The organism is Micromonospora sp. NPDC049203 (genome assembly GCF_043197215.1).
Taxonomy (GTDB): domain Bacteria; phylum Actinomycetota; class Actinomycetes; order Mycobacteriales; family Micromonosporaceae; genus Micromonospora.
This window is the reverse complement of sequence record NZ_JBICSV010000001.1, coordinates 735,735-791,659: the sequence shown is the minus strand read 5'-3', so window position 1 is coordinate 791,659 and position 55,925 is coordinate 735,735. Positions and strand designations below refer to the sequence as shown.

Genomic DNA, 55,925 nt, shown 5'->3' with positions numbered 1-55,925 from the left:
GGCATGAACCGGCGGATCTCCGGATCCGCGCAACCGGCCACCATGTCCGGTACGTCCGCGAGGTGGCACTGCCGCAGCCGTACGCCGTACCCCTCGGTCGTCTCCGGCGTCACGCCAGGTCGCCCGGCAGGAGGCCGCCGATCCACACGTCCTGCCGCTCGCCGCGGTGCTGGACGCCGCCGCGCAGCGTGCCCTCGACGGTGAAGCCGGCCTTCTCGGCGGCCCGCCGGGAGGCGGTGTTGCCGACGTTCGCGCGCCACTCGATCCGGGCCAGGCCGAGCGTGGTGAAGCCCCAGGCGCACACCGCGGCGAGCGCGGCCGGCAGGTAGCCCCGGCCGCGCGCGTGCGGCGCGGTCATGTAACCCACGTCGGCCACCAGCGGGTCTCCGGCCATGATGCGCAGGTCGATCGACGCGACGTAGCGGTCGTCCGGGTCGGCCACGGCGAACGTCACCGCGGTGCCCCGCGCCCAGGCCGGGCGCACCACGTCGCGCAGGAAGCCCTCGGCGTGCTCCGGCCGGTACGGGTGCGGCACCGTGGTCCAGTGGACGGTCTGCTCGTCCTGACAGGTGCGCGTCACCTCGGGCAGGTCGCGTTCCTCCAGCGCGCGCAGCCGCAGCTCGGTGTTCCCGGCGGTGGCGAACAGGACCGGCTGCGGCCGGCCGAAGACGGCGGCCCGGCGAGCCTGGAGCGTGTCCGGGCCGTAGGGGATCGGCTCGCCCGCCGCGGCGACCTCGCCGGGGAGCAGCGAGCCGATCCAGCCCTCGGCCCGCCCGCCGGGGCTGGGATGTGCCAGCCGCAGCTCACCGTCGATCCGGAAGCCGGCGCGCAGCGCGACCAGCCGGGAGGCGTGGTTGCCGATCTCGGCCTGCCAGGTGAGCCGGCGCAGCTTGAGCGCGTCGAACGCCCAGCGGGCCAGCGCGCGGGTGGCGCGGACCGCGACGCCCCGGCCCCGGGCCCACGGCGCGGTCCAGTAGCCGACCTCCGCCGACTCCAGCGCGCGGTCGACGGAGACCAGGCCGATCGAGGCGAACAGCTCACCGGTGCCGGCGTCGCAGACCGCGAACTGCGCGGCGGTGCCCTCGGCCCAGGCGGTGGCGCTGATCGTGGTGACGAACTCGGTCGCGTGCTCCGGGAGGTACGGGCGAGGTACGGTGGTCCAGCGCTGGATGTCCGGATCCTGGCAGGCGCGGTGCACCGCGTCGGCGTCCTCGGCGTGCCACGGGCGCAGCAGCAGGCCGTCCTCGATGATCTCCACAGGCTCCATTCGAGCCATCGTGCCGGATCGTTCGCGCACGGCGTAACCCGATTAGCGGCCGGTGGCGCACGGTGGCGGCGTTATGTCGGTTTCCGGAGTCCGGACCGCCGCCACCAGTGACCATCGTCGCGTCGGAGCGCCTACGATGGTTCGAGACCGTCTAGGGGAGCGTTGATCCGTGTCGATTCTGGAAAAGGTCCTTCGCGCCGGCGAAGGCCGCATGGTGCGTCGGCTGAAGGCCATCGCGGCCGCCGTCAACTCGATCGAGGACGACTACGTCAACCTCAGTGACGACGAGCTGCGCGGCATGACCGACCAGTTCAAGGAGCGCCTCGAGGACGGCGAGACCCTCGACGACCTGCTGCCCGAGGCGTTCGCGGTGTGCCGGGAGGCCGCCTCGCGGGTGCTCGGCCAGCGCCCCTACGACGTCCAGGTGATGGGTGGCGCGGCGCTGCACTTCGGCAACATCGCCGAGATGAAGACCGGTGAGGGCAAGACGCTGACCTCGGTCATGCCGGTCTACCTGAACGCGCTCGCCGGCAAGGGCGTGCACGTGATCACCGTGAACGACTACCTGGCGGAGCGCGACGCCGCCTGGATGGGCCGGGTGCACGAGTTCCTCGGCCTGAGCGTCGGCGTGGTGCTGCCCAACCGGCCCGCCACCGAGCACCGCGCGGCCTACGAGTGCGACATCACCTACGGCACGAACAACGAGTTCGGCTTCGACTACCTGCGCGACAACATGGCCTGGTCGAAGGAGGAGCTGGTCCAGCGCGGCCACTTCTTCGCCGTGGTCGACGAGGTCGACTCGATCCTGATCGACGAGGCGCGTACCCCTCTGATCATCTCCGGCCCGGCCGAGCACTCCGCCCGGTGGTACCAGGAGTTCTCCGCCGTGGTGGCCCGGCTCCAGCCCGGCACCGACGGCGAGGGCGACTACGAGGTCGACTACGCCAAGCGGACCATCGCCATCACCGAGCGCGGCGTGGCCAAGGTGGAGGACCGCCTGGGCATCGACAACCTCTACGAGTCGGTGAACACCCCGCTGGTCGGCTACCTGAACAACGCCATCAAGGCCAAGGAGCTCTACAAGCGCGACAAGGACTACATCGTCAACGACGGCGAGGTCCTGATCGTCGACGAGTTCACCGGCCGCATCCTGCACGGCCGTCGCTACAACGAGGGCATGCACCAGGCGATCGAGGCCAAGGAGGGGGTGGAGATCAAGCAGGAGAACCAGACGCTGGCCACCATCACCCTCCAGAACTACTTCCGCCTCTACGAGAAGCTCTCCGGCATGACCGGTACCGCCCAGACCGAGGCGGGCGAGTTCAACAAGGTCTACAAGGTCGGCGTCGTGACCATCCCGACGCACCGGCCGATGGTCCGGCTCGACCGGCCCGACGTCATCTACAAGACCGAGAAGGCCAAGTTCAACGCCGTCGTCGAGGACATCGCCGAGCGGCACGAGCAGGGCCAGCCGGTGCTGGTCGGCACCGTCTCGGTGGAGAACTCCGAGATCCTGTCGCACATGCTGCGCCGCCGCGGCATCCCGCACTCGGTGCTGAACGCGAAGTTCCACGCCAAGGAGGCGGAGATCGTCGCGCAGGCCGGGCGCAAGGGCGCGGTCACCGTCGCGACGAACATGGCCGGCCGCGGCACCGACATCCTGCTCGGCGGCAACCCCGAGTTCCTCGCCGCGAACGAGCTGCGCCAGCGCGGGCTCGACCCGGTCGAGCAGCCGGAGGAGTACGCCAAGGCGATGGAGGAGATCCTCCCGACCTGGAAGCAGGCGTGCGACGTCGAGGCGGAGGAGGTCGCCGCCGCCGGTGGGCTCTACGTGCTGGGCACCGAGCGGCACGAGTCCCGCCGGATCGACAACCAGCTGCGCGGTCGTGCCGGCCGCCAGGGCGACCCGGGCGAGTCCCGCTTCTACCTGTCGCTGCAGGACGAGCTGATGAAGCGCTTCCGGGCCGGCGCGGTCGAGGCGGTGATGGACCGCTTCAACATCCCCGAGGACGTGCCCATCGAGTCGAAGATGGTCACCCGGCAGATCAAGAGCGCCCAGGCCCAGATCGAGGGCCAGAACGCCGAGATCCGCAAGAACGTCCTCAAGTACGACGAGGTGCTGAACAAGCAGCGCCAGGTGATCTACGCCGAGCGCCTCCGGGTGCTCAACGGCGAGGACCTGTCCGACCAGGTCCGCAACATGATCGACGACGTGGTGACCGCGTACGTGGTCGGCGCGACGAGCGACGGCTACGCCGAGGACTGGGACCTCGAACAGCTCTGGTCCAGCCTCAAGCAGCTCTACCCGGTCGGCATCACCATCGACGAGCTGGAGGAGGAGCTCGGCTCCCGCTCCGGCATCGACCAGGACTTCCTGCTCGCGCGCCTCAAGGAGGACGCGCACGCCGCGTACGACAGGCGTGAGGAGAGCCTCGGCGAGGAGGCGGTCCGCCAGCTGGAGCGGATGGTCCTGCTCCAGGTGATCGACCGCAAGTGGCGCGAGCACCTCTACGAGATGGACTACCTCCAGGAGGGCATCAGCCTCCGGGCGTACGCCCAGCGCGACCCGGTCATCGAGTACCAGCGCGAGGGCTTCGACATGTTCGCCACCATGATGGACGGCATCAAGGAGGAGACTGTCGGCTTCCTCTACAACCTGGACGTCCAGGTCGAGGAGGCGGAGCCGGATGCCGAGGAGGTGCAGCTGCTGGAGAAGCCGGTGGAGATCCGGGCGAAGGGTCTCAACCGCGCGCCGCAGCAGCAGGGCCTGCAATACTCCGCGCCCGCCGTGGACGGCGAGGCCGGCCGGGGCGCTCCGGTGATCGAGCGGCCCGAGCAGCAGGCGCCGGCCCTCGGCATCGGCCAGCAGTCCTCGGAGCGCCCGGCCGCCGCCACGCCGCGCCGTGCTCCGGCCGGGGCGAGCGGCCAGGCTGTGGCCGCCAGCACCGCCCGGCGGGCCGCTCCCGGCCAGGTCGACGGCGGCGAGGGCCCGTCCCGTAACGCGCCCTGCCCGTGTGGCTCGGGCCGCAAGTACAAGCGCTGTCACGGCTCGCCAAACGGCGGCAACTGACCCCGAACGCGCGCCCCGACGGGCCCCGGCCTTCCGGCCGGGGCCCGTCGTCGTCCTCCGGCCCGTCCTCCCGCCCTCCCGTCCGTCCTCCCTGGGCCGATCTTGCAGTTGCGGCCCCTGTTGTGACCGATTCATGCCGACATGGGGGTCCGAAAGTGCAAGATCGCGGGATTTGGTGGCGTGGCGCGGGCCGGAGATCCTGGCTGTTGCACTGACCTCTCGTTTAGCGAGATTGGCGTTCCGCCTGGTGGGAGCGGCGGAGATCTTGGTAGGAAAGGGCCCCTATGGGGGCCGTTTGGTACCAAGATCTCGCCGGGAGCCGGGAGCCGGGAGCCGGGAGCCGGGAGCCGGGAGCCGGGAGCCGGGAGCCGGGAGCCGGGAGCCGGTTGGCTACGCCCGCTCACAGGTCGACGCGGGTGGCCGCAGCGCGTCGAGCCAGGTCGGAGAGGCGACGGCCGGGCTCAAAGGACGTCCAGCACCTGGCACAGCCAGGTGCCTCGGCGGCGTTCCAGGCGTATCGCGACCGCCCAGCTCGCGCCGCCGGCCCCGGCGAACACGGCGGTGGCCTCGACCGCGCCCGCGCGGGGCTCGCAGACCCGTAGACGCCGCAGCAGCAACGCCGGCCGGGCGGTACGGCGGCGCACCGGCGTGACCCGGCGGGCCGCGCGGGTCAGCTCGACCGACACCGGACCGGCCGCCTCGGGCACGCAGAGCGGCCGGAGCTGGCCGGGCGGCCGGAAGCCGTTCACGATCTCCAGGAAGGTGCGCACGAACAGGTGCGCGGCCCGCGCTCCCTCGGGCGTGGCGGAGGCGAGGGCTGTTGCGGGCGTGCCGGACCAGCGTGGCCACGCTGCTGCCGGGTCGGGGGCGCGGCCGGGCGGGCGCGCGGTGGCACGGGGGCGCGGGCCGGCCAGGTCGAGTGTGAGCTGCCCGGCGGGACTCCAGAGCGGTTCCTCGTCGGTGCAGGGCGGATCGAGCGGCGGGGCGGGCCGGAGACGGACCGGCGGGCGGGGGGCGCGGGGACGGCGGGTGTCGACCATCTCAAATCCTTGCGTTTGCCTTCGTTTGCCTCCGACAGGCTCTCATCTTCCCGGACTCGTGCGATCGCCGTCAATGGCGCACGGTTGGCGGGCGGTCACTCCTCGTCGCGCTCGCCGAGCGGGTTGCCGCGTACCCACTCGGCGGTCTCGGCGTACTTGCGCTCGATGTATTCCTCCAGCCGGGCGCGCTCGACCCGCCACTGGCCCCGGCCACCGATCTTGATCGCGGGCAGCTCGCCGCTGCGGACCATGTGGTAGACCTGCGAGTCCGAGACGTTCAGCTCGGCGGCGACGTCGGACAGCAGCAGGAACCTCGACTCCACGGTGACTCCCGGGGTTGGTTTCGTTTGCTTCAGTTTGCCATCACTGAGTGACACGGCCATGTGCCCGTTCGGGAGACACACCGGCGGGAGACTTCACCCGCGCGGGTGCCGGGTGTATGACGGTCTCGGCGTACGGCATGATCGGCGCCCGGAGCCGGCGTCCGCCGGCGATCGGCCTGAGTGTGGGAGTGACCGGTGACCGACGAGCTTGTCCGGGTGTACCTGCCGGCGACTGTCCCCATGCTCGCCCGGCTGCGCGACGAGGGGCTGAGCGCCGAGGCGGCGCACGCCGTGACCCCGGAGCTGCGCGAGTGGTACGCCGAGGGCGACGAGGAGGAACTGGAGTACGTGGCCTTCACCCGGGCCGCCCAGGACGCGCTGCTCCTGCTCCGGCTCGATCCCGCCGCGCCCCGGCGACGGGTGGTGGTCTCGGCCGACCTGCCCGCTCGGGCGGTCGGCCGGGTCGTCGGCGACCTGGGATCGAGCGTGGTCCGGCCGGCCGGGCCGGTGCCCGTGAAGTCGGTGGCCGCGCTGCACGTGGACGGCGCGGACGCGGTCGAGGACGTGGCGGCCGCCGTCGACGTGGTGGTGGAGGCCCAGGCCGGCGACCCGGACGCCCAGTTCACAGTCGACGGCGCCGAGGACCACGAACTGGAGTGGTACGACGTGACCGAGCTGGACCTGCTGCTGCGCGAAGCGGGCTGACGGCGCGGCGGTTCAGGCCGCCGGCTCGTCCTCGTCGTCCACCGGACGCGGGCCGAGCGTGCGCCCGAAGATGATGAGCGTGGTCAGCGCGCCCACGAAGAGCACCCAGATGCCGTTGTCCACCCGCGAGGTGCCCAGCGCGGTCTGCGCCACCTCGTCGGCCTCGCTGAGCGCGGCGGCCAGGTCGAGCAGCCCGCGCCCGCCGATCCGGATGATCACCTCGGTGAGCAGCAGGAGCAGGCCCGCGCCGGCGCCGGCGATCAGGTACGCCGGCCAGCGCAGCGGTGACGCCGCGCCGTCGCGGCGCTCCGCCCGGCGCCGGGACCAGGTCAGATAGAGGTACGCGGCCAGCCCGGCGAGCAGCCCGGCGAGCAACGACTCGGTACGCGAGACCCACTTCGCGGCGTCCAGCACCGACTGCTGCGTCTCCCCGGCGCCGAACAGGTCGGAGAGCGGGTCGCGGGCACGGCTGAACAGCACCACGAAGATCTGCGCGGTGAGCGTCGCGACGGTGATCGCCCCCACCACCCGGGCCTGGCGCGCACCGGCCATCGCCCCGCCGATGATCGCGGCTGCCGCCGTGGTGCCGGCGATGGTGTTCGTGGTGGCGTTGTCCGCGTACGTCAGGTTGATCGCCACGGCGGCGACGAGCCCGACCAGGAGGCCGGCGCCGACGGCGGCCAGGAAGCGGAGCGTGGCGCGGCCCAGCCGGTTGGTCGCGAGCAGGGCCACCGTGGCGCCGGTGACCAGCGCGGCGGTGATGACGCCGGGCAGCGCGTACGCGGAGAGGCTGATCGCGGTGACGCCGGCAGCTGTCGAGTGGATCGCCTCCCGGGTGGACCAGAGCATGGCGGCCAGCCACCCGATCGAGACCAGGGCGAGCACGAGCGCGCCCGGGGCGAACTCCGGACGCCCGGCCGCGACGACCTCGTCCGTGCTCGCCTCGCCGACCGACGGCTCGACGGCCTCGGGCTGATCCGTCTCGGCGGCCGTGGAGCTGCCGGGCTGGTTGCTCATCGTCTTCCCTTCGACGGTCGCCGGATCTCCCCGCGCCGGGCCGGGCAGGTCACCGGTCATCCAGCGTACGCGGCGTGCCGCCGCTCCTCGGGCGGGCCGGGCGCGGCAGGCGCCAGAACCGATCACGCCGAAGGATCAACGACGTGTCGTCCCGTACTCCGATGTTTCGTCGGTCGTGGGTGGGCGGCGGCCGAAGGTCCGGAGACAGCCGGCTTGTCCGGTGTGCCGGGGAGGCGCGGCCCGCGGGCGCGTCTCGTGACAGAATCGGGGGCAGGTCCCGCCGCCGTCTCACCCCGCGGTGTCCGGCGTCCGGCCGCCCGGCCGGGGCCCGCGGGTCCGGTTTCGCCGCCGTCGTCGAGATCGCCAGGAGCTGTGATGGACGCCGTGTTCTCCGTACCCGAGCCCCTCAACGAGCCGGTACACACCTACGAGCCCGGCAGCGCCGACCGGGAGCGGCTCCAGCGGAGGCTGGCCGAACTGGCCGCCGAGCGGATCGAGCTGCCGATGACTATCGCCGGTGAGCGGCGGATGGCCGGCGGCGCGTCGATCGACGTGGTGCAGCCGCACAAGCACGCGCACGTCCTCGGCGTCACCGGGCACGCCACCCACGACGACGCCCGCGCCGCGGTCCGGGCCGCGAAGGACGCCGCGCCGATGTGGCGCGCGCTGCCGTTCGAGGAGCGGGCCGCGGTCTTCCTGCGCGCCGCCGACCTGCTGGCCGGCCCCTGGCGGGACACGCTCAACGCGGCCACCATGCTCGGCCAGTCCAAGACGGCCGTCCAGGCCGAGATCGACTCGGCCTGCGAGCTGATCGACTTCCTCCGGTTCAACGTGCACTTCGCCCGGCGGCTCCTGGCCGAGCAGCCGCTGTCCTCGCCCGGGGTCTGGAACCGCCTCGACCACCGGCCGCTGGAGGGCTTCGTCTACGCGATCACCCCGTTCAACTTCACCGCGATCGCCGGCAACCTGCCGGCCGCGCCGGCCATGCTCGGCAACACGGTGGTCTGGAAGCCGTCCCCGACGCAGCAGTTCGCGGCGCACTTCACCATGCGCCTGTTCGAGGCCGCCGGCCTGCCGCCCGGTGTGATCAACATGGTCACCGGGCGCGGCGAGGAGGTCTCCGAGGTGGTGCTCGCCGACCCGGACCTCGCCGGCATCCACTTCACCGGCTCGACGAAGGTGTTCCAGCACCTGTGGAAGACCGTCGGCGACAACATCGCCCGCTACCGGGGCTACCCCCGGCTGGTCGGCGAGACCGGCGGCAAGGACTTCGTGGTCGCGCACACCAGCGCCGACGTGGACGCGCTGCACACCGCGCTGATCCGGGGCGCCTACGAATACCAGGGCCAGAAGTGCTCGGCCGCCTCCCGGGCGTACGTCCCGCGGTCGCTCTGGGAGGGCGGGCTGCGCGACCGGCTCGCCGCCACCGCCGACTCGCTGACCTACGGCGACGTGACCGACTTCAGCAACTTCGGCGGCGCGGTGATCGACGACAAGGCGTTCGGCCGGCACACCGCCGCGCTGGAGCTGATCAAGGGCGACGACTCCTGCCGGATCCTGGCCGGCGGCACCGCCGACGACTCGGTCGGCTACTTCGTCCGTCCGACGCTGTTCGAGTGCTCCGACGCCGCGCACGAGACGTTCACCACCGAGTACTTCGGGCCGATCCTCGGCGTGCACGTCTTCGACGACGCCCGCTTCGACGAGGTGGTCGCCCAGGCCGAGTCGATCGCGCCGTACGCGCTGACCGGGTCGATCTTCGCGACCGACCGCCGGGTAATCGACCAGGTGGCGGAGAAGATGCGGTACGCGGCGGGCAACTTCTACATCAACGACAAGCCGACCGGCGCGGTCGTCGGGCAGCAGCCGTTCGGCGGCGCCCGGGCCAGCGGCACCAACGACAAGGCGGGTTCCTGGCACAACCTGGTCCGCTGGATGTCGCCCCGGACGATCAAGGAGACGTTCGTCCCGGCGACCGATCACGTCTACCCGCACATGGGCTGAGGCGCTCGAAGAGGGCCCGTCCCGGCCGGGGCGGGCCCTCTTCCTCATCCGACAGTGCACATCGGACCCGTCATCGGGTGCCGAAATGAGCAAATCCTGGACGCCGGAGCCGACAAAGTGGCAGCTTAGAGGGCATGGCGGAATCCGGAGTCAACCCGACGGCAGCAGCTCTGCTCGGTCTGCTGCACGACGGCCCGATGACTGGCGGCCAGTTGATGGCCGCCGCTGAGCGCCGTCTGGCGCCGTACTGGTCGATGACCCGCAGCCAGGTCTACCGGGAGCTGCCGGTCCTGGCCGAGAAGGGTCTGGTGCGGCTCGGCAAGCCCGGGCCGCGGATGAGCCAGCCATACGCGCTGACGGCGGCCGGAAAACGGACATTCTCCCGCTGGCTCGCGGAGAATCCCGGCAAGGACACGATCCGTAACCCGATAGCGCTACGGATCGCGTTCGGCGGCCTGCACTCGGCGAGCCAGCTCAAGAACCTGTACGCCACGGCGAACGAGTACCACACCGAGGCGCTGGCGGCGGTGCGGGAGCAGGTCAAGAACGCCAAGAAGGAAGGCGACAGCTACGACGCCAGCGCGCTGGAGTTCGCCGTCGCCTACCACAAGGCGGCGCTGTCCTGGCTGAAGACCGCGCCCGTCGGCTGACCACCTGGGGCGCACTCGCTGGAGTGGGCAGCGCAGACTTTTCGCGCGTGACTGCGGGGCTCGCAGGCTCACTCCTCGCACGCGCCGGTAGTCTTGTCTGTCGTGACCGCTGCCGATTACGCCGAACAGCTCAAGGATCTCGACGCCACGCTGCGCAACATCGAGGCCGTGCTCGACCTCGACAAGCTGCGCGAGCAGAAGGCCCGGCTGGAGCAGGAGGCCTCCGCGCCCGACCTCTGGGACGACCAGGCCAAGGCGCAGCAGGTGACGTCGCAGCTGTCGTACGTCAACGGCGAGATCACCAAGCTGGGTGACCTGCGCTCCCGGCTCGACGACGCCGGCGTGCTGCTGGAGCTGGCCCAGGCCGAGGACGACCCGGGTGTGCTGACCGAGGTCGAGTCGGAGATCACCGGGCTGACCAAGGCCATCCAGGAGATGGAGGTCCGCACGCTGCTCTCCGGCGAGTACGACTCGCGGGAGGCGCTCGTCGCGATCCGGGCCGGCGCCGGTGGCGTGGACGCCGCCGACTTCGCCGAGATGCTGCTGCGGATGTACCTGCGCTGGGCCGAGCGGCACGGCTACCCGACCGAGGTCTACGAGACCTCGTACGCCGAGGAGGCGGGCCTCAAGTCGGCCACGTTCACGGTGAAGGTGCCCTACGCCTACGGCACGCTGAGCGTGGAGTCCGGCACGCACCGGCTGGTGCGGATCAGCCCGTTCGACAACCAGGGCCGCCGGCAGACCAGCTTCGCCGGGGTCGAGGTGCTGCCGGTCACCGAGCAGACCGACCACATCGACATCCCGGAGAACGAGGTCCGGGTGGACGTCTACCGGTCGTCCGGGCCGGGTGGGCAGAGCGTCAACACCACCGACTCGGCGGTGCGGCTGACCCACATCCCCACCGGCATCGTGGTGACCTGCCAGAACGAGAAGTCCCAGCTGCAGAACAAGGCCTCCGCGATGCGGGTGCTCCAGTCCCGCCTGCTGGAGCGCAAGCGGCAGGAGGAGGAGGAGAAGCTGGCCGGCCTGAAGACCGGCAGCACCAGCTCCTGGGGCGACCAGATGCGCTCGTACGTCCTGCACCCGTATCAGATGGTGAAGGATCTGCGTACCGAACAGGAGACGGGCAATCCGTCCTCGGTCTTCGACGGTGACCTGGACAGCTTCATCGAGGCGGGAATCCGCTGGCGGAAGCAGCAGCAGCTCACCGCTGACGGTGCGTGATCACGTTTGGACGCAGCGCGTCATCGATCTCGTGTTGACCGGGTAAATCGATGACGCGCACCGCTTCGGCGGGGCGTGGGGCTTGGCTCTGCGGTTACACCGCGTAGACTACCGACCCGTGATTCAGCTTGAGCAAGTGACGAAGACGTACCCGAAGGCGTCCCGGCCTTCGCTCGACAACGTGTCCGTCTCGATCGAGAAGGGCGAGTTCGTCTTCTTCATCGGTCCATCCGGCTCCGGCAAGTCCACCATCATCAAGTTGCTGCTGCACGAGGTCACGCCCAACAAGGGCCGGGTCGTCGTCAACGGCAAGGACGTCACCTCGATGCGTTCCTGGAAGCGACCCCACTTCCGGCGTTCCATCGGCTGCGTCTTCCAGGACTTCCGGTTGCTGCCGAACCGCACCGCGTACGAGAACGTGGCGTTCGCGCTGGAGGTGATCGGTAAGACGAAGGCGGTCGCCCGCCGGGTCGTGCCGGAGGTGCTGGAGCTGGTCGGTCTCGGCGGCAAGGAGCACCGCTACCCGCACGAGCTGTCCGGTGGTGAGCAGCAGCGTGTCGCGGTGGCCCGGGCGTTCGTCAACCGGCCGCTGATCCTGCTGGCCGACGAGCCGACCGGAAACCTGGACCCGGACACCTCGATCGAGATCATGCGCCTGCTGGACCGGATCAACCGCACCGGCACGACCGTCGTGATGGTCACGCACGACTCCAACATCGTGAACCAGATGCGGCGCCGGGTCATCGAGATCGAGAGCGGCCGCATCGTGCGCGACCAGGCCCGGGGCGTCTACGGCTGAGCCGGCCGACGTTCCGTAGACCCTGACGACGAAACCTCACGCCGGAGAGCCGGAGGATATCCCGATGCGGATGAAGTACGTCCTGTCCGAAGTACTGGTCGGGCTGTGGCGCAACGTCACGATGACCATCGCCATGATCATCACAATGGCGGTGTCGCTGTTCATGCTGGGCGGCAGCGGCCTTCTCTACCAGAAGGTCGGCGACATGAAGGACCTCTACTACGAGAACGTCGAGGTCTCGATCTTCCTGAAGACCGATGCCACCAAGGAACAGGTCGACGCGCTGGGCCAGCAGCTCGGCCAGGACCCGCTGGTCAAGGACTCGACGTACGTCAACAAGGAGCAGGCGTACGAGCGCTTCCAGCAGATGTACGCCGACGCCCCGGACCTGGTCAGCGCCGTCAAGCCGGACCAGCTTCCCGAGTCGTACCGGGTCAAGCTGAACGATCCGGAGCAGTACAAGGAGATCTACGACAAGTACAAGGCCACCGAGGGCATCGACACGATCGTCGACCAGAGCAAGCTGCTCGACAAGGTCTTCGGCGTGCTGAGCGGCTTCCAGAACGGAGCGCTCGCGATCGCCACGGTGATGGCCATCGCCGCCCTGCTGCTCGTCGCGAACACCATCCAGGTCGCCGCGTACAGCAAGCGGCGTGAGGTGGCGGTCATGAAGCTGGTCGGCGCGTCGAACTGGTTCATCCAGGCGCCGTTCGTGCTGGAGGCGGTGGTGGCCGGTCTGTTCGGCTCCATCCTCGGCCTGCTCGCGTTGATCGGGGTGAAGGTGGTGGCGGCCGGCAGCTCGATGGCCGCACTGGAGGGCCTGATCACCCCGATCTCCTGGTCCGAGATCTTCCTGACCTTCCCGCTGATGGCCGCCGTCGGTGGCGTGGTCAGCGCGGTCACCGCCTGGGTCACGCTCCGCTTCTACCTGCGGGTCTAGTCACCTCCTGCGGCTCGACGAGGGCCCTTCCGCGCCGGAATAAACCGCGCGGGAGGGCCCTTGTGGTTCCGGTAGCATGATCTCCGCTCGCCGGCCGGTGGCCGGTGAGTCGATCGGGAAGGGGGTGGCGCCGATGCCACGGGAAAAGGGTCGGAAGGTGGTCGCCTCCAACAAGAAGGCACGCCACGACTACGCCATCCTCGACACGTACGAGGCGGGCATGGCGCTCACCGGTACCGAGGTGAAGTCGCTGCGGGCGGGGCGGGCGTCGCTCGTGGACGCGTTCGCCCAGGAGCGGGACGGCGAGATCTACCTGCACGCCATGCACATCCCGGAGTACGCCCAGGGCACCTGGACCAACCACGAGCCCCGGCGCACCCGCAAGCTGCTGCTCAACCGGCTGGAGATCGACCGGCTGCTGGGCAAGCTCAAGGAGAGCGGCCTGACGCTGGTGCCGTTGCAGGTCTACTTCTCCGACGGCTGGGCCAAGGTGGAGATCGGCCTGGCCCGGGGTAAGAAGTCGTACGACAAGCGCCAGGACCTGGCCAAGCGGGACGCCGCCAAGGAGATCGCCCGGGCGGTGGGCCGGCGCGGCAAGGGCATGGCTGAGTGATACGTCCGGTTCGTCCGGCTGCCCGCGTCCAGTGGGCCTCGGGATGAATCCGGTTGCGCCAGGCGTTACGCTTGGTGTGCTGCCGACAGGGGCAGCGCTTCGAGGGGGTGACTGGTTTCGACTTCGTACGCAGCGACAGGGGAAGCGAGCCGAGGAAGCCGACGTCGTCTCGAGAATCGGTCGTCGGAAACCAATAAGCGCCAAGAACAATCGCGCTGACTTCGCTCTCGCCGCCTGAGGCGAGTAGCAAGTCTGTCGGCCTGGGAGCGCCTTCGACCCAGTTAGCCGGCATCAGCTAGAAGGCTGGCCAATCGGACCCGGTCGCGGGGTCCGTGCGGCGAGATCAATCAGCGACTGGGCCCGTCACACCAACTTGCTCGCGTGAGCGGTGGGGCCGAGTAGAGGCATAGCGAGCTGCGCTCGGAGAAGCCCTGACAAACCGGCGAAGGACCCGGGTTCGATTCCCGGCACCTCCACTACACGGCCTGTGCGCCCCGGTCTACGAGGACCGGGGCGCACAGCCGTCTGAGGCGCGAGATGCGATCGGGGCAGGTGAGGCCCGAGGGGCAGATGAGGCGGCCCCGACCGCTGGACAGCGCCGGTGACCGGGTTCACCATCGCCATACGGGTTCGCACCCAGCAGCGGGAGGTGTCCCATGGTCACCAGTCCGATCCAGCAGCCGACCGTAGTGCTCCCGAGCGCCTCCGGCGACCTGCGCGCCCTCGGGCGGGCGCTGGCCACCGCCGGGCCGCGCTGGCGGGAGAGACTGCTCGCCGACCTCGACCCCGTCCGGCGGGGCTTCGCCGAACACGTCCGCGTCACCGAGGAACCGGGCGGCCACTACGCCGACCTGGTGCGCGCCGCGCCGCGACTGGACCGGGGCGTACGCCTGCTGGTCGCCGAGCACGCCGCGATCAGCGGGGCGCTCGCCGCGCTCCAGCACGCCGTACGCCTGCCGGGGGTGTCCGCGGCGGAGGTGCGGGCGCGCACCCGCGACCTGCTGCGCGCGTTGGACCGGCACCGGCGGCACGGTGCCGACCTGCTCTGGGAGGCGTACCAGGCCGACCTCGGCGGCGAGGACTGAGCCGGGAACCGGCCGGGGCGGCCACGCGTCCAAGCGGTATGCGCCGCGTGCTCGCCCTGCTCGGGATCCCGTTGCTGGCCCTCTCCGCCTGCGCCTCGCCCGGCGCCGATCCGGGGGTGGCCCCGCCGGCCGGCCCGGACCAGCGGACCGCGTTCACCGAGCGGGCGCAGGAGGTCGCAGCGGGCTGGCGGCCCGTGCCGGGCTGGCGCGACGGGTACGTGCCGCTCCAGGAAGCCACAGTGCTCACCGGCGACCCGGGCTTCACCGACGAGACGAAGACGGCGTTCGGGGCCGGCTGGTACCGGGACCAGATCCCGATCCCGGCCGCCGTGCCGAAGGACGGCACGATCCGGTTCCCCGACGGCACGCTGCGGGTGCCGCTGGTGAGCGCCGCCGACGCGTACGCCCAGCTCCGCCAGGGCGACCCGCCGCCCTGCGACGGGCGCCCGGCCGCACCGGACCCGGCACCGACCGGGCGGCCCGGCCCGAACGACCCGGTGTCGACCTCGGCGCCGGGCGCGTGCGTGGCGCTCACCGTGACCGGGGTACGGCTGGGCAGCGCGCCGGTGTTGACCAGCCGTGGCCGCGCCGAGGTGCCCGCCTGGCTGTTCACAGTGGACGAGCTGGCCGTACCCGTGGCGCGGATCGCCGTGGCGCCGCGCGTGACCGGCCGGGCCCCCGGCGGCGCGGTGCCCACCCGGCCGCTGCCGGCGGGCCTGGTGTCCGCGCAGGAGCTGCGGGCGGTCGAGGGCAACCGGATCGACTACGTGCTCGGCGTCGGCGCCTGCGACGGGCCGCCCACCCCGCTGGTGCTGGAACGGCCGGACGTGGTGGTGATCGGCGGCGCCGTGATCGCCTCCACCGGCGTCTGCACCGCGCAGCTCGTGCTGAAGCCGGTCAGCGTCACGCTCGACGCGCCGCTCGGCGGACGTGTCGTGCTGGACGCCGGCAGCGGCGCCCCGTTGACCGTCCGGCCCGGCTGAGGCTCACAGGATCCGTGGCACGTCGGTGCTGATCGCCACCGGCAGCACCGTCGGCCGGTCCGCGGCCAGCGCTGTGGCGAGCGCCGCACCGAGCCCGTCCAGGGTGGTCGCCTCACCGGCGCAGCCGTAGCCGTGCGCCACCGCCGTCACGTCGAGCCCGGGCAGGTCCAGCGCCGGCACGCCCGGAGTGTGCTTCAGCTCGGCGAACGCCTTGAGGATCGCGTACTGCCGGTTCACCGGGACCACGACGGCGAGCGGCAGGCGCAGCCGCGCCGCCGTCCACAGCGCCTGCACCGAGTAGTGGAACGAGCCGTCGCCGACCACCGCGACCACCGGGCGGCCACGCCCGGTGTCGCGTTCGGCAAGGGCCATCCCGACCGCAGCCGGCAGCCCGAACCCGAGACCGCCGCTGGCCATCGTCAGGTACGAGCGCGGCCGGTCGATCGGCAGCCGGCGGCGCAGCGCGGCCAGGTTCGACGGCGACTCCTGCACCAGCACCCCGTCCGCCGGCCACGCGTCAGCCAGCGCGGCGAACAGCGCGTCGGCGCTCGGCGGGTCGGCCGGCTCGGGCGGGGCCGGCCGCGGTCGCGGTGACGGCGCCGCCCGGCCGGTCGCCGGCAGAAGCTCGCACAGCGCGGCCATGGTCAGCCCGGCGTCGCCGAGCAGGCTCTCGCCGACCGGCGCGCGGGCCGCCTCGTCCGGGTCGTCGGTGACGTGCAGCAGCCGCGTGTCGCCGGGCAGGTAGTCGCCCGGCACGTGCGGGTAGTAGCGGAACACCGGGGCACCCACCACGAGCACCACGTCGTGGCCGCGCAGCGCCTCCGACAGCGGTCCGATCGCGTACGGCAGCACGCCCCGAAAGTGCGGATGCCGCTCGGGGAACACGGCCCGCTCCGGCGCCGGGGCGGCCCAGACCGGGGCGGCCAGGTGCTCGGCCAGCGCGACCGCCTCGGGCCAGGCGTCCGACCGGTCCACCGCCGCTCCGAGCACCAGCGCCGGGGTCCTGGCGGCGGCCAGCACGTCGGCGAAGCCCCGCAGCCGGTCCGGGTCCGGCGCGATCCGGGTGGCGACGGTGCGCACCTGCGGCGGCGGGTCGGCCGGGCGGTCCCAGTCGTCCATCGGCAGGGAGAGGAACACCGGCCCGGCCGGTGGCTGCACCGCCGAGGCGTACGCCCGCATGAAGGCCGCCGGGATGTCCTGCGCGCGGGTGGGCTCGTGCGCCCACTTGACGTACGGCTGGGCCAGCTCGACCGCCCGCGGGCTGGCCAGGCGCGGTTCGATCAGCAGCATCTCGCGGGTCTGCTGCCCGGCGCTGACGATCAGCGGGGTCCGGTTGTGCCAGGCGGTGACCAGGTTGCCCATGCCGTTGCCGGTGCCCGGCGCGGTGTGCAGGTTGACGTGCGCGGGCCGGCCGGTGCCCTGGGCGTACCCGTCGGCCATGGCGACCGCCGACGCCTCCTGGAGCGCGTGCACGTAGTGGAAGTCGTCCGGGAAGTCGGCGAGGAACGGCTCCTCGGTCGAGCCGGGGTTGCCGAAGACGGTGGTCAGGCCGAGCGCGCGCAGCAGGTCGTACGTCGCCTCCCGCACCGTCGCCATGGCCGGCCGCCTCCGTCCTCACACGCGGATGCCGGATCCGGTCCGGTGCCCAGTCTCCCGACCAGCCGAATCTATCGGGCTTAAGCCGACTTTTCGGGCGCTTCCCGCGCTCAGGGCAGCGGGAACGGCAGCGTGATCCCGTCCAGCGCGCTCCCGCACCGGCAGTCCCGCTCGGCGGGCAGCGCCGCCACGGCGTCCAGCAGCAGCCCACGCAGCCGGTCGGTGTTCTCCGCGAAGACCCGGAACACCTCCTCATGGGTGACCGACTCGCCTGCCTCGACGCCCGCGTCCAGGTCCGTCACCAGCGCGATCGACGTGTAGCAGAGCGCCAGCTCACGGGCGAGCACCGCCTCCGGGTGGCCGGTCATGTTGACGATCGTGCCGCCCATCGAGGCGAACCAGCGCGACTCCGCCCGCGTCGAGAAGCGCGGACCCTCGACCACCACGACGGTCCCGCCGTCCACCACCGGCACGCCACGCCCGGCCGCCGTGTCCAGCAGCGTGCGCCGCCCGGCCGGGCAGTACGGATCGGCGAACGACACGTGCACCGCGCCCCTGTCGTAGTAGGTCTGCGTGCGCCCGCTGGTGCGGTCGATCAACTGATCCGGCACCACGAACGTCCCCGGGCCCAGCTCCGGCCGCAGGCCGCCCACCGCGCACGGCGCCAGCACCTGGCGTACGCCCAGCGACCGCAGCGCCCACAGGTTCGCCCGGTACGGGATCAGGTGCGGCGGGTACCTGTGGTCGCGCCCGTGCCGGGGCAGGAACGCCACCCGGCGACCGCCCACCTCGGCGACCGTGATCGGGCCCGACGGTGCGCCGTACGGGGTGTCCACCACGTGCTCCACCCCGTCGAGCAGGGCGTAGAGCCCCGACCCGCCGATCACCGCCAGTTCGGCCTGCGCCGCCATTCGGCCCTCCCTCGATCCGTCGTGATCACCCGCCGTCAGACCTTAACCAGCGGGCCGGGTGCAGGCTATGGTGCGTGACATGGCGTTGACAGGGTGGACGGTCGACGGCCTCGGGCCCGTACGGGCACACGGCTGACGGGTGTCGGACATGCAGGGTGAGGGGCAGGCGATCGGTGGCCGGGCCATGGAGTCGATGACCGGACGGCTGCTGGTCGCGACACCGGGGCTCAAGGACCCGAACTTCGACCGTACGGTCGTGCTGCTCGTCGCCCACGAACCCGGCGGCGCCCTCGGGGTGGTGCTGAACCGCGCCACCGAGGTCTCGGTGGCCGACGTGCTCGGCGACTGGAGCGACCTGGCCGGCGACCCGGCGGTGCTGTTCGAGGGCGGCCCGGTGCAGCCCGACTCGGCCATCTGCCTGGCCCGCATGCGGCACCCGGTCCGCCCGGTCAAGGGCTTCCACCGCGTCTCCGGCGCGGTCGGCACCATCGACCTCTCGGTCGACCCGGAGAAGCTGCGCGAGGCCATCGGCGGCATCCGGGTGTTCGCCGGCTACTCCGGCTGGGGCGCCGGTCAGGTGGAGCGCGAGATCGAGGAGGGCTCCTGGTTCGTGTTCGACGCGCTGCCCGGCGACGCCTTCGTCGACCGGCCGGATGATCTCTGGCCGATGGTGCTGCGCCGGCAGGGCGGCATGATGGCGGCGGTGGCCCACTTCCCGCCGGACGTGGCGCTGAACTGACCCGGGTGCGGGGGACCCCGCGAGATGACCATGCCGGACGGCGTGTGTATAGTTCTCTCCGTGCCCGGGCGACCGGGGACGACCGCAAGGGGCCGTGGCGCAGCTGGTAGCGCACCACACTGGCAGTGTGGGGGTCAGGGGTTCGAGTCCCCTCGGCTCCACCCTTGGGACAACAGGTCAGCGGCCTGGTCGGATGATCATCGACCGGGTCGCTGATTGCTTTTCGCCCGACGTTCCCGCTTGTTGTCATTGCCCATTCCTCTGAGGGGCGAGGAACTGGGCACCGCAGTGACCAGTTGTCGAGGCAGCAATTGGCATGCCTGCACGACGGTCCCTGCCGACGGTTCTGAGTGCGCGCGACGGCAGGCGGGGTGGCGGTCGGTCAGCGACACCGGTAGTGCTTGGAGGGCCTCTCCGGCCTCTATTCCGTGGTGCAACGGCTGGGCGCTATCCCAACAGAGTGCGGGCCCTTTGGCTCGGCCTTAAGGTCGTGACCTTGTACGGGCAGTTCCTGTCCGTCAGCAAGGTGTAGGCATTGATGGCGCGATCGGCGGCGTCCCAGGCTTGCTCGGCCGGCGACATGCCTCTGCCGCGGTTCCGGAAGAGAGCGCCGTAGAACGCGGAGCAGAACACGCCGCTCTCGTGCCAGCCGACGTTTGCGGAGGTGCCGATGTAGGTCACTTCCCCTTGTAGGCAGTCGCGCACCGCCTTCTGCCACACGCCGGTGCCGGTCCTGCAGCCGTCCGCGATGATGGCGCTCGTCGAAATCCCCTTGCTCTGTGCCGCCGCCACCTCCCCAAGATGCTCCAAGGAGATCTCGACCTCGCCGTCCGTGCTGCTGAATGTCGGCGTGATTGTGTGGTCGCCGTGCGCCATGACGTGAAGGACATCGCATGACGCGGTGAATGCGGACAACACCGTGCTGGGATCTCGGGACCGAACGAAGTCGATGTCGACGACGGGTTCGTCGCACCCGGCGTTGATGTTCTGAAGCGTCGACTGCACGAAGGTCATCGCCGCGTCGAACGATGAATCCAGGCCGAGGTCCAGCAGGCTTACTCGTCTGCGCTTCATATGGCCCTCCCCATATCGCGGCTGCGATGCGAAAGGACTGACTTTATGTTCCCGTGCTCGCCGTGTCGTTCGGATGAGTGTCCGCTCGGCACTCGCCCTTCGGCGGGCATCGATATCCGATGGGTTGAACGATCAGCGGGAGGGGCCGAGCGTGTAACGAGGACTTGAGCGGGCCGGCGAGCCACTCCCGCCAGCGATGGAGGGCTCCATGCGAGCGAAACGCTCTGGTGGGAGCACAGCCTCGCAGGACTCTGCTGTGCAGGCCCCTTCTGCATGCATAATGAATGCATGGTTGCTCTTCAGATCCGCGACGTGCCGGAAGAGGTGCGAGATGCCCTGGCGGCGCAGGCAAAGGCGCGCGGGCAGTCGCTCCAGACGTACCTGCTGGAACTGGTGGAGACGCAGGCTCGACGGCTGCGAAACACAGCCGCCCTCGATCGCTTCGCCGGTCGATCGGACGGCGCTCGCTCCCTGCCGGGCGAGAGTGCCGCCGAGCTGAACGACCAGCGGGAGCAGCGCGGGCCGCAGGGGAGCGCCGCGTGATAGTGGTGGATGCGTCGGTGCTGGCCGACGCCCTGATCGACGACGGTCCGATCGGGGATGCGGCGCGAGCGGAACTGACCGGAGATCCACACTGGGCCGCGCCGAGCCATCTGCTGGTCGAGGTCATGTCCGTGATCAGGGGCAAGGTGCTCGGTGGGAGGCTCGGCCCTGCCCGGGCGCAGGAGGCGATCGACATCCTGCCCTCGCTGGTCATCGACGAGGTAGGCGTCGCAGCGCTGTTGGACCGGATGTGGCAGTTGCGGGGCAACGTGTCGGCGTACGACGCGGCCTACGTCGCCGCGGCGGAGCTGCTGGCCTGCCCCCTGGTCACCGGTGACGGACGGCTCGCGAAGGCCAGCGGCGTGCGCTGCGAGGTCCGACTGCTCGCGGCGTCCTGACGGCAGCAGTCTCGACCCGAAAGTCGGATCATCAGGCGGTGCCTCCGGGGGATGATCATGAGCGTCCACCCGTGATTCGACCGTGAGGGAGAGCACCGTGAACCACGCCATCCGCATCCGCCAGGCCGGTCCGGACGACGCGGCCGCGGTGGACGCCCTGGTCCGGGAGATCGCGGCCCACGAGGGGGAGAGCGAGCACGTCGGCGCGACCCCCGATCGATGGCGCGAGGTGCTCGGCCGCGCCGACGTGACGGTCCTGCTGGCCGAGCGGAACGGTGAGACGCTCGGCTACGTCTCCGCGCAGCGGCGCCTGCACATGTGGAGCGGTGAGGACATCCTCGCGCTCGACGACCTGTTCGTCCGTGCCGAGGCCCGGGACGGTGGTGTGGGCCGACGGCTGATGACCGCGCTGGCCGAGCGGGCCGCCGTCGACCGGCTCGTCATCCGGTGGGAGGTGAAGCCGGAGAACGAGGCGGCGCAGCGGTTCTACCGCCGGCTCGGCGGCATGCTCTTCCCGAAGGTGGTCGTCCGCTGGCTGCCCGAGAGCTACCTGCCGCTGATCGAAGACCCGCGGTAGCAGTTCAACCGGCCGCCGGGCCCGCAAGCGCCAGCGCCCAGCACAGCGCGCCGAACCCGGCCGTGCTCGCCAGCGTCCGGACCACGTTCCAGGTGACCCAGGCGGACTCGAAGCGCTCCCGCGCCACACCGGGATCCGCCGCCCCGGCCGCCGCGAGCGCGTCGTTGAGCGGCACGTTCACCGCCACGGTGACGGCGAACATCACCAGGTAGAGCGCCAGCCCGGCGACGATCCACGGCAGCGCCGGCCGGGCCGCACCCCGCCACGCCAGCACCGCCGCGAGCGCGGCCAGCACCGGCGTGCCCAGGAAGGCAAGCAGGAACCAGCCGTTGACGATGGTGACGTTGACGCGCTGCATGGCGTCCACGAACGTGCGGTCGTCCGCGCCGCGCAGCGCCGGCATCACGGCGTACGCGAACGCGGCGAACAGGCCCGCCATCAGCCCGGCCCCGACTGTGGCACCGACCAGCGTCAGTTGTTGTACGAGTCGCATGTCCTCATCGAACCGCCGCGCGGTGAGACGGCCCATGGTCAGGACGCGCGACCCTGTGTTCAATCGTCTCGTGGACGCCGTCTCCGGCCTGCTCGACGGTCCCCGGGCGCGGGGCGCCTTCCTGCTGCGCTCGATCCTCACCCCGCCCTGGTCGATGCTGATCCGGGACGAGGCACCGCTCACGCTGGTCGCCGTGGTGCGCGGGGACGCCTGGATCGTGCCCGAGGAGGGGGAGGCCGCGCGGCTCGGCGACGGTGACGTGGCGATCGTGCGCGGCCCGGCCCCGTACACGGTGGCGGACGACCCGGCGACGGTGCCGCAGGTGGTCGTGCACCCGGGGCAGCGCTGCACCACACCGGACGGGCGCGAGCTGTTCGCGATGACGCGCTGGGGCGTACGCACCTGGGGCAACGGGCCGGACGGCCGGACCGTGCTGCTCACCGGCACGTACCCGGTGCGGGGCACTGTCGGGCGGCGGCTGCTGGACGCGCTGCCGCAGCTCGCGGTGGTCCGGCGCGAGTCCTGGGACACGCCCCTGGTGCCGCTGCTGGCCGCCGAGATCGTCAAGGACGACCCCGGCCAGGAGGCGGTCCTCGACCGCCTGCTCGACCTGCTGCTCATCGCCGCGCTGCGGGAGTGGTTCGCCCGGCCCGGCGCCGCCGCGCCCGCCTGGTACCGGGCGTACGCCGATCCGGTGGTCGGCCGCGCGCTGCGGATGCTGCACCACGAGCCGGCCCGGCCGTGGACGGTGGCGTCGCTCGCCGCCGAGGTGGGGATGTCCCGGGCGGCGCTGGCCCGGCGCTTCACCGCGCTGGTCGGCGAGCCGCCCATGTCGTACCTGACAGGCTGGCGGCTGGCGCTCGCGGCCGACCTGCTCCGCGAGCCCGGCGCCACAGTCGGCGCGGTGGCCCGCCGGGTCGGCTACGGCAGCTCGTTCGCCCTGAGTACGGCGTTCAAGCGCCGGTACGGCGTGAGCCCGCGCCGGCACGTCGCCCCGGCTAGATTGGCCGGATGACTGTCGACCTGTTCGCCGGCGTCCCGATCAGTGATCTCGCCATGTCGACGGCCTGGTACGAGCGACTGCTTGGCGACCCGCCGCAGTTCCTGCCCAACGACCACGAAGCGGTGTGGGAGCTGGCGGAGCACCGCTACCTCTACATTGAGGTGCGGCCCGGCCACGCCGGTCACGCCATGCAGACGATCTTCGTCGAAGACTTCGACTCCCGTGTCGCGGCGATCGCCGCCCGCGGGCTGGAGCCGGCCGCGCGGGAGACCTACGACAACGGCGTCCGCAAGGTGATCTTCCACGACCCGGACGGCAACGAGATCGGCTTCGGCGGCGCCCCGGCCTGACCGGGCCGCGGTGATCCGCGGCCCGGCCGGCGAGGTCAGCGGGGGCGTCGCGTCTTCGGCAGGTCGAACTGGTCGGCCCGGCGGCAGTCCTTCTGGCCGCCGATCGCCTGCGGGCCGACCTTCTCCAGCGCCTTCCGGGCGCGCTGGCGGCCCAGGTTCCAGGCGTACCAGGGGTCCGGCTCGGCGAGGTCGTCGGCGATCCAGCTCAGCGTGCACCGGCGTACCGGATCGGGGAGCTTGGCGAGCGCCGGCGTGGCGTCGGCGGACAGCGCCCGCAGGTACCACGCGTCGATCTTGCCGGTCTGCTCGTAGCGCAGCGTGTTGCGGCGGGCGACGTAGTCCTCGGGGTTGAGCACGGCCAGGCCGAGCAGCATCGCCACAGCCAGCGCGAGCGTGGTGCCGGGAATCCACCGGCCCCGCCACCGCACGCCCGCCGCGAGGATCATCAGGAACACCGTGCCGAGCAGCATCTCGAAGGCCATCACGAAGATCCGCTCGCCGGTGAAGCTGTAGACCTTCTGGTACGTCCACATGCGGGACAGCGCCGACGCCACGATCACCACGCTCAGCGCGCTGATCAGCCCGAGCAGGACGCGCAGCAGGAGCCGCTCGACCGGCTGCTCCCGGCGTGCCCAGCGGCTCACCCCGCCCAGCACCACCACGGTCAGCAGCGTGACGAACAGCAGCTGCCAGAAACCGCTGCGCGCGTACTCGGCGTAGCTGAGACCGGCCACCCGCTGCACGTGCCGCTGCCCGCCGAAGAGCGTGGTGAACTGCACCACCACGAACCCGGCGAACAGCAGCGTGAGCGCGCCGATGGCCGGGGCCCACTCCAGCAGGCCGAGACGGCGCTCACCCGCGCGATCCACGGTGGACAGGTCGGGCGGCGCGGCGAGCGTGTAGAGCGCGGCCACGGCGATCAGCCCGCCCACCACTGCGAGGAACAGCCAGCCGAACACCGTACCGATGTTGATCTCGGGAACGAGCGAGCCGAGCGCCTCGGAGAACGCCGCGTCGGCCGACGCGAGCAGGCTGCCGAAGACCAGGAGCACCACGACCGTGGCGACGACCGAGACGGTCACCTTGCGCACCGTCGCCTCCTGCGGCGAGGCGGTGACGTGCCGGCGTACCCAGGGCAGGCCCCGCAACGCCGCGAACGGCGTGGCCACCAGGCCGAACAGGATCGAGCGCACCAGCCGGCCGCCGATGATCGCGAGCGTGGCGCAGCCGAGCGCGCCGAGCACACAGAACGTCACCAGCCACCAGGCGTTGCGGAACGCCGGTACGGCGATCAGGGCCAGGGCGGCCACCGCCCACCCGGCCCGGATGAGCTTGTCGGCGCGCGGCAGATCCGTGGTCCTGGACCGGACCGCCAGCCCCACCGCGAGCGTGAGCGTGAGCCACCCCAGGAACCAGCCGACGCCGACGCGGCCCAGCGGCACGAAGACCGCGCTGCCGATCGCGGCGGCCAGCACCGCGAGCGGCACGGCCCGCCCGGTCGCCGCCTTCGGGCCGGGCCAGCGCGCGCCGAGGAACGAGGTCCGTGGCACCGGCGGGCGCGGCGCCCACACCGGCGCCTGCGGGTGCCCACCCCACGCCATGCCGGGGTGCGGCGGCGCGGGCGTCGGCCCAACGCCGGGTGGAGGCGGCGTACCCGGAGCGCGCGGCGCACCCGGCGCGGGCGACGGCCCGGAGGCCGGCTGCGTCCCCGGCGCCACCCATGACCCGGATGCCGGCTGCGTGCCCGGGGGAGCAGCAGGCGTTTGCGAGGCTCCCGGCGGGCCGGAGGTCGCGGGCGTGGCCGTCTGCGGAGCGCCATCTCCGGGAATCGCGCCGGCCTCACCGGAGCCGGTCGTGGCCGCCTCCGCTGCGGCGGCGCCTGCGACGGACGGCTTCGAGTCGGCCGCCTGGGTGCCGGCCGACGCCGCCGGGGCGGCATCCGGCGTGGACGATGCCGCGTCGCCGGTGGCCGAGGACGTTCCGCCCGCCTGCTCCCGGCGAGCGGCCGGAACGGCGTCCGGTGGGGCGGCGACAGGCTCTTCGCCCGCCGGCCGGTCGGCCAGTGCGGCGGCAGGGGCGACGCCCTCCACGGGGGAGCGCTCGGCGGCGGGCGCGGTGGCCTGGGCGGGCACCGCCGCCGCAGGCTGGCCGGTCGCCGTCGGCTGGCCGATCGCGGGGACCAGCGGGAGGAACAAGGCGTACCCCTGGGTGCCGGGCGGCACGCTGACCGGAATGGCCCAGCCGGGCTGCCCCTCGGCGCCGGGCCAGGGCACCGGCGGGGGAGCACCCTCCACTGTGGGCAGGACCAGCAGGTACGGCTGCGCGGTGGCGGGGACGTCGCCCGGGGCGGGGCCGGCCGCGGGGGCGGCGCGGGACGGCTCGGGGGACGGTGCCGGCTCGGTCAAGGGGCGCTCCTCGATCACAGGGTTTCGTCACTGTAGGACCCCTACGGCGTCCGCCGCCGTCCCGGTTGTCCGTTCGGTCACGTTGCCCCGGCCGATCGGCGCGGATCGAACCTTTGGCGGCTCGTGGCCGTACTACTGCGCGGGAGGTCGATCACATGGCCGCACGTCGCGCGCTCGCCGCGCTCGCCGCCGTCGCCGCGACGGTGCCGCTGACCGCCGCGCCGGCCGCGGCGCACGGTGCGCCGACCAGCCCGCTGAGCCGGGCCGCCGCGTGCGGGCCCGAGGGCGGTCGGGCGAAGACGCCCGCCTGCCGGGCGGCGGTCGCCGCCGGAGCGGCGGTACGCGAGTGGGACAACATCCGGGTGGCCCGGATCGACGGGCGGGACCGGGAACGCATCCCGGACGGGGAGCTGTGCAGCGGCGGGCTGTCCGCGTACCGGGGACTGGACCTGCCGCGCGCCGACTGGCCGGCCACCACGTTGACCGCCGGGGCGTCGCACACGTTCCGCTACCGCACCACCATCCCGCACCGGGGCACGTTCCGGTACTACGTCACCACCGGCTCGTACTCACCGAAGCGCGTGCTGACCTGGGCGGACCTGGAGAAGAAGCCGTTCCTTCAGGTCACCGACCCGCCGATCCGCTCGGGCGCGTACGAGATGCGGGGGCGGCTGCCCGCCGAGCGGACCGGCCGGCACATCGTCTACGTCATCTGGCAGAACTCGGACACCCAGGACACGTACTACTCCTGCTCGGACGTGATCCTCCGGGCGGCACGCGGTGAGCCGGACGCGCCGCCGGCAGCGCCGGAGGCGAGCGCGTCACCTCCGCGTACCCTCGCCGGAGCGGCGACCGGCGACGAGCCGGCGGTGCCGGTCGCGGCGGTGACCGACGACGGACCGCTGTCTCGGCCGTTGCTCGTCGGCGCGGCGGCGCTCGTCGTCGCGCTGCTCGCGGCGGCAGTGGTCGGGATGCGGCTGAGCCGGACCGGCGGGCCGCCGCCCGGGCGGCCGTGCGGTGTCCGCAACCACCGCGCCGGGCGGCGCCGGATCTGGTGACTCAGCCCAGCACCGCCCTGATCGCGGCCAGGTCGTCACCGTCCAGGTCGAGGTCCTCCAGCGCGGCGACGTTGCCCTCCAGCTGGGCCACGCTGCTCGCGCCGATGATGAGGCTGGTCATGCGCGGGTCGCGTAGCGCCCAGGCCAGGGCGAGCTGCGCGAGGGTCTGCCCGCGCCGCCGCGCCACCGCCGCGAGCCCGCGGACCGTCGCCATCGTCTGGTCGTCGAGGTCGCTCTCGTCCAGGAAGACGCTCGTGCGCACCCGGGAGTCGGCCGGGATGCCGTCCAGGTAACGGTCGGTGAGCAGGCCCTGGGCGAGCGGGCTGTACGCGATGCAGCCGGCACCGACGCGCTCCAGCGTGTCCAGCAGGCCGTCGCGCTCGGTCCAGCGGTTCATCATCGAGTACGACGGCTGGTTGATCAGCAGCGGCGTGCCCAGGTCGCGCAGGATCGCGGCGGCCCGCTCGGTCTGCTCCGAGTCGTAGTTGGAGATGCCCACGTAGAGCGCCTTGCCGGAGCGGACGATCGCGTCGAGCGCGCCCATCGTCTCCTCCAGCGGGGTCTCCGGGTCGAACCGGTGCGAGTAGAAGATGTCGACGTAGTCCAGCCCGAGGCGGCGCAGCGACTGGTCCAGCGAGGAGATCAGGTACTTGCGCGAGCCCCACTCGCCGTACGGGCCGGGCCACATCAGGTAGCCCGCCTTGCTGGAGATCACCAGCTCGTCCCGGTACGGCTTCAGGTCGGTGGCGAGCAGCCGGCCGAAGTTCTCCTCCGCCGAACCGGGCGGCGGGCCGTAGTTGTTCGCCAGGTCGAAGTGGGTGATGCCGAGGTCGAAGGCGCGGCGGACGATGTCGCGCTGCCGCTCGAAGGGGCGGTCCGGTCCGAAGTTGTGCCACAGGCCGAGGGAGATGACGGGTAGCTTCAGCCCGCTCCGGCCGCTGCGCCGGTAGATCATCTCGTGGTAACGGTCGTCGCTGGCGAGGTATGTCACGAGGTCATTCTGTCGCCGTGGGAGTGTGGCCGCAGCGGCGCGGGTACGTTCGGCCTCATGCGTTACGTGCCGCTCGACACCCCCAAGCCCATTTCCAAGATCGGCCTCGGTACCTGGCAGTTCGGCTCCAAGGAGTGGGGCTACGGCCCGGAGTACGAGCGCCGCGCCGCCGAGATCGTCCGGCGGGCGCTCGACCTGGGCGTCACGCTGTTCGACACCGCCGAGCTGTACGGTTTCGGCCGCAGCGAGCGCATCCTCGGCGAGGCGCTGGGCGAGGACCGGGCCAAGGTCGTGGTCGCCACCAAGATCTTCCCGCTGCTGCCGGTCGCCCCCGTGGTGCAGCAGCGCGCTGTCGCCTCCGCCGCCCGGCTCGGCGTCGACGGCATCGACCTCTACCAGGTCCACCAGGCCAACCCGGTGGTCGCCGACACCACCACCATGCGCGGCATGCGCTCGTTGCAGGACGTCGGGCTGGTCGGCGAGGTCGGCGTCAGCAACTACGGCCTGCGCCGGTGGCGGTTCGCCGAGGCCGCGCTGGGCCGCCGGGTGCTGAGCAACCAGGTCCGCTACAGCATGATCGACCGCGGCCCCGAGGAAGACCTCATCCCGTACGCGGAGCAGGCCGGCCGGATCGTCATCGCGTACTCCCCGCTGGCGCAGGGTTTCCTCTCCGGCCGCTACGACGCCACGAACCCGCCCGCCGGGGCGGTACGCCGGGCCAACCCGTACTTCCTGCCGGAGAACCTGGAACGCGGCGCCGCGCTGATCGCCACGCTGCGTGAGGTCGCCGACGCGCACGACGCCACGCCGAGCCAGATCGCGCTCGCGTACGTGCTGCGGCACCCCAACGTGGTGGCCATCCCGGGCGCCTCCGGGGTCGAGCAGATGGAACGCAACGCGGCCGCCGCCGAGATCGATCTCGCCGACGACGAGTACGCCGCCCTGGTCGCCGCCGCGCACGCGTTCCGCCCGGTCACCGGGCTGGCCGCCGTGCCCCGGATGGTCCGCGCCCGGCTCGGCAGGTGAGCGTTCCGGCGGCCTCCCCTGTCGCGACATCGACGACGGAGGCCGCCGGCCGCCGGAGCGCGCTAGCGTGGATCGGGTGACCGCTCCCAATCAGGTTTCCCCGGTCCCGCCCGCCGACCTGCCGAGCACGCTCGGCGAGCTGCGCGCCGCCGGCCACCGTTACCGCACGGTCAAACAGGAACTCCGAGACAACCTCCTCGCCCGGATGGGCTCCGGCGAGGACCGCTTCCCCGGCATCGTGGGCTACGAGGACACGGTCCTGCCCGAGGTCGAGCGCGCGCTGCTCGCCGGGCACGACATGGTGCTGCTCGGCGAGCGCGGGCAGGGCAAGACCCGGCTGATCCGCTCGCTCGGCGCGCTGCTTGACGAGTGGACCCCGGTGATCCCCGGCTCGGTGCTGAACGAGCACCCGATGCACCCGCTCACCCCCGCGTCCCAGGCGCTCGTCGCCTCGGCCGGCGACGACCTGGCGATCACCTGGCTGCACCGCTCGATGCGGTACGGCGAGAAGCTCGCCACGCCGGACACCAGCGTCGGTGACCTGATCGGCGACGTCGACCCGATCCGCCTCGCCCAGGGCCGTACGCTCGGCGACCCGGAGACCATCCACTTCGGGCTCGTACCGCGCACCAACCGGGGCGTCTTCGCCGTCAACGAGCTGCCCGACCTGGCCGAACGCATCCAGGTGGCGCTGCTCAACGTGCTTGAGGAGCGCGACATCCAGGTGCGCGGCTACCAGCTGCGGCTGCCGCTGGACCTGCTGCTGGTGGCCAGCGCCAACCCGGAGGACTACACCAACCGGGGCCGGATCATCACGCCGCTCAAGGACCGGTTCGGCGCCGAGATCCGCACCCACTACCCGCTCGACCTCGACCTGGAGCTGGCGCTGATCCGGCAGGAGGCAGACCTGGTCGCCGTCGTGCCGGAGCACGTGCTGGAAGTGCTCGCCCGGTTCGCCCGCGACGTGCGGGAGTCCCCGTCGGTGGACCCGCGCTCCGGAGTGTCCGCCCGGTTCGCCATCGCCGCCGCCGAGACCGTCGCGGCCGCCGCGTTGCGCCGCTCGGGTCTGCTGGCTGGTGCTGGTGCTGGTGCTGGTGCTGGTGCTGGTGCTGGTGCCGTCGCCGGTGCCTCTGCCGTCGCCTCGGCTTCGGCCGCCGCCGGGTCGGCGTCCCGGCCGGAGGCGCCGGTGGCCCGGATCGGAGACACCGTGTCGGTGACCTCCACGCTGCGCGGCAAGGTCGAGTTCGAGAGCGGCGAGGAGGGACGCGAGATCGAGGTGCTCGCGCACCTGCTGCGTACCGCCACCGCCGAGACGTTCCGCGCCCGGCTCGCCGGGCTCGACCTGTCCGGCTTCACCGCGCTGGTCGCCGAGGGCGGCGCCGTCGAGACCGGCGAGCTGGTCTCCTCGGCCGAGCTGCTGCGCCAGGTCGGCACCGTACCGGGGCTCGCCAAGGTGCTCGACCGGCTCGGGCTCGGCGACGCGCCCAGCCCGGAGGAGGCCGCCGCCGGCATCGAGTTCGTGCTGGAAGGGCTGCACCTGACCCGCCGGCTCGGCAAGGACGTCACCGACTCCGGGCGCACCGTCTACGGGGACCGGGACTGACGATGGCCGGCGGCAACCGCTTCCGGTACGGGCAGTGGCGCGGCGGACCCGATCCGCTCGCCCCGCCGTACGACGTGCGCGCCGCGGTGGACGCGGTCGGCTCGGACGTGCTGGCCGGCGGCAGCCTGCGCGAATCGCTGCGCGAGCTGCTGCGGCGCGGTCCGCAGGGGCGCGGCGGGCTGGACGACCTGGCTGCCCGGGCCCGCCGCCTGCGCCGGGAGGCGCTGCGCCGGGGCGACCTGGACGGCGCTGTCACCCGGGCCCGGGCCCTGCTCGACCAGGCGCTCGCCACCGAACGCGACGAGCTGCGCGGCCGCGACGGCGACGACGCCCGGTTCGCCGAGGCCGTGCTCGACAACCTGCCGCGCTCCACCGCCCGCGCGGTGTCGGAGCTCTCCGGGTACGACTGGGTGAGCGCCGAGGCGCGGCAGACGTACCAGCGGATCCTCGACGGGCTGCGCGGCGACGTGCTGGAGCAGCGCTTCGCCGGGCTGCGCGACGCGGCCCGGGCCACCGCCGACCCGGCCGTCCAGCGGCAGCTCGCCGAGATGATGCGCGACCTCAACGACCTGCTCGCCCGGCACGCCCGCTCCGAGGACACCACAGACGCGTTCGCCGAGTTCATGCGCCGGCACGGCGAGTTCTTCCCGGAACGGCCCAGGGACGTCGACGAGCTGATCGACGTACTGGCCCGGCGGGCCGCCGCCGGGGAACGGCTGATGCGGTCGCTGTCGGACCGGCAGCGCGAGGAACTGGCCGGGCTGATGCGCCAGTCGCTCGGCGACCGGCTGTCCGGTGAGCTGTCCCAACTCGACGCCCACCTCCGGTCGCTGCGACCGGACCTGAACTGGCAGCGCGGCGAGCGGGTCCGCGGCGACCAGCCGCTCGGCTACGGCGAGGCCACCGGCGCGCTGGACGAGATCGCCGAACTCGACGAGCTGCTGGACTCCCTCGACCAGGACCAGCCCGGCGCCACACTCGACGACGTCGACGTGGAGGCGGTCGCCCGCACGCTGGGTCGCGACGCCGCCGACGACGTACGCCGGTTGCAGGAACTGGAACGCGAACTGCGCCGCCAGGGCTGGGTCACCCGCGACGCGGAAGGGCTGACGCTCAGCCCGAAGGCGCTGCGCCGCCTCGCGAGCACCGCGCTGCGGCGCGTCTTCTCCGACCTGACCGCCGGCCCGCGCGGCCAGCACGACCTGCGCACCGCGGGCGCCGCCGGCGAGGTCAGCGGGGCATCACGCCCCTGGGAGTATGGCGACGAGCAGCCGCTCGACGTAGTGCGCACGCTCACCCGGGCGGTACGACGGGTCGGCCCCGGAGTGCCGGTGCCGCTCGCTGTCGAGGACTTCGAGGTGGTGGAGACCGAACGGCGGGCGTCGGCGGCTGTGGTGCTCTGCGTCGACCTGTCGTACTCGATGATCTCGCAGGGCCGCTGGGGTCCGATGAAGCAGACCGCGCTGGCCCTGTCACACCTGATGGCCACCCGGTTCCCGCAGGACGCGCTGCAGATCGTCGGCTTCGGCCGGGAGGCGATGCCGCTCACCCAGCAGGAGCTGGCGGCGGTCGAACCGGACATGCAGCAGGGCACCAACCTCCAGCACGCGCTGCGGATCGCCGGGCGGCACCTGCGGCGCCATCCGGGTGCCGAGCCGGTGGTGCTGGTCGTCACCGACGGCGAGCCGACAGCGCACCTGGACCCGGAGGACGGCGAGGCGTACTTCCACTGGCCGCCGCTGCCCGAGACCATCTCGGCGACGATCCGGGAGGTGGACCGGCTGACCCGGTACGGTGCCACGCTCAACCTGTTCATGCTGGGTGACGACCCGGGACTGCGGCGGTTCGTGGACGCGGTGGCGCGGCGTTCGGGCGGCCGGATGTTCACCCCGGACCTGGACGACCTGGGCGAATACGTGGTCTCCGACTACCTGCGCGCCCGCCACGGCCGCCGCTGACTCAGACCTACCGCCCGCCCTCCCTCCCGCCCGCCTCCCGCCCGCGTCGATCTTGGAGTTGTGGTGCCACAGGATGCCCTGGTCTGACACCTTTCGCGAGGTGCCACAACTCCAAGATCGGCAGCTGTTCCGGCGTGCCCGTCCGCGATCTTGCACTTTGGTGCCCCGCAAACCTCGCAAATAGGGCAAAGGGCGGGCACAAAGTGCAAGATCGCGCAGGCGACGCCGCGATTGCTGCGCACCCCTCACGTGTCCGGCCCGTTCGAGTCGTCCCCCCATCCCCGACGGCCCCTGGTCTTCGCAGCCCAGCGGCACGGATCGCCCCCAGTGCGGTCGATCATGAGGTTGGCAACGGCAAACCGGACACCGGCCGCCGTCAACCTCATGATCGACCACGCAAGGTGGGGCCGGGGTGGTTCAGGGGGGGTGATCAAGGAGTTTGTGTCCTCGTCGGCGCAGAAAGCTGCCGCAAACTCCTTGATCACGGGTGGCAGGGCGCGGTGCTGGGGGCGGGGCTGGGGGTTTGGGGTGGGTGTCTGGTTCGGGGGTGGTGGGCGGCACTCTGGGGGTGGAATCGTCGGCGGGTCGGTGGCGTTGTAACCGGGTGAACGACCGAGCGCGGCTTGCCCCAGGCGGGGCGGGTCCCGGGGAATCTCGCCGGGCCGCCACGCGTTGAGTACGGTTCTGGCGGCGTGAGTCGTTGGGAATCATCCCGGCAGGCACGTCGTTGAGCACGGTTCCGGTGGCGTGCACCTGCTATCCACGGTGCGTGAGACGTCCTCGGGAATCATCCCGGGCTGCCGGTCGTTGGACATGGTTCCGGCGCCGCGACGTGGCACCCCTGCCCCGCGAGCAGCCGGTTCCCCCCGAGACTTTTTGAGCGCCTGACGGTGCCACGTGCCCCCCCCCCGGGTGCGTCGACCCCCGAATGGAGCCCCCTCATGAACACGATCCTGCGTAAGAGCGTCCTGGGTATCGCTGGTCTGGCTTTCACCGGTGGCGTGTTCGCCGGTCCGGTCGCGGCCTACGCGGCGGACACCACCCACGCGGCCAAGCCGGTCTCGGCCACCGTGCAGCAGGGCGACAAGCTGGTCCCGCACGGTGTGCAGGGCAACCAGTCGCGTATCGAGTTGAACGACGAGCAGACCGCCAATGTGAAGGCGATCATCGCGGCGACGAAGAAGGCCGGTATGGACGAGCGTGCCGCTGTCGTGTCGATCGCGACGGCGTTGCAGGAGTCGAAGCTGGAGAACCTCGGCCACCTCGGTGACCGTAACGACCACGACTCGCAGGGCCTGTTCCAGCAGCGTCCCTCCAGCGGCTGGGGCACGGTGGAGCAGATCACCGACCCCGAGTACTCCACGACCGCGTTCCTGAAGGGTCTCAAGCAGGTCGACGGCTGGAAGGACATGCCGCTGACCAAGGCCGCCCAGACCGTCCAGGTGTCGGCCTACCCGGACCACTACGCCCAGTGGGAGCAGCAGGCCGCCGACCTGGTCGCCGAGCACTGGAACAAGTAAGCGAGACAGGCCGGCACCCCGAACGGGGTGCCGGCCTTCACGCGTCCGGGTGAACCGGCCACGGTAGCCGGGGTGCCCGCGGTGCCGACGAGGGTTGGATGCGGGGCATGGACGAGGTGGACGCCCCGGCGCTGCGGCAGGCGTACGACGCGTTGTTCGCGGAGATCGACGCGGGCGGGTTCGGGCCTCCGCCGGAGGGGGATCTGAGCGCGGAGCAGATCGTGGCTCACCTGGCCGCCAACGACGAGCTGATGAGCGAGGCGACCGAGGCGGTGCTGGCCGGTTCGCCGTTCGCCTACTACGACCTCGACACCATCCACCGGCCGCAACTGGACGCGCTGGTCTCCGAGTGCGGCGGGCTGGACGGCGTGGCCGCGCTGTTCCGGGCCACGAGCCAGAAGCTGTGCGCGTTGGCCGAACGGCTCGGCCCGGCGGCGGAGACGCCTGTGGACACGGTTTTGCGCGAGGGTTTCGACCTGGACGTGGACGACTCGCTGCCCTGGGGCAGAGCGCTGGATCTGCACATCCGCGTGCACCTGCCGCTGCATCTCACCCAGCTCCGCGCCCTGCGCCGCCAGCCCCACCTTGCCTGAGGATCAGGCCGGCAGACCGCCGATCATGCAGGTGTGGCAGTGGACAACTCCGACATGCCAGGCCTTCCAGGTGCCACAACTCCAAGATCGACGGAAGCTGGCGGGGGTGTGGGCGGGGCGGGAGACGGGCGGAACGTGCGGCGGTAGGCGGTGGGGGACACGCCGACCCGGGCGTGGAGGTGCTGGCGCAGTGCGGCGGTGGTGCCGAAGCCCGCGTCCCGGGCGATCCGGTCGACGCTCAGATCAGTCGTCTCCAGCAGCAGCCGGGCGTGTTCGGTGCGTTGCTGGAGCAGCCACTGCGCCGGGCTGAGCCCCGTCTCGGAACGGAAGTGCCTGGTGAACGTACGGACGCTCATCCGCGCGTGCGCCGCCATCTCGCGCAGCGCCACCGGCTCGTGCAGCCGCTGCCGCGCCCACTCGCGGGTGGCGGCGGTGCCGTGGTCCGCGCCGCGTGGCACCGGCCGTTCGATGTACTGGGCCTGCCCGCCGTCACGCCACGGCGGCACCACGCAGCGCCGGGCCGCCCGGTTGGCCACCGCGCTGCCGTGGTCGGTCCGTACGACGTGCAGGCACAGGTCGATGCCGGCGGCCACGCCGGCCGAGGTGAGCACGCGACCGTCGTCGACGAAGAGCACGTCGGGGTTGAGCCGTACGCCGGGGTGCAGGCGGCGGAAGCGCGACGCGTACGCCCAGTGCGTGGTGGCGGGGCGGCCGTCGAGCAGGCCGGCGGCGGCGAGCACGAACGCGCCGGTGCAGATGGACATGACGCGCGCGCCCCGGTCGTGCGCGGCCCGCAGCGCGTCTGCCACCTCGGCGGAGACGATCCCGTCGTGCATCGGCGGGCCGCCGTGGATGCCGGGGACGATCACGGTGCCGGCGCGCTCCAGCAGCTCCAGGCCGTGGTCGGGGAGGACCTGGAAGCCGGCGCTGCTGCGTACCGGCAGCCCGCCCGGGGTGCAGGTGGCCGCCGCGTAGAGCGGGCTGCCGTCGTCGGTACGGCCGGCGCCGAAGACCTGGGCCGGGGTGCCGAGGTCGAGCGCCACCACGCCGTCGAGGGCGAGGACGGCGATCCGGTGCGGTACAGACATGGCCCGATTATTGCGCATGATGTCTTTCCGGCCACTCGTCCCCCGCAACCGCCCGGCCGGAGACTCGGCTGGTGACCCGATCCCGCCCGCATCCGGCCTGGCTCGTCGCCGCCGTCGCCTTCGTGGCGCTCGTCGGCGCGGCCGGTTTCCGCGCCACGCCCGGCGTGTTGTTGCACCCGCTGCACGCCGAGTTCGGCTGGCCGCTGGCGACCATCTCCGCCGCCGTCTCGGTCAACCTGCTGCTGTACGGCCTCACCGCGCCGTTCGCCGCCGCGCTGATGGACCGGTTCGGCATCCGCCGGGTGGTGGCCGGCGCACTGTTGCTGGTGGCCGCCGGCAGCGGCTTGACCGTGGGGATGACCGAGAGCTGGCAGCTCCTGCTCTGCTGGGGCGTGCTCGTCGGGCTCGGCACCGGCTCGATGGCGCTGGCGTTCGTGGCGACGGTGACCGGGCGCTGGTTCGTCAGGCGCCGGGGCCTGGTGACCGGCGTGCTCACCGCCGGCGGCGCGGCCGGGCAGCTCGTCTTCCTCCCGCTGCTGGCGGTGCTCGTGCGCGACCACGGCTGGCGCACGGCGGCACTCGTCGTGGCCGGAGCAGCGCTGGCGGTCGTACCCCTTGTGGTGTGGTTGTTGCGGGAGCATCCGGCGGACCTGGGGCGGCCCGCCTACGGCGCGACCGAGGTCGTGCCGCCGGCCCGGCCGGAGGGCGGCGCGGCGGCGCGGGCGGTCGGCGCGCTCGCCGCCGCCGCGCAGACCCGGGCGTTCTGGCTGCTCGCCGGCGGTTTCGCGATCTGCGGGGCGACCACGAACGGCCTTGTCGGTACGCACTTCGTGCCGGCCGCGCACGACCACGGCATGCCGGAGACCACAGCCGCCGGGCTGCTCGCCGTGGTGGGGCTCTTCGACATCGCCGGCTCGATCGCCTCCGGCTGGCTCACCGACCGGGTCGACGCCCGGCTGCTGCTCGGCGCCTACTACGCGTTGCGCGGGGCGTCGCTGCTGGTGCTGCCGAGCCTGTTCGCCGGCTCGGCCCGGCCGAGCATGCTGGTCTTCATCGTCTTCTACGGGCTGGACTGGGTGGCCACAGTGCCGCCGACGGTTGCGTTGTGCCGGGAGTGGTTCGGCGCGTCCGGGGCCGTGGTGTTCGGCTGGGTGTTCGCCGCGCACCAGTTCGGCGCCGCGTTCGCGGCCACCGGCGCGGGTCTGGTCCGGGACCGGCTCGGCGACTACGCGCCGGCCTGGTACGTGGCGGGTGCGCTGTCGATCGGCGCGGCCGGGCTGTCGCTGCTGCTGCGCCGCCGTGCCGCCGGGGAGCCCGCGTTCGCGCTGCCGGTGCCGGCCCGGCGGGCCTGGAGCTACCGGGGCTGACCGTCAGCCGGCCGCCCACTGCTGCTCGGCGGCGCCGCCGCACGGCGCCTGCTCCAGCTCGCGCCCGGCCTCGGTGCCCGCGTCGTCGACCTGCGCGCACTTGCCGCTGTGCACCGCGACCAGCAGCGCCGCGCCGTTCCCGGCCGGCTGGAACCGCCACTGCTGGTTGGCCTGCCCGTTGCAGGACCACTGCTGGATGTCGGCGCCGTCGTCGGTGCTGGCCTCGTTGACGTCCAGGCACTTGCTGCTCGCCGCGTTGACGAGCAGGTAGGTGTCGTTCGTGACCGGCGTGACCACCCACTGCTGCTCCGGACCGCCGGTGCAGTCGGCGAGCGCGGCCTGGGCGCCCTCGGCCTCGTCACCTGTCACGCCGAGGCAGCGCCCGGACGGCACGCCCCGCAGCACCTTCGGCGTGGCGACTGGTGCGGCCGGTGTGGTCGGCGCCGCGCTCGGCGAGGGCGACGCCGAGGTCGGGGCGGGCTCCGCCGTCGGTTCCGCGCCCGGCTCGCTCGGCTCCGCTGTGGGCACCGCAGCCGCCGGCACCACCGGCCGCTCGCCACCGCCGCCGAGCACGCCGGTGGCGAAGAAGGCCCCGAGGAGTACGCCCGCCACGCCGACGCCCAGCGCGACCCGCATCAGCGGGTCCTGGGGCAGCCGGACGCCTCGGACACCACGGGCGCGGCGGGCACCGTAGACGGTGCCGGACGGGTCGGAGTGCGGGTCGGCCATGGGGGCATAGTGACCCACCGGGGCCGCCGGGTGCCAGTCGCCCGGCGGCACGGTGACTCAGTCGACGACCCGGACGTCCTTCCAGAACGCCACCCGGTCGCGGACCATCTCCGCCTCCGGCTTGGGATCGGGGTAGTACCAGACGGCGTCCGGGCTGGTGGCGCCGCCGTGTTCCAGCGTGTAGTAGGAGGCCGTGCCCTTCCACGGGCAGACCGTGTGGGTGTCGGACTCTCGGATCAGATCCTCGCGCAGCGCGGTACGGGGGAAGTAGTGGTTGCCCTCGACCAGCACCGTGTCGTCGCTCTCGGCGACGACGAGGTCGTTCCAGACGGCTTTCGGCATGTCCTCCACGCTATGCCGGTCGCCGCGCACCGGCCACCGCTGCGCGCGTGGGCTCCTCGTCTGTCACGTCGGCGACGGTCGCGCCGAGCGCGGCCAGCGCGGCGTCCGCGTCGAGCGCGACGGCCAGGCCGTGCTCGCCCGCGCCGAGCGTGACCTCCCGGCCGCGCAGCCGCTCGTCGGCGACCACCGGCCAGGCGGTGGTGGAGCCGAACGGCGTGATGGTGCCGCGCGCGTACCCGGTGGCGTCCTTCGCCGCGGCGGCGTCGGGCATCGACAGCCGGCTCACCCCGAGCAGGGCGCGCAGCTTCGGCCAGGAGATCACCCGGCCGCCGGGGGTGAGCACGAACAGCAGGTCACCCTCGCCGCGGCGGACCACAATCGTCTTGACCACGTCGGGCACCTCGACGCCGCGCGCCGCGGCCGCCTCGGCGAGGCTCGCCACCGGACCGTGGCGGATCACCCGGTACGGCAGGCCGGCATGGTCGAGAGCGGTCAGCGCGGGATTCGCCATGGCGGCCACGCTAACGCGCGCGTCGTCGGCGAGTCGCCGAATGGCCACCGTGGACGTCCCACGAATTTGTCGTACCCGCGCGTAAGGTGATCTCATGCACGCTGTCCGTGATCATGAACGGGCGGTGGACACGCTGCGACGCTCCTACGCCGCGGTGCCCGCCGGGGAACCCGTACGGCTGGCCAAGCAGACCTCGAACCTGTTCCGGCCCCGCTCCGCGCCGCGTACGCCGGGGCTGGACGTGAGCGGCCTGACCGGTGTGCTCGCCGTGGACCCGGCGGCCCGCACCGCCGACGTGCAGGGCATGTGCACGTACGAGGATCTGGTCGACGCGACGCTGCCGCACGGCCTGATGCCGCTTGTCGTGCCGCAGTTGCGCACCATCACGCTGGGCGGGGCGGTGACCGGGCTGGGCATCGAGTCGACGTCCTTCCGCAACGGCCTGCCGCACGAGTCGGTGCTGGAGATGGACGTGCTCACCGGCGCGGGGGAGATCGTCACGACCCGGCCCCGGGGCGAGCACGCCGACCTGCACCGCGCCTTCCCCAACTCGCTGGGCAGCCTGGGCTACGCCACCCGGCTGCGCATCGAGCTGCAACCGGTCCGACGGCACGTGTCGTTGCGCAACATCCGGTTCACCCGGCTGGAGGAGCTGGTCGACGCGGTCGGCGAGGTGGTCGCCAAGGGGGCCTGGGGTGGTGAGCCGGTCGACGCCATGGACGGGGTGGTGTTCAGCCCCGGCGAGGCATACCTGGTGCTGGGCGCGTTCACCGACGAGGCCGAGGGTCCGCCGTCCGACTACACCGGCCAGGAGATCTACTACCGCTCGCTGCGCCGGCGCACCCGCGACACGCTGTCCGCGTACGACTATCTCTGGCGCTGGGACACCGACTGGTTCTGGTGCTCGGCGGCGTTCGGGGTGCAGCACCCGGTGGTGCGGCGGCTGTGGCCGCGGCGCTACCGGCGCAGCGACGTCTACCACCGGATCGTCCGGTTGGAGCACCGGCACCAGGTGGCCGCCCGGGTCGACAGGTGGCGGGGCCGCCCGGCGCGCGAGCGGGTGGTGCAGGACGTGGAGGTCCCGCTGGACCGCACGCCCGAGTTCCTGCGCTGGTTCGCGGCGAACGTGGGCATGACGCCGGTGTGGCTGTGCCCGTTGCGGCTGCGCGAGCCGTCCGGTCCCGGGTCGGCGAAGGGGTGGCCGCTATATCCGCTCCAACCGGGCGAAACGTATGTGAACATCGGCTTCTGGGGAAGCGTGCCCATCGCGGCGGGCTCCGCCGACGGCGACGTCAACCGCCAGATCGAGCGCATGGTGTCGGAGGTCGGCGGCCACAAGTCGCTCTACTCCGACGCGTACTACGACCGGGGCGAGTTCGACCGGCTCTACGGCGGGGACACCTGGCGTGCCGTGAAGGACCGTTACGACCCGGACAACCGACTCACCGGACTGTACGAGAAGGCGGTATCCCGAGCATGAGTCTGACCGACCGAACACCGGGGGCGGCGAGCGCCCCGGCCGGCCCGCCGGCGGGCGGGCGGCGTACCGGACCCACTGTCGCGGAGGTCGTCCGCGCGGTCACCACCGGCGACCTGCCCATCCGGGTCACCGGCTACGACGGCAGCGCGGTGGGCCCGGCCGACGCCGGGATCACCCTGGCGATCCGCACCGAGCGGGGCCTGTCCTACCTGCTCACCGCGCCGGGCGACCTGGGCATGGCCCGCGCCTACGTCAGCGGCGACCTGGGGTTGGAGGGGGTGCACCCGGGCGACCCGTACGAGGCGCTGCGGGTGATCAAGGACGAGGTGCCGCTGCGCGTCCCGGCGGTGGCCGAGGCGCTCGCGCTGGTCCGGGGGCTGGGCTGGGAACGGCTGCGTCCGCCGCCGCCCCCGCCGCAGGAGGCGGCACCGCGCTGGCGGCGGCTGATGACCGGACTGCGCCACTCGCGTACCCGGGACAGCAGCGTGATCTCGCACCACTACGACGTGTCGAACGCCTTCTACGAGAAGGTGCTCGGGCCGTCCATGACGTACACCTGCGCGGTTTTCCGCAGCCCCGGCGACACGCTGGAGGAGGCGCAGCGGAACAAGTACGACCTGGTCGCCGGCAAGCTGGCGCTCAAGCCGGGGATGCGGCTGCTGGACGTCGGCTGCGGCTGGGGCGGCATGGTCCGGCACGCGGCCCGGGAGTACGGCGTCAAGGCGCTCGGCGTGACGCTGTCGAAGGCGCAGGCCGACTGGGCGCGGGCCGCCATCGAGCGGGAAGGGCTGAGCGAGCTGGCCGAGGTGCGCCACCTGGACTACCGGGACGCGCCGCGCGAGCAGTTCGACGCGATCTCCTCGATCGGGCTGACCGAGCACATCGGCGTGCGCAACTACCCGGCCTACTTCGGCGCGCTGCGTTCCCGGCTCAAGCCCGGCGGGCGGCTGCTCAACCACTGCATCACCCGGGCCGACAACCGGGCGCCGCACCGCTCCGGCGCGTTCATCGACAGGTACGTCTTCCCGGACGGCGAACTGGCCGGGCCGGGCCGGTTGATCAGCGAGATCCACGACGCCGGGTTCGAGGTGCACCACGAGGAGAACCTGCGGCAGCACTACGCGCTGACGCTGGCCGGCTGGTGCCGCAACCTGGTCGGGCACTGGGACTTCTGCGTCGGCGAGGTCGGGCCGGGCACCGCGAAGGTGTGGGGGCTCTACATGGCCGGCTCGCGGCTGGCGTTCGAACGCAACGGCATCCAGCTGCACCACGTGCTCGCCACGCACAACGGCCCCGAGGGGGTGAACGGGTACCCGCTGCGTCCGGACTGGACGCCCTGACGCGACGTACCGACGAAAGGCCGCGCGGACCGCGCGGCCTTTCGTGGAAGTCATTGACAAAGAAGTTTTGTATGTACAAACTGATTTTGCCATGAGAGACGTCCTGTACCTGGAACAGCGCGAGCAGGCCGAGGTCCTGCTCAAGCCGCAGCGCATCGAAGTGCTGCGGCAACTGGCCGAACCCCGCACCTGCACCGAGGTCGCGAGCCGGCTGGAGCAGACGCCGCAGCGCGTCTACTACCACGTCAAGCAGCTCGTCGCGGCCGGGCTGGCCGAGCAGGTGGCGCAGCGGCAGGTGCGCGGCATCACCGAGGGCATCTACCAGGCCGCAGCCCGGTCGTACTGGCTCTCGCCCCGCCTGGTCGGCCGCATCGGCGGCACCCGCCGGGCCCGCGACGAGCTGAGCCTGGGCTACCTGCTCGACCTCATGGAGGAGGTCCAGGCCGACATCGCCGCGCTGGACCGTGCCGCCCCCGAGCTGCCGTCCATCGGCGTCTCCGGCGAGATCCGGGTGCCCGCCGAGCGGCGGCAGGAGTTCCTGCACGACCTGCAGACGACGCTGCGGGACCTGTTCACGCGCTATGGCGGCGCCGAGGGAGACGCCTTCAAGCTCGCCGTGGCCTGCTACCCGAAAGGCGACACGCATGACTGAGCCGATGACCATCCGCGCCCGCCTCGCCGCCCCGGTGGCGACCGTCCGCCGGGCCCTGACCGACCCCGCCGAGCTGCGCGTCTGGCTGGCCGAGCACGTCGAGGTCGAGCTGCCCCGGCGGTACGAGTTCTGGGGCCGCTACACGCCCGACGGCGACGCGCCACACCAGCGGCTGCTGCACGTCGACGACCGGACGCTGCGCTTCGCGTGGACGCTCGACGGGGTGGAGACCACCACCGAGTTCGAGGTGGAGCCCGACGGCGACGGCACGATACTCACGCTGCGGCAGAGCCACTTCGACTACGCGGAGGCGATGAGCGGCAGCAGCATCCGGGGGGTGCTCCAGACGTACTGGTACCTGGCGATCGCCCACCTCAACGATCACCTGGACGGCCGGCCGCTGCTGCCGCGTACCGACTTCACCTCCGCCGACCTGCGCGGCGAGACGGTCATCGACGCGCCGATGGACAAGGTGTGGACCTCGCTCACCGACTCGGAACAGGTCACCGCCTGGTTCGGCTTCCCGATCGGCGTCGAGCCCTGGGAGGGCGGCCGGTACGCGATGGGCGGCCTCGACGCCGGTGAGGCCGCGAAGGTGTTCGACGTGACGCCGGGGCGGGCGCTGTCCATCGACTGGGGGCCGGTCGGCGTGACCTCCTGGGAGCTGGCGGAGTCCGACGGAAAGACGAAACTGACGTTCGTGCAGTCCGGCTTCGACGAGGGCAACCCGCCGTACGCGGCCTGGTGCGGCAACGTGGCCGGGTGGGCCGAGCTGCGCCGCTTCCACGAGGTGCCCGACTGGCACTCGATCTGGCTGTAAGGAAGGGCCCCCTCTTAACGCCTCCGGTAGAGGAGGGGGCCCCTTTTAACACGGACCTCGGGTGGGTAATGCCGGGCGATGTTCTTCATCTTCGGGCTGCGCACCAAGGTCGTCCGGTCCGGCGTCGTCACCGAGGTCTGCCGCAACTGCGGCAACCAGGCCGCCCAGGTGATCACCCGCCGGATCACCAAGTTCAGCCTCTTCTTCGTCCCGCTGATCCCGCTGCGCACCCGGTACGCGCAGCAGTGCACATTCTGCGGCGCCCAGTACGACATCTCGCGCGCCGAGGCCCAGCGCCTCCCGGTCGGCTGACAGTGACCCGCTTTCTCTGCTGGCTGATCGGCCGGCAGCCGGTCACCCCACCCGCCGTGCCGGTGCACACCGCCGCCCGTCCGCCCTGCACGCCCGGCCGCCGGCACCGCCGACGGCGCCGTCCGGTCGCGGGCGCGCAGTCGCCCCGCTCGCCCTGGAACCGCTCCGCCGGCCGCTGACCGACCGGGCCCGGGGTGTTAACAAGGGGCCCGTCCTCTACCGGAGGCGTTAACAAGGGGCCCTTCCTTACACTTCATCGGGTGGAAGATCGGCTGGCACGGATCAGGGGTGATGGGCCGCCCCGGCGGCACAACGCCCGCACCATCGCCGCGCTGACCGGCAACCCCGGCTGCACCCGCCGCGCCGTGCTGGACAGCGCCGGCGCGGACAAGCCGGCGCTCGCCGAGCGGCTCGGCTTCCCGGCCCGGTTCGGGCAGTCGCGCTTCGCTATCACCCGGGGCAACGCCTTCGAGGCGCAGGTGAAGGCCGACGGTGGCGCACTGTTGCTGCGCCTGGTCGCGGAGCGCCTCGGCGTACCGGTCCCGGCCGAGGCGACCTGGACCGACCTCGGTGCCGACGACGACCGGCCGGAACGCTCCCGGGCGGCGCTGACCGCCGGCGGGAACGGCCCGGCGCTGTTCGACCATCCGCTGCTCGGACTGGACGTGGCCGGGACCCGGGTGCACCTGGAACCGGACCTGGTCGCCGCCCGGCTCGGTGGCCGGTTCCACGTCGTGGAGATCAAGTCGTTCCCGGTGATCGACGGGCAGGCCGACCCGGGCAAGGTCGCCGCCGCCGCGATCCAGTCCGCCGTCTACGTGCTGGCGCTGCGCGAACTGCTCGCCGCCGAGGGACACGACCCGGAGCTGGTGTCGCACGAGGTGGTGCTGGTCTGCCCGCGTGACTTCGCCAACCAGCCGGTGGCCAGCCTGCTCGACGTCCGGCGGCAACTGCTGGTGCTGCGCCGCCAACTGGCCCGGATGGCCCGGGTCGAGGATCTGCTCGCCGCCGTACCGGCGGGGTTCACAGTGGACCCGGCGGCCGATCCGGCCATGCTCGCCGCCGCGCTGCACCAGGTGCCCGCGCGTTACGCGCCTGACTGCCTGGCCGCCTGCGAGCTGGCGTACTTCTGCCGGCACGAGGCGCGCGGGCAGACCGGCGCGCTGGGCCGGCCGGTCCGCGAGGCGCTCGGCGGCGTCGAGGAGGTCGCCGACGTGCTGGCGCTCGCCGAGGGCTCGGCCGCGCCCGAGCCGGAGCAGGCGGAGGCCGCCGCGCTGCTGCGGGCCGCCGCGCGCCTGCGCGCCGACGCACTCGCCGGAAACCCCGCGTGAGTACGCTGCGCGCGCTCGCCCGGGCGCAGGCGGTCGCCACCGGGCGGGCCCAGCCGGTCGCCACCGTCCGACACCTGCACCTGTCCGACCGGCCGCTGGTGCTGGTGCCGCTCGCGCTCGCCGGTGAGGCGAACGCCCCGCTCGCGGCGATGGTCGGCGCCGCGCCCGACGAGGCCCGGCTGCTTGTGGTGCCGCAGCCGCGCAACCGGGACCAGCGGTTCGCCTTCGCCGCCGAACTGGCCGCGATCGTGCTGCCCTACCTGGACGAGTTCCGCGACCTGACCGAGGCGGTTCCGGTCGACCGGGGCCGCGACGTCCGCCACCGGTATGCCGACGCGCCGCAACTGCTGGTGCCGAACCCGGCCGGGATCACGTTCCTGCGGCTGTTCGGCCGTTCCAACCGGTTCCGCCGTACCGACGGCGACTATCCGGTGCACCAGTCGGTGCCGCTGCTCGGGCGCTGGCTGACGTTCTTCGCCGAGCGTGCCGAGCAGCCCGGCTCGTCGGCGCTGCTGGCGCTCACCGACGCGCTGACGCTGCACTGGGCGACCGGGCAGAGCGTGGTGGAGGACCTGCACCTGCCGGCGGTGCTGGGCTGGCTCGACCCGCCGGCCGGGCTGACCGGCGCCGAGGCGGCGGCCCGCGCCGAGGACCCGGCCCGCTGCCCGCCCGCCGGGCCGGCCACCGACCCGGACTTCGACAACCGCAGACTGGCCCCGGCGATCGAGGCGTACACCCGGGCCGAGGACGACCCGGTTGCGCGCTCGGCCGCGTACGACGAGCTCACCGGCCTGCTGCGCGACCAGCTGGCGCCCACCTGGGAGCTGATGTGGCGCGGCGTCGGGCTGCTGCGGACGCTGCCGGCCGGCGCGCGGGTGACCGGCCGGTGGGCCGGTGACCGGGACGCGTTCACCGCGCACGCCGAGCACGTCGACACCGGGGGCGGCCCGCAGCCGCGCCGCGACGGCGCGGTGGCGGCGGCGCTGCGGTTGCAGCGGCTGGAACGGGCGTCGACCGCCTGGGCGGTGCAGCGCGCCTACGACGATCCGCTGGTGATGGCCGAGCACCGGCTGACCGGGGAGGCGTTCGTCGGCGAGGTGACGCTCGCCGACCCGGCGCGGGTGGACGACGCCGGCAGGCGGCCGGTGCTGCGCCCGCGCATCCAGGTGGTCACCACCGAGCCGGTGCCGATGCCGGTGGGCGCGACGCTGTACTCCCCGTCCCGCCCGGGGCAGAAGGCGAAGATCGTGTTCGTGACGCCCGGCGGCGACGGCAAGACCGAGGTGGTGCTCGAACTGTCCGGCGGGATGGGCCGGGGACTGACCGCGCCGCCCGGCACCGTGCCCGAGGTGGGCGAGCGGATCTGCCTGACCAGCCTGTCCGACGGTTTCCTGCCCGGTGGCGCGTTCCCCGCGCCGGAGGAGACACCGTGGACGCACGGCGGGCCGCCCGGCACGGCCACCGCGCCGCAGGACCCGGCCCCGGCGGAGGACTGGTCCTGACCCGCGCGGCTCAGGCCGGCGCCGCCCTCACCCGGGCCGCCGCCGTCCGGTGACCGACATCGACGGACCCTGGCGGCCGTCCCCGGCGCTGGCTAGGCTTGCGCCGTCCGTCGTCCGGTCCTCGTCGCCCGAGGGTGCACGTCTGGAAGAGAGCCGGAGCGCATCGTTGTATCCCAGCACGACGTGAGCCTCGCCGCCGCGGCGCCGGCCCGTCATCCGCTCGCCGGCCGTGTCGGACTTGTCGCGGCCGCCGTCGCCGTACTCGGGGAGATGGCCTGGCTGGCCGCTCGCCTGCCGGGTGCGGCGCTGGTGAGCGACATCGGCGCGATGGCGGTGTCGAGCTGGGCGGCGGTGCTCTGCGTCGGTGCGGCGCGACGCCGGCCGGCCGCGTTGCGCCGGTTCTGGGAACTGCTCGCCGCCACCATGGCCCTCGCCGCGCTCGGCCGTGCGGTGTGGACTGTCGAACGGGTCGGCGGGCTCGGCCTGCCCCACACACCGCTGGTGGCGGGCCTGTTCGCCGCCGGCATCGTCACCGGCACCGGCGCGCTGCTCTGCTCCCGCACCGGCCCGCGCAGCCTGATCGGCCGGGCCCGCACCCTGCTCGACGGGGTGATCGTCGGGCTGGCCCTCATCCCGATCGGCTGGGTGGTGGTGTTCCACCAGATCACCGACGCCGCGCTGGCCGACCCGATGCGGACGTTCGGGCTGCTCTACCCGATGTTCGACCTGATGCAGCTCACCATCCTGGTGGCGGTCGCCGGTCCGGGCCGGCCGATGTGGCGGGCGCTCACCGTGATCGGGGCGGGCCTGGCGATCCGGTCCGGCGCGGACGCCGTCTACGTCTCGCTGGTCGCACGCGGCGACTACACGCCGGGTCACCCGGTCGACGTCTGCTGGCCGCTGAGCTACCTGCTCGTCGGCCTGGCCACCCGCTATCCGCCGCCGATCGGCGAGGACGGCGAGGACGACCTGGTCGACTCGCCGCTGCCGCCGTGGTGGCGGGTGGCGCTGCCGTACCTGCCGGTGGGCGGCGCGATCGTCGCGGTCCTGGTGTCCCGGCAGCCCAGCGGGCAGACCCCGCAGGTCGTGTTCGTCGGCATGATGGCCCTGCTCGGGGTGCTGGCGCTGCGCCAGGGGCTGGCCGCGAACGAGAACCTGCGGCTGGTCGGCCGGCTGCGCCGGCTCGCGTACTCCGACCAGCTGACCGGCCTGCCCAACCGGCTGACGTTCGTCCGGCGGCTGCGGCGGGCGTTGCGCGTGGGCGGTCCGGTCGCCGTGGTGCTGCTCGACCTGGACGGCTTCAAGCAGGTGAACGACAGGTTCGGGCACGCCGCCGGGGACCGGCTGCTCACCGCCACGGCGGAGCGCATGCGGGAGGCGGTCGGCGCGGACGGGATGATCGCGCGGCTCGGCGGTGACGAGTTCGCAGTGCTTGTGGCCGGGGAACGCCAAGTGTCACCCGAGCGGCTCGCGGTCCGGCTGCTGGCCGCCCTGGAGCCGCTGCCCGGCGAGGAGGACCTCGGCGTCCACCCGTCGGCGAGTATCGGCATCGCCGAGTACGGGCCGCAGCACACCTCGCACACCGACCTGCTCCGTGACGCCGACATCGCCATGTACGCGGCGAAGGCGGCCGGCAAGGCCGTGTACCGCACGTGCACGCCGGAGCTGCGCGAGTCGGCGGTCAGCCGGGCCGAACTGATCGCCGACCTGCGCCGCGCGGTGGACGAGGGTCAGTTGCTGATGGAGTTCCAGCCCATCGTCGACCTGGACACCGGCACGGTACGCAGCGCCGAGGCGCTGGTGCGCTGGCGGCATCCCCGGCTGGGTGTGCTGACCCCGGCGCGGTTCCTGCCGCTGGCGGAGGAGACCGGGCTGATCGTGGCCATCGACAGGTGGGTCATCCACGAGGCGTGCCGGGCCGCGGCCACCTGGCGGGAGCACGCGCCGGACGTGACGGTCGCGGTGAACATCGCCGCCGCCCACCTGTGCCGGCCGGACCTGATCGCCACCGTCACCGGCGCGGTCGGCGCGGCCGGCCTGCCGCCCCGCGCGCTCACCCTGGAACTGACCGAGTCGGCGCTGATCGAGGGCAGCGATTCGGTGCTGGACCGGCTGTCCCAGCTCCGTGACCTGGGCATCCGCATCGCCATCGACGACTTCGGCACCGGGTACTCCTCGCTGAGCTACCTGCACCGCATCCCGGCCACCGAGCTGAAGATCGACAGGTCGTTCGTGTCCCGGCTGGACGCCGGTGACGCCCGCGCGTACGCCACCGTCGAGATGGTGAACCGGCTGGCCGGCGCGTTCGACCTGGCCGTGGTCGCCGAGGGCGTGGAGACGGTCGCGCAGCACGCGGCCGTCACCGCGATCGGCTGCCGGCAGGGTCAGGGCTGGCGGTACGGCCGCCCGGCCGCCCTGCCGGACCTGCTTCCCGCGTTGTCCGGGGCGGGCGCGGACCGCTGACCGGCCCGCCCGGGCGGGGGCCGAAGGTCCCGGACGGGACAGGGGATTCGACCCTGCTCTCGCTGCTCTCCAGCAGCCAGTATGGTCTTCGTTAACCAAACGAACATTATCCTCCACACGGGAGTCAGATATGAAGCGACGGACGCTCGACCTGCTGTTCAGCATCGGTGGGCTGGGCCTCGCGGTCCTGCTGCTCGTCGTCGGCGTCGTCCTGACGACGAACGCCAACTTCGCCAACGACTACGTACGCGACCAGCTCGGCGCGCAGCACATCACCTTCACCCCGGCGGACAAGCTGACCGACGAGGAGAAGAAGGTGGACTGCCTGCGCGAGTACGCCGGCCAGAAGATGACCACCGGCAAGCAGGCCGAGTGCTACGCCAACGAGTACATCGGCCTGCACCTAAAGAACATGGCCGGTGGCAAGACCTACGCCGACCTGGGCGAGCCGCAGAGCGCACTGCGGGCGCAGGTGGCCCAGGCCGAGCAGAGCAACGCCGCCAACCTGGCCGACCTCCAGAAGCAGCTCGCCGAGGTGAGCGCCCAGCGGGAGACCGTGTTCAAGGGCGAGACGCTGCGCGGCCTGCTGCTCACCTCGTACGGCTTCAGCGAGTTCGGCCGCAAGGCCGAGCAGGGCGCCCTGGCCCTGTACCTCGGCGCGGGCCTGCTGTTCCTGCTCTCGGTCGCCGGCCTGGTGCACGCCTTCCGGACTCCGGCCAGCGCGACCTTCGCCGCTCCGGAGAAGGAGAAGGTCACCAACTGACCCGCACCGACGACGCCCCCGGCCATCCTGGTCGGGGGCGTCGTGCTGTCCGGCTTGACCCTCACGTCGCGGGAGGCGGGAGTCTCGGTCGCGGAAGGGAGGGAACCATGGCGTACACGGTGGGACAGGTGGCGCGGGCGGCCCGGGTGACGGTCCGGACGCTGCACCACTACGACGAGATCGGGCTGCTGCGGCCCAGCGGGCGCACGCCGGCGGGCTACCGCCGCTACGACGAGGCGGACCTGGACCGGTTGCAGCTCATCCGCTACTACCGTGAGCTGGGGTTCCCGCTGGAGGAGATCGCCGAGATCCTGGACGATCCGGACGCCGACCCGGTGGCGCACCTGCGCCGGCAGCACGAGCTGCTGTCCGGGCGGATCGGGAAGCTCCAGGAGATGGTCGCGGCGATCGAACACGCGATGGAGGCGAGGACGTTGGGGATCCAGTTGACGCCGGAGGAGCGGTTCGAGGTGTTCGGGGACTTCGACCCGGACGAGCACGCCGAGGAGACCGAGCAGCGCTGGGGCGGCACCGAGGCGTACCGGCAGTCGCAGGAGCGCGCGGGCCGCTACTCGAAGGAGGACTGGCTGCGCAACAAGGCGGAGAACGAGGACTGGGGGCGGCGGTTCGCCGCGCTCATGGACTCGGGTGCGCCGGCCGACGGCCCGGAGGCGATGGCGCTGGCCGAGGAGCACCGGCAGCTCATCACCAGGTGGTGGTACGACTGCTCGTACGAGATCCACACCGGCCTGGCGGACATGTACGTGGCGGACCCGCGGTTCACCGCGTACTTCGAGACGCTGCGGCCCGGGATGGCCGCGTACCTGAACGAGGCGATCCACGCCAACGCGATCACCCGGTCCTGACCGGGAGCGGGTGGCAGGATGGCCGGCATGCTCATCGTCGCCGGCACCCTCTACGTCGATCCGGCCCGGCGGGACGCCTACCTGGCGTCCTGCGAGGCCGCCGTCCGCGCGGCCCGCGCCGCGCCCGGCTGTGTGGACTTCGCGGTCAGCGCGGACCTGGTCGAGCCGGGCCGGATCAACGTCTACGAGCGGTGGGAGTCCGACGAGCAGTTGCTGGCGTTCCGGGGCTCCGGCCCGGAGGACGACCAGGTGACGGAGATCCTCGGCGCCGAGGTGCACAAGTTCCGCATCTCCGGCGTCGAGGCTCCCTGACCCGTCGCTTGACGACGACGTCGGGCAGTGTGACCACGGCTGTCACGCCCTTCGGCCGGTCAGCGGGGAGGTGCTGTGGGTGGCGGTTCCGGCGGCAGGCTGGGCGCCATCCGCCGCAGGGACGTGAACGTGGGCACGAGCGCGTCGTACAGCTCGGAGAAGAGGGGGAGCAGGGCGGCGTAGGTGGCGGCGGAGGACGGGTCCGGGTGGACCGTCTCCTCGATCCGGACCAGATCGGCGGCGACCTCGATCGAGGAGATCAGCCCGAGTGCCTGCATGCCCAGCAGCGCGGCCCCGAAACCGGATCCCTCGTGCCCGGCGGGGAACCGCACCGGCATGCCCAGCGCGTCGGCGAGGATCTGCCGCCACAGTGGACTGCGGGCGAAGCCGCCGCTGGCGCGGATCTCGCGTACCTCGTTGCCGGCCGCCCGGACCGAGGCGAGGACCAGGGCGAGCTGCTGGCAGACGCCCTCCAGGGCGGCCCGGACCAGGTGCGGCCGGCCGTGGCCGTGGGTCAGCCCGACGTACGCGCCGCGGGGCAGCGCGTTCCAGTGCGGCGCCCGCTCGCTCAGCAGGTACGGCAGCATGATCAGCCCGCCGGATCCGACCGGCGCCTGGGCGGCCAGGTCGAGCAGTTCCTCCTCGGCGTGCGCGCCCAGCTCCGGGGCGAGCGCGTCGTTCGCCCACTGGAGGACGATCCCGCCGTTGTTTATGGCGCCGCCGACCACCCAGCGGTCCTCGGTGAGCGCGTAGCAGAACACGCCGCCGAGCGGGTCCACGCCCGGGTGTTCCACCATCACCCGCATCGCGCCGCTGGTGCCGATCGAGCAGGCCACGACGCCGGGCCGTACCGCGCCGAGCCCGAGGTTCGCCAGCGGCCCGTCCCCGGCGCCCACCACCAGCGGGGTGTTCGCCGGCAGCCCGGTGGCCCGCGCCGCCTCGGCGGTGAACCCCGGCAGCACGTGCGTGGTGGGTACGAGCCGGGGGAGCCGCTCCTCGGTGATGCCGGCGAGGCGCAGCGCCTCGGCGTCCCAGACCAGCCGGTGGATGTCCATCAGCCCGGTGGCCGAGGCGACCGAGTGGTCGGTGACGAGCGCGCCGGTGAGCCGCCGCAGCACGAGCTCCTTGATGCCGACCCAGTGCGCGACCCGCTGGTGCAGCTTCGGTTCCCGCTCGGCGAACCAGACCAGCTTGGGCAGCGGCGCCATCGGGTGCACCGGGGTGCCGGTGCGCCGGTGCAGGGCGAGCCCGGACGGCGCGGCGCGCAGCCGCTCGGCCTGCGCGCTGGCCCGGGAGTCGGCCCAGGTGATCGACGGGGTGAGCGGGGTGCCGTCGGCGTCCAGCCCGATCAGGCTGTGCATGGCGGTGCTGAACGACAGCCCGGCCACCGGAACGGTCAGCTCGTCGACGACCGCGCGGATCACGCCCAGCACGGCCTGGTGGATGAGTTCCGGATCCTGTTCGGCCCAGCCCGGGTTCGGCTCCTCCAGCGGGTAGCCGATCGAGTGGCTGGCGAGTTGCCGGCCGGAGGTGTCGAACGCGACCGCCTTGGAGCTGGTGGTGCCGATGTCCACACCCACCACGACGGCCGGGTCGCCCACCGGTGCACCTCCTCACCGCCGGGGCCGCGTTCCCCCCGTTGTCGCGGCTGATGTTACGGACGCGTTCGAGCCCTCGCATTCCGGAACGGGAGCGCGGGGAGGCGGTGGCACGGAACGTGAGAAGACGTGAGAGATTCCGCCGATTGTGGAGGTCAATCAGCCGATCGGTCTAATTAGCGACTTTCGCGTGTCTTCGTACCCCTGCCGGATCGTTGACATGAACGACACCCCGGTTGGTGTGCTCGCGCGGCGGAGGAGTCGGCGTGGCGAAGACTGATTCGACGGGTTCCACATGGCGGTACCGGTGGGCGCACCGGCAGAACGAGCGGCGGCAGCGGGCCTTCCGCGCGGCCGACGAGGCGTGGCGACGCCGCGACGACGAGCTGCGCCGCCTGCGTACCCTCGCGGTGTCCTTCCACGGCTCGGCCCAGGCGGGCGTCGGCCTGCCGATGGAGCTGGCCCCCGGCGAGGTGGTCTTCTGGACGCTGCCGGCCGCGCAACTGGTCGAGGTACGGCACACCGCCGTGCTGCCCGCCCCCGAGCTGACAGTCGACCCCGACCCGCCGGTGCTGCGCCCCCGCCGCCCCGAGGGCGTCAAGGTGGTCGACGCCGGGCTCGCCGTGCTCACCAACCGGCGGCTGGTGCTGCTCGGCGGACGCGGCCGGCGGGACTGGGCGTACGGCCGGATGACCGGCCTGTCCCACGACCCCGGCGCACCGGTCACCCTGATCCAGGTGCTGGACCGGCGGCGTACCTCCGGGTTGCTGCTGCCCACCGGCGCGGCGGCCGACTTCCGGTTCACGCTCACGCTGGCGTTCGCCGACGCGATCGAGCAGCGCGCCGCCGTCGTGGCCGAACTGGACGAGCTGATCGCGGAACACACCGCCGCGCGACCCGAACGTCCCGCCGTGCTCACTCCCGCCCAGGCCCGGATCACCGCGCTGGTGCCGGGCGGCCGGCGCACGGTGGCGGTCTGCGGGGCGCTCGCCTTGATCGTGCCGGCGATGCTCGTCGAGTCCAACCCGCCCACCCGGGCCGGCTCGGAGCGGGCCGCCGCCGCGACCCCGGCGGCCACCGGCACCACACCGCCGCCGCACGTCGCGCCCGCCGTCCGGGTCCGGCCCACTCCCAGTCCCGAGCCGTCGCGCGCCCGCCCCGCGCCGCCGCGCGGCACGCCGCAACCGCCGGTCCAGCGCCGCTGCGGGGCCCCGCAGAACCCCTTCGGGTACGACTTCTGCGGCGGGCAGCGGATCCGGCGTCCGGCGGCCGGGGTGTGCGACTGGTTCGAGTGCGTACCCGGGTTCTGGTCGGATCGCGGCTGGCTGGTGCAGTGCCGCGACGGCTCGGTCAGCCGCACCGGCGGGCAACGCGACGTGTGCGCCGGCCACGAAGGGCTCCGCCGTACCGTCTGGCGGTGAATCCGCTCGCCTCCCGCAGGGGTGCCCGGATACCGTCCGGCCGTGTCCCGAACTGTCACGCTGGTCCTGCTCGACGCCGCCGGCCGCCCGCTCGGCGCGCTGCCTCCGTTCGACGTACGGGAGCCGTGGTGGCAGGAGGTCCACTCGATCGTCGACACGGTCCGGCACCGCCACGGTCTGGAGGTCGCCGTGCTGCGGCTGCTCGACGCCGACCGTCCCGCGCCGCCCGGCGGCCACGTCCGCTACCTGGCGCAGACAGTTGACGCCCCTGCCGTACCCCTGGAACCGGCCGCCGTGGACCTCGCGCCGCATCCGCTGCGCCAGCCGTGGGCGCACGCCGGCGGCCCGGCCCGCAGCGTCGCCTGGGCGGCCGGCGAGCTGCGCCGGCTCGGCCGCCGGGTGACGGCGGTGGCGCAGCAGCGCACCTGGAACCTCTCCGCCATCTGGCGCCTGGACACCGACCAGGGCCCGGCGTGGCTGAAGCAGCTCCCCCCGTTCGCCCACCACGAAGCCACAGTCCTGGCCTTCCTCGGTGATCAAGGAGTTGGTGTCGGTGTCGATCTCCCTGATGACCTGAACTCCTTGATCAATGGGCCGGTGATGCTGGCCGCCGACGGGGAGGGGCGGATGCTGCTGGCGGACGTGCCGGGGGAGGACCGGTACGGGGCTGGGGAAGGGGAGCGGGCCGCCATCGCGGCCGGGCATCACCTGGTGCAGCTGCGGGCGTGCGGCAGCGCCGGCGAACTCGTCGCGGCGGGGGTGCCGGACCTGCGCGGGGCGGCACTGGCCGACTGGATCCGGGAACGGCTGGCCGGGCACGACGTGTCGGCCGCCGCCGACCTGCTCGACGGGCTCGACCGGCGGCTGCGGCAGATCGGCGACTGCGGGCTGCCGGACACGCTCGTGCACGGCGACCTGCACCCCGGCAACGTCCGCGGCGACGACGGCGGCCGGACCGTGATCGACTGGGCGGACTCGTTCGTCGGCCACCCCGCCTTCGACATCCTGCGCCTCACCGAGGACATCGACGCGGACGCCGCCGCCCGGCTGGTCGACGCGTGGGCGCGGCGGTGGCGGGCCGACGTGCCCGGCAGCGACCCGCACCGGGCCGTCGACCTGCTCCGGCCGGTCGCGCCGCTGCGGCAGGCCGCCGTGTACGCGATGTTCCTCGCCGCGATCGAGCCGAGTGAACACCCCTACCACGTGCACGACGTGCCGGCCGCGCTGGCGCGAGCGGCGGCCACGCCCTAGACCCGGCGCACCGGGATCCACAACTCCGCGTCGGCGATACCGCCGTCCCCGGCGACCCGGACCCGCGAGATCTCCGGCCCCGGGCGGACCTCGTACGGGTTGGCCGGGAACCACTGGGTGAACACGGCCCGCCACAGGTGCTGCACCGCCACCGGGAACGCACCGGAACTGGAGAACACCGCCCAGTCACCGGCCTCGACCGGCAGGCTGCGCAGGCCGTCCGGCACATCCGCGCCGGTCACCGCCGCGTACCAGTAGTCCAGCTCGGTGCCCTCGGCGCGGGAGCCGGCCAACTCGGCGCTGACGTTGACGATCCCGTGCGGCTCCTGGTCGGACAGCGCCTCGATGCGGCGTACGGTGGCCGGGTCGATGCCCCTGACGAACGCCACGATGTGCGGGTTCATCCCCTCGTGCACGAGCGGCACCCGGGCCGTCAGACCGGCGAGCCGGAAGGCGTCCTTGGTCACGATCCGGTAGTCCATGCTGGTGTTCCCTTCGACGACGAGCCGGAAGGACAACCGGAGCTGGGACCGCAGCACCGCGCCGGCCTGCCGGGCCCGCGTCGGTCCGACGCCGTGTACGGCCCGGAACGCGCGGGCGAACGCCTCGTTCGAGCCGTACCCCCAGCGGACCGCCACGTCGAGCAGCGACTCCCGGCCGGCGAGCACGTCGGCGCCCGCCAGCGTCATCCGGCGGCGACGCACGTACTCCGACAGCGGCAGCCCGGCCAGCGCCGAGAACAGCCGGCCGAAGTGGTGCTCCGACACGCCCGCGATCCGGGCCAGCGCGGCCACGTCGAGCGGCTGGTCGAGCCGCTGTTCGAGGTGTTCCAGCGCCGCGTTGAGCCGATCCAGCACCCGTTCTTCCCTCCTGGTGACGCCGTCGACGCTAGGTTGCCGGCCGCCCGCCGACCCGATCACACCGGACCCGGTCCGGTCGCCTCATCGACAGTGGCGAGGGTGTCGCATCATGACGTGGTGATCTTCCGGAGGCGACACCACAAGAAGAAGAACCGCGGCTGTGACTGCGACGCGTTCGACTGTGAGGCGCTGACCTGCTGCGACCTGGGCATCTTCTCGACCCTGCTCACCCTCGGCTCGGTGACGGCGGGCGTCGTCCGGCGGCCCGCCGTGGACCGCGCCGGCCGGGCCGCCATCCTCGGTTACCGGCGCTGGCTGTCGCACCGCTGGCCGGGCACCTGTCGCTACACGCCGACGTG

54 protein-coding genes, 1 tRNA gene and 1 other RNA gene (2 of these 56 cut by a window edge) are annotated in these 55,925 nt (G+C 72.7%); 39 read left to right on the top strand and 17 right to left on the bottom strand.

The window, feature by feature from the left end:
* Together ACGFIA_RS03730 and ACGFIA_RS03725 are read right to left on the bottom strand one after the other, a co-directional pair.
* On the bottom strand, positions 1-113 hold the beginning of the coding sequence (locus tag ACGFIA_RS03730; RefSeq protein ID WP_357470293.1) for a GNAT family N-acetyltransferase. Its footprint begins 994 nt before the window's first position; 113 of the gene's 1,107 nt are visible here — the first part of the coding sequence; the start codon lies at positions 111-113; the stop codon falls past the left edge of the window.
* Positions 110-1,267: a GNAT family N-acetyltransferase gene (locus ACGFIA_RS03725; protein ID WP_393258377.1), complete on the bottom strand. Its 1,158-nt coding sequence runs from the start codon at positions 1,265-1,267 to the stop codon at positions 110-112. The genes ACGFIA_RS03730 and ACGFIA_RS03725 overlap by 4 nt, the downstream gene beginning before the upstream one ends.
* A gap of 169 nt (positions 1,268-1,436) precedes the next feature.
* Between ACGFIA_RS03725 and secA the strand changes: the two genes are divergently transcribed.
* Complete coding sequence (gene secA, locus ACGFIA_RS03720) at positions 1,437-4,337, top strand: preprotein translocase subunit SecA (RefSeq protein WP_357387891.1); 2,901 nt, start codon at positions 1,437-1,439, stop codon at positions 4,335-4,337.
* Between the two features lie 461 nt (positions 4,338-4,798).
* Here secA and ACGFIA_RS03715 read toward each other — a convergent pair whose 3' ends face one another.
* Both ACGFIA_RS03715 and ACGFIA_RS03710 read right to left on the bottom strand, forming a co-directional pair.
* Entirely contained in the window at positions 4,799-5,377 is a 579-nt protein-coding gene (locus ACGFIA_RS03715; protein WP_357387889.1) for an Rv3235 family protein, read from the bottom strand.
* A 95-nt stretch (positions 5,378-5,472) separates the two neighbouring features.
* The gene (locus tag ACGFIA_RS03710; protein WP_013474124.1) at positions 5,473-5,700 is read right to left on the bottom strand and encodes a helix-turn-helix domain-containing protein; all 228 of its coding nucleotides are present in this window, start codon (positions 5,698-5,700) and stop codon (positions 5,473-5,475) included.
* Between the two features lie 195 nt (positions 5,701-5,895).
* On the opposite strand from ACGFIA_RS03710, the gene ACGFIA_RS03705 reads away from it, so the two are divergent.
* Complete coding sequence (locus ACGFIA_RS03705; protein WP_357470299.1) at positions 5,896-6,405, top strand: DUF6912 family protein; 510 nt, start codon at positions 5,896-5,898, stop codon at positions 6,403-6,405.
* A gap of 12 nt (positions 6,406-6,417) precedes the next feature.
* On the opposite strand, the gene ACGFIA_RS03700 is transcribed toward ACGFIA_RS03705, so the two are convergent.
* Complete coding sequence (locus ACGFIA_RS03700; RefSeq protein ID WP_393258372.1) at positions 6,418-7,422, bottom strand: hypothetical protein; 1,005 nt, start codon at positions 7,420-7,422, stop codon at positions 6,418-6,420.
* Positions 7,423-7,797: 375 nt separating this feature from the next.
* Between ACGFIA_RS03700 and pruA the strand changes: the two genes are divergently transcribed.
* The 9 genes from pruA (at position 7,798) to ACGFIA_RS03655 (ending at position 15,720) form a co-directional block, all read left to right on the top strand.
* Positions 7,798-9,426 (top strand): L-glutamate gamma-semialdehyde dehydrogenase, encoded by a 1,629-nt coding sequence (pruA, locus tag ACGFIA_RS03695; protein ID WP_357470305.1) that lies wholly within the window; start codon positions 7,798-7,800, stop codon positions 9,424-9,426.
* Positions 9,427-9,560: 134 nt separating this feature from the next.
* Positions 9,561-10,076 (top strand): PadR family transcriptional regulator, encoded by a 516-nt coding sequence (locus ACGFIA_RS03690; protein ID WP_354865139.1) that lies wholly within the window; start codon positions 9,561-9,563, stop codon positions 10,074-10,076.
* Between the two features lie 102 nt (positions 10,077-10,178).
* Positions 10,179-11,300: a peptide chain release factor 2 gene (gene prfB / locus ACGFIA_RS03685; RefSeq protein ID WP_357387882.1), complete on the top strand. Its 1,122-nt coding sequence runs from the start codon at positions 10,179-10,181 to the stop codon at positions 11,298-11,300.
* A 118-nt stretch (positions 11,301-11,418) separates the two neighbouring features.
* Positions 11,419-12,099: a cell division ATP-binding protein FtsE gene (gene ftsE, locus ACGFIA_RS03680; protein ID WP_013284225.1), complete on the top strand. Its 681-nt coding sequence runs from the start codon at positions 11,419-11,421 to the stop codon at positions 12,097-12,099.
* Between the two features lie 64 nt (positions 12,100-12,163).
* Complete coding sequence (ftsX, locus tag ACGFIA_RS03675) at positions 12,164-13,039, top strand: permease-like cell division protein FtsX (RefSeq protein ID WP_357387880.1); 876 nt, start codon at positions 12,164-12,166, stop codon at positions 13,037-13,039.
* Positions 13,040-13,172: 133 nt separating this feature from the next.
* A complete protein-coding gene (smpB, locus tag ACGFIA_RS03670; protein ID WP_116511188.1) occupies positions 13,173-13,652 on the top strand; it encodes an SsrA-binding protein SmpB in 480 nt (159 codons plus the stop codon).
* A gap of 103 nt (positions 13,653-13,755) precedes the next feature.
* Positions 13,756-14,131, top strand: a transfer-messenger RNA (tmRNA) gene (gene ssrA, locus ACGFIA_RS03665).
* A 177-nt stretch (positions 14,132-14,308) separates the two neighbouring features.
* On the top strand, positions 14,309-14,737 hold the full coding sequence (locus tag ACGFIA_RS03660; RefSeq protein WP_357387877.1) for a hypothetical protein: 429 nt from the start codon (positions 14,309-14,311) through the stop codon (positions 14,735-14,737).
* 38 nt (positions 14,738-14,775) lie between these two features.
* Positions 14,776-15,720, top strand: a complete 945-nt coding sequence (locus tag ACGFIA_RS03655) for a hypothetical protein (protein WP_357387875.1) — start codon at positions 14,776-14,778, stop codon at positions 15,718-15,720.
* Between the two features lie 3 nt (positions 15,721-15,723).
* On the opposite strand, the gene mdlC is transcribed toward ACGFIA_RS03655, so the two are convergent.
* Together mdlC and ACGFIA_RS03645 are read right to left on the bottom strand one after the other, a co-directional pair.
* Positions 15,724-17,316 carry a benzoylformate decarboxylase gene (mdlC, locus tag ACGFIA_RS03650; RefSeq protein ID WP_357387873.1) on the bottom strand — a complete coding sequence of 531 codons (1,593 nt, stop codon included), beginning with the start codon at positions 17,314-17,316 and terminating at the stop codon, positions 15,724-15,726.
* A gap of 110 nt (positions 17,317-17,426) precedes the next feature.
* Positions 17,427-18,227, bottom strand: a complete 801-nt coding sequence (locus tag ACGFIA_RS03645) for an S-methyl-5'-thioadenosine phosphorylase (protein ID WP_357480941.1) — start codon at positions 18,225-18,227, stop codon at positions 17,427-17,429.
* Between the two features lie 148 nt (positions 18,228-18,375).
* Here ACGFIA_RS03645 and ACGFIA_RS03640 point away from each other — a divergent pair, with 148 nt between their 5' ends.
* Both ACGFIA_RS03640 and ACGFIA_RS03635 read left to right on the top strand, forming a co-directional pair.
* Positions 18,376-18,966 (top strand): YqgE/AlgH family protein, encoded by a 591-nt coding sequence (locus ACGFIA_RS03640; protein WP_357470317.1) that lies wholly within the window; start codon positions 18,376-18,378, stop codon positions 18,964-18,966.
* Positions 18,967-19,054: 88 nt separating this feature from the next.
* Positions 19,055-19,127: transfer RNA gene (locus ACGFIA_RS03635), tRNA-Ala, on the top strand.
* 286 nt (positions 19,128-19,413) lie between these two features.
* On the opposite strand, the gene ACGFIA_RS03630 is transcribed toward ACGFIA_RS03635, so the two are convergent.
* Positions 19,414-20,040, bottom strand: a complete 627-nt coding sequence (locus ACGFIA_RS03630; RefSeq protein ID WP_357387867.1) for a hypothetical protein — start codon at positions 20,038-20,040, stop codon at positions 19,414-19,416.
* Positions 20,041-20,328: 288 nt separating this feature from the next.
* Here ACGFIA_RS03630 and ACGFIA_RS03625 point away from each other — a divergent pair, with 288 nt between their 5' ends.
* The 3 genes from ACGFIA_RS03625 to ACGFIA_RS03615 all read left to right on the top strand — a co-directional run bounded on the left by ACGFIA_RS03625 (position 20,329) and on the right by ACGFIA_RS03615 (position 21,558).
* Complete coding sequence (locus tag ACGFIA_RS03625) at positions 20,329-20,583, top strand: hypothetical protein (protein WP_030501430.1); 255 nt, start codon at positions 20,329-20,331, stop codon at positions 20,581-20,583.
* Positions 20,580-20,981, top strand: a complete 402-nt coding sequence (locus tag ACGFIA_RS03620) for a type II toxin-antitoxin system VapC family toxin (RefSeq protein ID WP_393258363.1) — start codon at positions 20,580-20,582, stop codon at positions 20,979-20,981. The genes ACGFIA_RS03625 and ACGFIA_RS03620 overlap by 4 nt, the downstream gene beginning before the upstream one ends.
* Before the next feature lie 97 nt (positions 20,982-21,078).
* A complete protein-coding gene (locus tag ACGFIA_RS03615; protein WP_393258360.1) occupies positions 21,079-21,558 on the top strand; it encodes a GNAT family N-acetyltransferase in 480 nt (159 codons plus the stop codon).
* Positions 21,559-21,562: 4 nt separating this feature from the next.
* On the opposite strand, the gene ACGFIA_RS03610 is transcribed toward ACGFIA_RS03615, so the two are convergent.
* Positions 21,563-22,051, bottom strand: coding sequence for an anthrone oxygenase family protein (locus ACGFIA_RS03610; protein ID WP_357387861.1), 489 nt, complete (start codon positions 22,049-22,051; stop codon positions 21,563-21,565).
* Positions 22,052-22,121: 70 nt separating this feature from the next.
* Here ACGFIA_RS03610 and ACGFIA_RS03605 point away from each other — a divergent pair, with 70 nt between their 5' ends.
* Positions 22,122-23,066 carry an AraC family transcriptional regulator gene (locus ACGFIA_RS03605; RefSeq protein ID WP_357480947.1) on the top strand — a complete coding sequence of 315 codons (945 nt, stop codon included), beginning with the start codon at positions 22,122-22,124 and terminating at the stop codon, positions 23,064-23,066.
* Positions 23,063-23,404, top strand: a complete 342-nt coding sequence (locus tag ACGFIA_RS03600; RefSeq protein ID WP_357387857.1) for a VOC family protein — start codon at positions 23,063-23,065, stop codon at positions 23,402-23,404. The genes ACGFIA_RS03605 and ACGFIA_RS03600 overlap by 4 nt, the downstream gene beginning before the upstream one ends.
* A gap of 35 nt (positions 23,405-23,439) precedes the next feature.
* Here ACGFIA_RS03600 and ACGFIA_RS03595 read toward each other — a convergent pair whose 3' ends face one another.
* Positions 23,440-25,809, bottom strand: coding sequence for a DUF4153 domain-containing protein (locus tag ACGFIA_RS03595; RefSeq protein WP_357387855.1), 2,370 nt, complete (start codon positions 25,807-25,809; stop codon positions 23,440-23,442).
* Between the two features lie 155 nt (positions 25,810-25,964).
* Here ACGFIA_RS03595 and ACGFIA_RS03590 point away from each other — a divergent pair, with 155 nt between their 5' ends.
* A complete protein-coding gene (locus ACGFIA_RS03590; RefSeq protein ID WP_393258354.1) occupies positions 25,965-26,867 on the top strand; it encodes a lytic polysaccharide monooxygenase in 903 nt (300 codons plus the stop codon).
* A gap of 1 nt (position 26,868) precedes the next feature.
* Here the strand turns inward: ACGFIA_RS03590 and mgrA are convergent, their stop codons facing one another.
* Complete coding sequence (gene mgrA / locus ACGFIA_RS03585; RefSeq protein ID WP_393258351.1) at positions 26,869-27,858, bottom strand: L-glyceraldehyde 3-phosphate reductase; 990 nt, start codon at positions 27,856-27,858, stop codon at positions 26,869-26,871.
* A 57-nt stretch (positions 27,859-27,915) separates the two neighbouring features.
* Between mgrA and ACGFIA_RS03580 the strand changes: the two genes are divergently transcribed.
* The 5 genes from ACGFIA_RS03580 (at position 27,916) to ACGFIA_RS03560 (ending at position 34,558) form a co-directional block, all read left to right on the top strand.
* Positions 27,916-28,884, top strand: coding sequence for an aldo/keto reductase (locus ACGFIA_RS03580; protein ID WP_393258345.1), 969 nt, complete (start codon positions 27,916-27,918; stop codon positions 28,882-28,884).
* Positions 28,885-28,951: 67 nt separating this feature from the next.
* Positions 28,952-30,487: a magnesium chelatase gene (locus ACGFIA_RS03575; protein ID WP_357387848.1), complete on the top strand. Its 1,536-nt coding sequence runs from the start codon at positions 28,952-28,954 to the stop codon at positions 30,485-30,487.
* A gap of 2 nt (positions 30,488-30,489) precedes the next feature.
* Positions 30,490-32,445, top strand: a complete 1,956-nt coding sequence (locus ACGFIA_RS03570) for a VWA domain-containing protein (protein ID WP_393258342.1) — start codon at positions 30,490-30,492, stop codon at positions 32,443-32,445.
* Positions 32,446-33,386: 941 nt separating this feature from the next.
* Positions 33,387-33,965 (top strand): hypothetical protein, encoded by a 579-nt coding sequence (locus tag ACGFIA_RS03565; protein ID WP_393258339.1) that lies wholly within the window; start codon positions 33,387-33,389, stop codon positions 33,963-33,965.
* 98 nt (positions 33,966-34,063) lie between these two features.
* Positions 34,064-34,558, top strand: a complete 495-nt coding sequence (locus tag ACGFIA_RS03560) for a hypothetical protein (protein ID WP_393258336.1) — start codon at positions 34,064-34,066, stop codon at positions 34,556-34,558.
* A gap of 23 nt (positions 34,559-34,581) precedes the next feature.
* Here the strand turns inward: ACGFIA_RS03560 and ACGFIA_RS03555 are convergent, their stop codons facing one another.
* Complete coding sequence (locus ACGFIA_RS03555; RefSeq protein ID WP_357386131.1) at positions 34,582-35,664, bottom strand: helix-turn-helix domain-containing protein; 1,083 nt, start codon at positions 35,662-35,664, stop codon at positions 34,582-34,584.
* A 53-nt stretch (positions 35,665-35,717) separates the two neighbouring features.
* On the opposite strand from ACGFIA_RS03555, the gene ACGFIA_RS03550 reads away from it, so the two are divergent.
* A complete protein-coding gene (locus tag ACGFIA_RS03550) occupies positions 35,718-37,013 on the top strand; it encodes an MFS transporter (protein WP_357386129.1) in 1,296 nt (431 codons plus the stop codon).
* 3 nt (positions 37,014-37,016) lie between these two features.
* Here ACGFIA_RS03550 and ACGFIA_RS03545 read toward each other — a convergent pair whose 3' ends face one another.
* Genes ACGFIA_RS03545 through ACGFIA_RS03535 form a run of 3 tightly spaced genes read right to left on the bottom strand, consistent with a single transcriptional unit; the run spans position 37,017 to position 38,595 of the window.
* Positions 37,017-37,742 (bottom strand): RICIN domain-containing protein, encoded by a 726-nt coding sequence (locus tag ACGFIA_RS03545; RefSeq protein ID WP_357386127.1) that lies wholly within the window; start codon positions 37,740-37,742, stop codon positions 37,017-37,019.
* 57 nt (positions 37,743-37,799) lie between these two features.
* Entirely contained in the window at positions 37,800-38,084 is a 285-nt protein-coding gene (locus ACGFIA_RS03540; RefSeq protein ID WP_354865186.1) for a DUF427 domain-containing protein, read from the bottom strand.
* 10 nt (positions 38,085-38,094) lie between these two features.
* Entirely contained in the window at positions 38,095-38,595 is a 501-nt protein-coding gene (locus ACGFIA_RS03535; protein WP_357386125.1) for a YbaK/EbsC family protein, read from the bottom strand.
* A gap of 94 nt (positions 38,596-38,689) precedes the next feature.
* Between ACGFIA_RS03535 and ACGFIA_RS03530 the strand changes: the two genes are divergently transcribed.
* From ACGFIA_RS03530 to ACGFIA_RS03480, 11 genes are all read left to right on the top strand, one after another.
* Positions 38,690-40,075, top strand: coding sequence for an FAD-binding oxidoreductase (locus ACGFIA_RS03530; RefSeq protein ID WP_357386123.1), 1,386 nt, complete (start codon positions 38,690-38,692; stop codon positions 40,073-40,075).
* Positions 40,072-41,415: a class I SAM-dependent methyltransferase gene (locus ACGFIA_RS03525; protein WP_357386122.1), complete on the top strand. Its 1,344-nt coding sequence runs from the start codon at positions 40,072-40,074 to the stop codon at positions 41,413-41,415. Before ACGFIA_RS03530 ends, ACGFIA_RS03525 begins: the two co-directional genes overlap by 4 nt.
* A 91-nt stretch (positions 41,416-41,506) precedes the next feature.
* Positions 41,507-42,067, top strand: coding sequence for a helix-turn-helix domain-containing protein (locus ACGFIA_RS03520; protein WP_357386120.1), 561 nt, complete (start codon positions 41,507-41,509; stop codon positions 42,065-42,067).
* The gene (locus ACGFIA_RS03515; RefSeq protein ID WP_393258327.1) at positions 42,060-42,887 is read left to right on the top strand and encodes an SRPBCC domain-containing protein; all 828 of its coding nucleotides are present in this window, start codon (positions 42,060-42,062) and stop codon (positions 42,885-42,887) included. The genes ACGFIA_RS03520 and ACGFIA_RS03515 overlap by 8 nt, the downstream gene beginning before the upstream one ends.
* 78 nt (positions 42,888-42,965) lie before the next feature.
* Positions 42,966-43,199 (top strand): zinc-ribbon domain-containing protein, encoded by a 234-nt coding sequence (locus ACGFIA_RS03510; protein ID WP_357476400.1) that lies wholly within the window; start codon positions 42,966-42,968, stop codon positions 43,197-43,199.
* Between the two features lie 260 nt (positions 43,200-43,459).
* Positions 43,460-44,530, top strand: coding sequence for a hypothetical protein (locus ACGFIA_RS03505; protein WP_393258323.1), 1,071 nt, complete (start codon positions 43,460-43,462; stop codon positions 44,528-44,530).
* Positions 44,527-46,032: a hypothetical protein gene (locus ACGFIA_RS03500; RefSeq protein ID WP_393258320.1), complete on the top strand. Its 1,506-nt coding sequence runs from the start codon at positions 44,527-44,529 to the stop codon at positions 46,030-46,032. Before ACGFIA_RS03505 ends, ACGFIA_RS03500 begins: the two co-directional genes overlap by 4 nt.
* 183 nt (positions 46,033-46,215) lie before the next feature.
* Positions 46,216-48,495, top strand: a complete 2,280-nt coding sequence (locus tag ACGFIA_RS03495) for a putative bifunctional diguanylate cyclase/phosphodiesterase (protein ID WP_393258317.1) — start codon at positions 46,216-46,218, stop codon at positions 48,493-48,495.
* Between the two features lie 130 nt (positions 48,496-48,625).
* Entirely contained in the window at positions 48,626-49,258 is a 633-nt protein-coding gene (locus ACGFIA_RS03490) for a hypothetical protein (RefSeq protein ID WP_357386110.1), read from the top strand.
* Positions 49,259-49,365: 107 nt separating this feature from the next.
* Positions 49,366-50,124 (top strand): MerR family transcriptional regulator, encoded by a 759-nt coding sequence (locus ACGFIA_RS03485; protein ID WP_393258313.1) that lies wholly within the window; start codon positions 49,366-49,368, stop codon positions 50,122-50,124.
* Positions 50,125-50,151: 27 nt separating this feature from the next.
* Positions 50,152-50,436, top strand: a complete 285-nt coding sequence (locus ACGFIA_RS03480; protein WP_393258310.1) for a putative quinol monooxygenase — start codon at positions 50,152-50,154, stop codon at positions 50,434-50,436.
* 59 nt (positions 50,437-50,495) lie between these two features.
* Here the strand turns inward: ACGFIA_RS03480 and ACGFIA_RS03475 are convergent, their stop codons facing one another.
* Positions 50,496-52,037: a gluconokinase gene (locus ACGFIA_RS03475; protein WP_393258307.1), complete on the bottom strand. Its 1,542-nt coding sequence runs from the start codon at positions 52,035-52,037 to the stop codon at positions 50,496-50,498.
* Positions 52,038-52,300: 263 nt separating this feature from the next.
* Here ACGFIA_RS03475 and ACGFIA_RS03470 point away from each other — a divergent pair, with 263 nt between their 5' ends.
* Positions 52,301-53,455 (top strand): hypothetical protein, encoded by a 1,155-nt coding sequence (locus ACGFIA_RS03470; RefSeq protein WP_357386104.1) that lies wholly within the window; start codon positions 52,301-52,303, stop codon positions 53,453-53,455.
* A 42-nt stretch (positions 53,456-53,497) separates the two neighbouring features.
* Positions 53,498-54,706 (top strand): phosphotransferase family protein, encoded by a 1,209-nt coding sequence (locus ACGFIA_RS03465; protein ID WP_393258303.1) that lies wholly within the window; start codon positions 53,498-53,500, stop codon positions 54,704-54,706.
* On the opposite strand, the gene ACGFIA_RS03460 is transcribed toward ACGFIA_RS03465, so the two are convergent.
* Entirely contained in the window at positions 54,703-55,563 is an 861-nt protein-coding gene (locus ACGFIA_RS03460) for an AraC family transcriptional regulator (RefSeq protein WP_357386100.1), read from the bottom strand. The two genes, ACGFIA_RS03465 and ACGFIA_RS03460, sit on opposite strands and share 4 nt — an antisense overlap.
* A 102-nt stretch (positions 55,564-55,665) precedes the next feature.
* On the opposite strand from ACGFIA_RS03460, the gene yidD reads away from it, so the two are divergent.
* A protein-coding gene (gene yidD / locus ACGFIA_RS03455; RefSeq protein WP_357386098.1) for a membrane protein insertion efficiency factor YidD crosses the window boundary here: on the top strand, positions 55,666-55,925 show its 5' portion. Its footprint extends 124 nt past the window's final position; 260 of the gene's 384 nt are visible here — the first part of the coding sequence; its start codon is at positions 55,666-55,668; its stop codon lies off the right edge, out of view.

Excerpts from the sequence above, each read along its gene's own strand:
- ACGFIA_RS03570 (WP_393258342.1), top strand. The coding sequence starts at position 30,490 with ATGGCCGGCGGCAACCGCTTCCGGTACGGGCAGTGGCGCGGCGGACCC.
- ACGFIA_RS03655 (WP_357387875.1), top strand. The coding sequence starts at position 14,776 with ATGCGCCGCGTGCTCGCCCTGCTCGGGATCCCGTTGCTGGCCCTCTCC.
- ACGFIA_RS03520 (WP_357386120.1), top strand. The coding sequence starts at position 41,507 with ATGAGAGACGTCCTGTACCTGGAACAGCGCGAGCAGGCCGAGGTCCTG.
- ACGFIA_RS03600 (WP_357387857.1), top strand. The coding sequence starts at position 23,063 with ATGACTGTCGACCTGTTCGCCGGCGTCCCGATCAGTGATCTCGCCATG.
- ACGFIA_RS03515 (WP_393258327.1), top strand. The coding sequence starts at position 42,060 with ATGACTGAGCCGATGACCATCCGCGCCCGCCTCGCCGCCCCGGTGGCG.
- ACGFIA_RS03640 (WP_357470317.1), top strand. The coding sequence starts at position 18,376 with ATGCAGGGTGAGGGGCAGGCGATCGGTGGCCGGGCCATGGAGTCGATG.
- ACGFIA_RS03555 (WP_357386131.1), bottom strand. The coding sequence starts at position 35,664 with ATGCGCAATAATCGGGCCATGTCTGTACCGCACCGGATCGCCGTCCTC.
- ACGFIA_RS03525 (WP_357386122.1), top strand. The coding sequence starts at position 40,072 with ATGAGTCTGACCGACCGAACACCGGGGGCGGCGAGCGCCCCGGCCGGC.
- ACGFIA_RS03645 (WP_357480941.1), bottom strand. The coding sequence starts at position 18,227 with ATGGCGGCGCAGGCCGAACTGGCGGTGATCGGCGGGTCGGGGCTCTAC.
- pruA (WP_357470305.1), top strand. The coding sequence starts at position 7,798 with ATGGACGCCGTGTTCTCCGTACCCGAGCCCCTCAACGAGCCGGTACAC.
- smpB (WP_116511188.1), top strand. The coding sequence starts at position 13,173 with ATGCCACGGGAAAAGGGTCGGAAGGTGGTCGCCTCCAACAAGAAGGCA.
- ACGFIA_RS03630 (WP_357387867.1), bottom strand. The coding sequence starts at position 20,040 with ATGAAGCGCAGACGAGTAAGCCTGCTGGACCTCGGCCTGGATTCATCG.
- ACGFIA_RS03565 (WP_393258339.1), top strand. The coding sequence starts at position 33,387 with ATGAACACGATCCTGCGTAAGAGCGTCCTGGGTATCGCTGGTCTGGCT.
- ACGFIA_RS03715 (WP_357387889.1), bottom strand. The coding sequence starts at position 5,377 with ATGGTCGACACCCGCCGTCCCCGCGCCCCCCGCCCGCCGGTCCGTCTC.
- ACGFIA_RS03690 (WP_354865139.1), top strand. The coding sequence starts at position 9,561 with ATGGCGGAATCCGGAGTCAACCCGACGGCAGCAGCTCTGCTCGGTCTG.
- ACGFIA_RS03660 (WP_357387877.1), top strand. The coding sequence starts at position 14,309 with ATGGTCACCAGTCCGATCCAGCAGCCGACCGTAGTGCTCCCGAGCGCC.
- ACGFIA_RS03480 (WP_393258310.1), top strand. The coding sequence starts at position 50,152 with ATGCTCATCGTCGCCGGCACCCTCTACGTCGATCCGGCCCGGCGGGAC.
- ACGFIA_RS03610 (WP_357387861.1), bottom strand. The coding sequence starts at position 22,051 with ATGCGACTCGTACAACAACTGACGCTGGTCGGTGCCACAGTCGGGGCC.
- mdlC (WP_357387873.1), bottom strand. The coding sequence starts at position 17,316 with ATGGCGACGGTGCGGGAGGCGACGTACGACCTGCTGCGCGCGCTCGGC.
- ACGFIA_RS03510 (WP_357476400.1), top strand. The coding sequence starts at position 42,966 with ATGTTCTTCATCTTCGGGCTGCGCACCAAGGTCGTCCGGTCCGGCGTC.
- ftsX (WP_357387880.1), top strand. The coding sequence starts at position 12,164 with ATGCGGATGAAGTACGTCCTGTCCGAAGTACTGGTCGGGCTGTGGCGC.
- ACGFIA_RS03625 (WP_030501430.1), top strand. The coding sequence starts at position 20,329 with ATGGTTGCTCTTCAGATCCGCGACGTGCCGGAAGAGGTGCGAGATGCC.
- ACGFIA_RS03535 (WP_357386125.1), bottom strand. The coding sequence starts at position 38,595 with ATGGCGAATCCCGCGCTGACCGCTCTCGACCATGCCGGCCTGCCGTAC.
- ACGFIA_RS03530 (WP_357386123.1), top strand. The coding sequence starts at position 38,690 with ATGCACGCTGTCCGTGATCATGAACGGGCGGTGGACACGCTGCGACGC.
- ACGFIA_RS03545 (WP_357386127.1), bottom strand. The coding sequence starts at position 37,742 with ATGGCCGACCCGCACTCCGACCCGTCCGGCACCGTCTACGGTGCCCGC.
- ACGFIA_RS03485 (WP_393258313.1), top strand. The coding sequence starts at position 49,366 with ATGGCGTACACGGTGGGACAGGTGGCGCGGGCGGCCCGGGTGACGGTC.
- ACGFIA_RS03490 (WP_357386110.1), top strand. The coding sequence starts at position 48,626 with ATGAAGCGACGGACGCTCGACCTGCTGTTCAGCATCGGTGGGCTGGGC.
- ACGFIA_RS03700 (WP_393258372.1), bottom strand. The coding sequence starts at position 7,422 with ATGAGCAACCAGCCCGGCAGCTCCACGGCCGCCGAGACGGATCAGCCC.
- ACGFIA_RS03580 (WP_393258345.1), top strand. The coding sequence starts at position 27,916 with ATGCGTTACGTGCCGCTCGACACCCCCAAGCCCATTTCCAAGATCGGC.
- ACGFIA_RS03560 (WP_393258336.1), top strand. The coding sequence starts at position 34,064 with ATGCGGGGCATGGACGAGGTGGACGCCCCGGCGCTGCGGCAGGCGTAC.
- ACGFIA_RS03725 (WP_393258377.1), bottom strand. The coding sequence starts at position 1,267 with ATGGAGCCTGTGGAGATCATCGAGGACGGCCTGCTGCTGCGCCCGTGG.
- ACGFIA_RS03540 (WP_354865186.1), bottom strand. The coding sequence starts at position 38,084 with ATGCCGAAAGCCGTCTGGAACGACCTCGTCGTCGCCGAGAGCGACGAC.
- ACGFIA_RS03590 (WP_393258354.1), top strand. The coding sequence starts at position 25,965 with ATGGCCGCACGTCGCGCGCTCGCCGCGCTCGCCGCCGTCGCCGCGACG.